Source organism: Arthrobacter sp. B2a2-09 (assembly GCF_027587375.1).
Lineage (GTDB): Bacteria > Actinomycetota > Actinomycetes > Actinomycetales > Micrococcaceae > Arthrobacter.
In genome coordinates this window covers 259686-316393 of sequence record NZ_JAMXIC010000003.1, presented here as the reverse complement: position 1 = coordinate 316393, position 56708 = coordinate 259686, and the positions used below count along the sequence as shown (strand labels likewise).

54 protein-coding genes, 1 tRNA gene and 3 pseudogenes (1 of these 58 only partly in view) are annotated in these 56708 nt (G+C 62.6%); 43 read left to right on the top strand and 15 right to left on the bottom strand.

What is annotated here, in order from left to right:
• From galU to NFJ07_RS05485, 5 genes are all read left to right on the top strand, one after another.
• A protein-coding gene (galU, locus tag NFJ07_RS05505) for a UTP--glucose-1-phosphate uridylyltransferase GalU (RefSeq protein WP_269993049.1) crosses the window boundary here: on the top strand, positions 1-367 show its 3' end. The gene continues 539 nt to the left of window position 1, outside the view; only the last 367 of its 906 coding nucleotides appear in the window; its start codon lies beyond the left edge, outside the window; it ends in the stop codon at positions 365-367.
• A gap of 6 nt (positions 368-373) precedes the next feature.
• Positions 374-994, top strand: coding sequence for a GNAT family N-acetyltransferase (locus tag NFJ07_RS05500; RefSeq protein ID WP_269993048.1), 621 nt, complete (start codon positions 374-376; stop codon positions 992-994).
• A gap of 308 nt (positions 995-1302) precedes the next feature.
• Complete coding sequence (locus NFJ07_RS05495) at positions 1303-2028, top strand: hypothetical protein (protein WP_333482037.1); 726 nt, start codon at positions 1303-1305, stop codon at positions 2026-2028.
• Between the two features lie 21 nt (positions 2029-2049).
• Positions 2050-2835, top strand: coding sequence for an SDR family oxidoreductase (locus NFJ07_RS05490; protein WP_269993047.1), 786 nt, complete (start codon positions 2050-2052; stop codon positions 2833-2835).
• 31 nt (positions 2836-2866) lie between these two features.
• Positions 2867-2939: transfer RNA gene (locus tag NFJ07_RS05485), tRNA-Ala, on the top strand.
• Positions 2940-3044: 105 nt separating this feature from the next.
• Here the strand turns inward: NFJ07_RS05485 and NFJ07_RS25910 are convergent.
• Positions 3045-3181: pseudogene (locus NFJ07_RS25910) on the bottom strand (dihydrofolate reductase family protein); the annotation flags it as partial.
• A gap of 196 nt (positions 3182-3377) precedes the next feature.
• On the opposite strand from NFJ07_RS25910, the pseudogene NFJ07_RS05480 reads away from it, so the two are divergent.
• A pseudogene (locus NFJ07_RS05480) lies at positions 3378-3479 on the top strand (PDDEXK nuclease domain-containing protein); the annotation flags it as partial.
• A gap of 4 nt (positions 3480-3483) precedes the next feature.
• Here NFJ07_RS05480 and NFJ07_RS05475 read toward each other — a convergent pair.
• Together NFJ07_RS05475 and NFJ07_RS05470 are read right to left on the bottom strand one after the other, a co-directional pair.
• Positions 3484-4086 carry a PIN domain-containing protein gene (locus NFJ07_RS05475; protein ID WP_269993046.1) on the bottom strand — a complete coding sequence of 201 codons (603 nt, stop codon included), beginning with the start codon at positions 4084-4086 and terminating at the stop codon, positions 3484-3486.
• A gap of 16 nt (positions 4087-4102) precedes the next feature.
• The gene (locus NFJ07_RS05470) at positions 4103-4621 is read right to left on the bottom strand and encodes a helix-turn-helix domain-containing protein (RefSeq protein ID WP_269993044.1); all 519 of its coding nucleotides are present in this window, start codon (positions 4619-4621) and stop codon (positions 4103-4105) included.
• 46 nt (positions 4622-4667) lie between these two features.
• Here NFJ07_RS05470 and NFJ07_RS05465 point away from each other — a divergent pair, with 46 nt between their 5' ends.
• Both NFJ07_RS05465 and NFJ07_RS05460 read left to right on the top strand, forming a co-directional pair.
• A complete protein-coding gene (locus NFJ07_RS05465; protein ID WP_269993042.1) occupies positions 4668-5135 on the top strand; it encodes a hypothetical protein in 468 nt (155 codons plus the stop codon).
• Positions 5128-6285: a hypothetical protein gene (locus NFJ07_RS05460; protein ID WP_269993040.1), complete on the top strand. Its 1158-nt coding sequence runs from the start codon at positions 5128-5130 to the stop codon at positions 6283-6285. The genes NFJ07_RS05465 and NFJ07_RS05460 overlap by 8 nt, the downstream gene beginning before the upstream one ends.
• A 380-nt stretch (positions 6286-6665) precedes the next feature.
• Here the strand turns inward: NFJ07_RS05460 and NFJ07_RS05455 are convergent, their stop codons facing one another.
• Positions 6666-7733, bottom strand: a complete 1068-nt coding sequence (locus tag NFJ07_RS05455; protein WP_269993038.1) for a LacI family DNA-binding transcriptional regulator — start codon at positions 7731-7733, stop codon at positions 6666-6668.
• 121 nt (positions 7734-7854) lie between these two features.
• Here NFJ07_RS05455 and NFJ07_RS05450 point away from each other — a divergent pair, with 121 nt between their 5' ends.
• From NFJ07_RS05450 to NFJ07_RS05430, 5 genes are all read left to right on the top strand, one after another.
• A complete protein-coding gene (locus NFJ07_RS05450; RefSeq protein ID WP_269993036.1) occupies positions 7855-9165 on the top strand; it encodes an ABC transporter substrate-binding protein in 1311 nt (436 codons plus the stop codon).
• A 138-nt stretch (positions 9166-9303) separates the two neighbouring features.
• A complete protein-coding gene (locus tag NFJ07_RS05445) occupies positions 9304-10143 on the top strand; it encodes a carbohydrate ABC transporter permease (protein ID WP_442865298.1) in 840 nt (279 codons plus the stop codon).
• A complete protein-coding gene (locus NFJ07_RS05440; RefSeq protein WP_269993033.1) occupies positions 10140-11036 on the top strand; it encodes a carbohydrate ABC transporter permease in 897 nt (298 codons plus the stop codon). Before NFJ07_RS05445 ends, NFJ07_RS05440 begins: the two co-directional genes overlap by 4 nt.
• 57 nt (positions 11037-11093) lie before the next feature.
• Entirely contained in the window at positions 11094-11798 is a 705-nt protein-coding gene (locus NFJ07_RS05435; protein WP_269993032.1) for a ThuA domain-containing protein, read from the top strand.
• Entirely contained in the window at positions 11783-12880 is a 1098-nt protein-coding gene (locus NFJ07_RS05430; protein ID WP_269993030.1) for a Gfo/Idh/MocA family protein, read from the top strand. Before NFJ07_RS05435 ends, NFJ07_RS05430 begins: the two co-directional genes overlap by 16 nt.
• Positions 12881-13006: 126 nt before the next feature.
• Here NFJ07_RS05430 and NFJ07_RS05425 read toward each other — a convergent pair whose 3' ends face one another.
• Positions 13007-13990 (bottom strand): AraC family transcriptional regulator, encoded by a 984-nt coding sequence (locus NFJ07_RS05425; protein ID WP_269993028.1) that lies wholly within the window; start codon positions 13988-13990, stop codon positions 13007-13009.
• A gap of 296 nt (positions 13991-14286) precedes the next feature.
• Here NFJ07_RS05425 and NFJ07_RS05420 point away from each other — a divergent pair, with 296 nt between their 5' ends.
• The 6 genes from NFJ07_RS05420 to NFJ07_RS05395 all read left to right on the top strand — a co-directional run bounded on the left by NFJ07_RS05420 (position 14287) and on the right by NFJ07_RS05395 (position 22331).
• Positions 14287-15081 (top strand): SDR family oxidoreductase, encoded by a 795-nt coding sequence (locus NFJ07_RS05420; RefSeq protein WP_269993027.1) that lies wholly within the window; start codon positions 14287-14289, stop codon positions 15079-15081.
• A 111-nt stretch (positions 15082-15192) separates the two neighbouring features.
• Complete coding sequence (locus NFJ07_RS05415) at positions 15193-16434, top strand: styrene monooxygenase/indole monooxygenase family protein (RefSeq protein ID WP_269993026.1); 1242 nt, start codon at positions 15193-15195, stop codon at positions 16432-16434.
• Positions 16435-16483: 49 nt separating this feature from the next.
• Entirely contained in the window at positions 16484-18268 is a 1785-nt protein-coding gene (locus NFJ07_RS05410; protein WP_269993025.1) for a flavin reductase, read from the top strand.
• Positions 18269-18283: 15 nt separating this feature from the next.
• Positions 18284-19861, top strand: a complete 1578-nt coding sequence (locus NFJ07_RS05405) for a phytoene desaturase family protein (protein WP_269993024.1) — start codon at positions 18284-18286, stop codon at positions 19859-19861.
• 20 nt (positions 19862-19881) lie between these two features.
• Positions 19882-20658: a cyclase family protein gene (locus tag NFJ07_RS05400; RefSeq protein WP_269993023.1), complete on the top strand. Its 777-nt coding sequence runs from the start codon at positions 19882-19884 to the stop codon at positions 20656-20658.
• Positions 20655-22331: a thiamine pyrophosphate-binding protein gene (locus NFJ07_RS05395; protein ID WP_269993022.1), complete on the top strand. Its 1677-nt coding sequence runs from the start codon at positions 20655-20657 to the stop codon at positions 22329-22331. Before NFJ07_RS05400 ends, NFJ07_RS05395 begins: the two co-directional genes overlap by 4 nt.
• A 46-nt stretch (positions 22332-22377) precedes the next feature.
• On the opposite strand, the gene NFJ07_RS05390 is transcribed toward NFJ07_RS05395, so the two are convergent.
• Complete coding sequence (locus tag NFJ07_RS05390) at positions 22378-23379, bottom strand: aldo/keto reductase (RefSeq protein ID WP_269993021.1); 1002 nt, start codon at positions 23377-23379, stop codon at positions 22378-22380.
• A gap of 163 nt (positions 23380-23542) precedes the next feature.
• On the opposite strand from NFJ07_RS05390, the gene NFJ07_RS05385 reads away from it, so the two are divergent.
• From NFJ07_RS05385 to NFJ07_RS05340, 10 genes are all read left to right on the top strand, one after another.
• The gene (locus NFJ07_RS05385) at positions 23543-24562 is read left to right on the top strand and encodes a zinc-dependent alcohol dehydrogenase (protein WP_269993019.1); all 1020 of its coding nucleotides are present in this window, start codon (positions 23543-23545) and stop codon (positions 24560-24562) included.
• A complete protein-coding gene (locus NFJ07_RS05380) occupies positions 24559-25320 on the top strand; it encodes an SDR family oxidoreductase (RefSeq protein ID WP_269993017.1) in 762 nt (253 codons plus the stop codon). The genes NFJ07_RS05385 and NFJ07_RS05380 overlap by 4 nt, the downstream gene beginning before the upstream one ends.
• Before the next feature lie 120 nt (positions 25321-25440).
• Complete coding sequence (locus NFJ07_RS05375) at positions 25441-26814, top strand: ABC transporter substrate-binding protein (protein ID WP_269993016.1); 1374 nt, start codon at positions 25441-25443, stop codon at positions 26812-26814.
• Between the two features lies 1 nt (position 26815).
• Entirely contained in the window at positions 26816-27757 is a 942-nt protein-coding gene (locus NFJ07_RS05370; RefSeq protein WP_269993015.1) for a carbohydrate ABC transporter permease, read from the top strand.
• 3 nt (positions 27758-27760) lie between these two features.
• Positions 27761-28666, top strand: a complete 906-nt coding sequence (locus tag NFJ07_RS05365) for a carbohydrate ABC transporter permease (RefSeq protein ID WP_269993014.1) — start codon at positions 27761-27763, stop codon at positions 28664-28666.
• A gap of 28 nt (positions 28667-28694) precedes the next feature.
• On the top strand, positions 28695-29876 hold the full coding sequence (locus NFJ07_RS05360; RefSeq protein ID WP_269993012.1) for a mandelate racemase/muconate lactonizing enzyme family protein: 1182 nt from the start codon (positions 28695-28697) through the stop codon (positions 29874-29876).
• Positions 29873-30211, top strand: a complete 339-nt coding sequence (locus NFJ07_RS05355) for an L-rhamnose mutarotase (RefSeq protein WP_269993011.1) — start codon at positions 29873-29875, stop codon at positions 30209-30211. The genes NFJ07_RS05360 and NFJ07_RS05355 overlap by 4 nt, the downstream gene beginning before the upstream one ends.
• Positions 30208-31071, top strand: a complete 864-nt coding sequence (locus tag NFJ07_RS05350; protein WP_269993010.1) for an amidohydrolase family protein — start codon at positions 30208-30210, stop codon at positions 31069-31071. The genes NFJ07_RS05355 and NFJ07_RS05350 overlap by 4 nt, the downstream gene beginning before the upstream one ends.
• 61 nt (positions 31072-31132) lie before the next feature.
• A complete protein-coding gene (locus NFJ07_RS05345; protein WP_269993009.1) occupies positions 31133-31993 on the top strand; it encodes a fumarylacetoacetate hydrolase family protein in 861 nt (286 codons plus the stop codon).
• A gap of 8 nt (positions 31994-32001) precedes the next feature.
• Positions 32002-32745 (top strand): SDR family NAD(P)-dependent oxidoreductase, encoded by a 744-nt coding sequence (locus NFJ07_RS05340; protein ID WP_269993008.1) that lies wholly within the window; start codon positions 32002-32004, stop codon positions 32743-32745.
• Positions 32746-32776: 31 nt separating this feature from the next.
• On the opposite strand, the gene NFJ07_RS05335 is transcribed toward NFJ07_RS05340, so the two are convergent.
• From NFJ07_RS05335 to NFJ07_RS05315, 5 genes and pseudogenes are all read right to left on the bottom strand, one after another.
• On the bottom strand, positions 32777-33559 hold the full coding sequence (locus NFJ07_RS05335; protein ID WP_269993006.1) for a FadR/GntR family transcriptional regulator: 783 nt from the start codon (positions 33557-33559) through the stop codon (positions 32777-32779).
• A gap of 58 nt (positions 33560-33617) precedes the next feature.
• On the bottom strand, positions 33618-34031 hold the full coding sequence (locus tag NFJ07_RS05330; RefSeq protein WP_269993100.1) for an alpha/beta hydrolase fold domain-containing protein: 414 nt from the start codon (positions 34029-34031) through the stop codon (positions 33618-33620).
• A 48-nt stretch (positions 34032-34079) separates the two neighbouring features.
• Positions 34080-34231: pseudogene (locus NFJ07_RS05325) on the bottom strand (alpha/beta hydrolase fold domain-containing protein); the annotation flags it as partial.
• 93 nt (positions 34232-34324) lie between these two features.
• Entirely contained in the window at positions 34325-34783 is a 459-nt protein-coding gene (locus NFJ07_RS05320) for a nuclear transport factor 2 family protein (protein WP_269993005.1), read from the bottom strand.
• 108 nt (positions 34784-34891) lie between these two features.
• Entirely contained in the window at positions 34892-35926 is a 1035-nt protein-coding gene (locus NFJ07_RS05315; protein ID WP_269993004.1) for a LacI family DNA-binding transcriptional regulator, read from the bottom strand.
• A 228-nt stretch (positions 35927-36154) separates the two neighbouring features.
• Here NFJ07_RS05315 and NFJ07_RS05310 point away from each other — a divergent pair, with 228 nt between their 5' ends.
• The 4 genes from NFJ07_RS05310 (at position 36155) to NFJ07_RS05295 (ending at position 41171) form a co-directional block, all read left to right on the top strand.
• Entirely contained in the window at positions 36155-37423 is a 1269-nt protein-coding gene (locus tag NFJ07_RS05310; protein WP_269993003.1) for an ABC transporter substrate-binding protein, read from the top strand.
• A gap of 81 nt (positions 37424-37504) precedes the next feature.
• Positions 37505-38488 (top strand): carbohydrate ABC transporter permease, encoded by a 984-nt coding sequence (locus NFJ07_RS05305; protein WP_269993001.1) that lies wholly within the window; start codon positions 37505-37507, stop codon positions 38486-38488.
• Entirely contained in the window at positions 38488-39375 is an 888-nt protein-coding gene (locus tag NFJ07_RS05300) for a carbohydrate ABC transporter permease (RefSeq protein ID WP_269993000.1), read from the top strand. Before NFJ07_RS05305 ends, NFJ07_RS05300 begins: the two co-directional genes overlap by 1 nt.
• Positions 39376-39416: 41 nt before the next feature.
• On the top strand, positions 39417-41171 hold the full coding sequence (locus tag NFJ07_RS05295) for a DUF5605 domain-containing protein (protein WP_269992999.1): 1755 nt from the start codon (positions 39417-39419) through the stop codon (positions 41169-41171).
• A gap of 39 nt (positions 41172-41210) precedes the next feature.
• On the opposite strand, the gene NFJ07_RS05290 is transcribed toward NFJ07_RS05295, so the two are convergent.
• Positions 41211-41651 (bottom strand): VOC family protein, encoded by a 441-nt coding sequence (locus NFJ07_RS05290; RefSeq protein ID WP_269992998.1) that lies wholly within the window; start codon positions 41649-41651, stop codon positions 41211-41213.
• Positions 41652-41876: 225 nt separating this feature from the next.
• Between NFJ07_RS05290 and NFJ07_RS05285 the strand changes: the two genes are divergently transcribed.
• From NFJ07_RS05285 to NFJ07_RS05275, 3 genes are all read left to right on the top strand, one after another.
• Positions 41877-42776, top strand: coding sequence for a phosphotransferase (locus NFJ07_RS05285; protein ID WP_269993098.1), 900 nt, complete (start codon positions 41877-41879; stop codon positions 42774-42776).
• Between the two features lie 331 nt (positions 42777-43107).
• Entirely contained in the window at positions 43108-43752 is a 645-nt protein-coding gene (locus NFJ07_RS05280; RefSeq protein ID WP_269992997.1) for an NADPH-dependent F420 reductase, read from the top strand.
• 197 nt (positions 43753-43949) lie between these two features.
• Entirely contained in the window at positions 43950-44231 is a 282-nt protein-coding gene (locus tag NFJ07_RS05275; RefSeq protein ID WP_269992995.1) for a hypothetical protein, read from the top strand.
• Between the two features lie 515 nt (positions 44232-44746).
• Here the strand turns inward: NFJ07_RS05275 and NFJ07_RS05270 are convergent.
• From NFJ07_RS05270 to NFJ07_RS05260, 3 genes are all read right to left on the bottom strand, one after another.
• Entirely contained in the window at positions 44747-46258 is a 1512-nt protein-coding gene (locus NFJ07_RS05270; protein ID WP_442865292.1) for a GntT/GntP/DsdX family permease, read from the bottom strand.
• Positions 46255-46803: a gluconokinase gene (locus NFJ07_RS05265; RefSeq protein WP_269992994.1), complete on the bottom strand. Its 549-nt coding sequence runs from the start codon at positions 46801-46803 to the stop codon at positions 46255-46257. Before NFJ07_RS05265 ends, NFJ07_RS05270 begins: the two co-directional genes overlap by 4 nt.
• 110 nt (positions 46804-46913) lie before the next feature.
• The gene (locus NFJ07_RS05260; RefSeq protein ID WP_269992993.1) at positions 46914-48188 is read right to left on the bottom strand and encodes an MFS transporter; all 1275 of its coding nucleotides are present in this window, start codon (positions 48186-48188) and stop codon (positions 46914-46916) included.
• A gap of 228 nt (positions 48189-48416) precedes the next feature.
• Between NFJ07_RS05260 and NFJ07_RS05255 the strand changes: the two genes are divergently transcribed.
• From NFJ07_RS05255 to NFJ07_RS05225, 7 genes are all read left to right on the top strand, one after another.
• Positions 48417-49262, top strand: coding sequence for a sugar phosphate isomerase/epimerase family protein (locus NFJ07_RS05255; protein ID WP_269992992.1), 846 nt, complete (start codon positions 48417-48419; stop codon positions 49260-49262).
• A gap of 42 nt (positions 49263-49304) precedes the next feature.
• On the top strand, positions 49305-50312 hold the full coding sequence (locus tag NFJ07_RS05250) for a Gfo/Idh/MocA family protein (RefSeq protein WP_269992991.1): 1008 nt from the start codon (positions 49305-49307) through the stop codon (positions 50310-50312).
• A 40-nt stretch (positions 50313-50352) separates the two neighbouring features.
• Complete coding sequence (locus NFJ07_RS05245) at positions 50353-51213, top strand: sugar phosphate isomerase/epimerase family protein (protein WP_269992990.1); 861 nt, start codon at positions 50353-50355, stop codon at positions 51211-51213.
• 24 nt (positions 51214-51237) lie between these two features.
• Positions 51238-52404 carry a Gfo/Idh/MocA family protein gene (locus tag NFJ07_RS05240; protein ID WP_269992989.1) on the top strand — a complete coding sequence of 389 codons (1167 nt, stop codon included), beginning with the start codon at positions 51238-51240 and terminating at the stop codon, positions 52402-52404.
• Between the two features lie 112 nt (positions 52405-52516).
• A complete protein-coding gene (locus tag NFJ07_RS05235; RefSeq protein ID WP_269992987.1) occupies positions 52517-53563 on the top strand; it encodes a LacI family DNA-binding transcriptional regulator in 1047 nt (348 codons plus the stop codon).
• An 89-nt stretch (positions 53564-53652) separates the two neighbouring features.
• Positions 53653-55059, top strand: a complete 1407-nt coding sequence (uxaC, locus tag NFJ07_RS05230; RefSeq protein WP_269992985.1) for a glucuronate isomerase — start codon at positions 53653-53655, stop codon at positions 55057-55059.
• A gap of 86 nt (positions 55060-55145) precedes the next feature.
• On the top strand, positions 55146-56465 hold the full coding sequence (locus tag NFJ07_RS05225; RefSeq protein WP_269993095.1) for a mannitol dehydrogenase family protein: 1320 nt from the start codon (positions 55146-55148) through the stop codon (positions 56463-56465).
• The last annotated feature ends 243 nt before the right edge of the window (positions 56466-56708 follow it).

Genomic DNA, 56708 nt, shown 5'->3' with positions numbered 1-56708 from the left:
GGACATCGGCGAAGACGGCTACGTCCGCATCAAGCAACTTGTGGAAAAGCCCGCTGTCGATGAAGCTCCGTCCAACTTGGCCGTGATTGGCCGCTACGTCCTTCACCCCTCGGTTTTCGACGTTCTCGAGAAAACCGAACCGGGCCGTGGGGGAGAGATCCAACTGACGGATGCGCTTCAGGTACTAGCTGCCGGGGAGGGTGAAGGCAGCGGCGTCTACGGAGTCGTCTTCCGCGGCCGTCGGTACGACACCGGGGACAAGCTCAGCTACCTCAAAGCCTGCGTCCAGCTTGCGTGCGACAGTGAAGACCTCGGGCCCGGCCTGCGTGCATGGCTGCCGGGCTTTGCCGCTGGCCTCAGCAAGTAGCTCCTTGTGTGGAGGGCGGCCATCTGGCCGGTGACGCTCGAATGTGGCGACCTCATCTTGCGTCCCATTCAATACCGGGACAAGAAGGAATGGACCGAGGTCCGCTCACGCAACAGTGATTGGCTGGCGCCTTGGGAAGCCTCCAACCCGGCCCCTGGGGGCCGCCTGCCGAACTACCGGCAGATGGTGGCTTCCCTGAACACCCAGGCTCGGCAAGCGAGTGCCCTTCCGTTCGTGATCACGGAGCGTATTCCTGGGTTCAGCGAGCCTAGGATCGTAGGGCAGCTGACGGTCTCCTCGATTATGTGGGGATCGGCGATGACGGCCACGCTTGGCTACTGGGTTGACCAGGCCCGAGCCGGTCGCGGAATAGCTCCCACTGCGGTTGCCATGGCGACCGACCATTGCTTCGAAGCCCTTGGCTTGCACCGGATGGAGATCAACATCAGGCCCGAGAACGGGCCGAGCCTACGTGTTGTGGAGAAGCTGGGATTCCGCGACGAAGGGCGCCGTGAGCGTTTCCTTCACATCAACGGAGAATGGGCTGACCATCGAAGTTTTGCGTTGACCTCGGAGGAGGTCCCGGGGGGCTTGCTGGCTGCGTGGCTTAGACGCGAAGCCAACTAGTCCGTTTGGGTGAATGGGGGTCGTAAATCCATTGATTTGCCGACTCTCCGACGACACACCGCGGGCAATGCGGTGGCCTCTGCGTATTTGCTTCTACGGTTTTGATTGTGGACTTCCCTCTCAGCAGCTCGGTGATATTGGTCATTGCTGTCGCGCTGTGGATTTTTTGGGTTGCGCCATACATACTGCGGAACCGCCGCCAGCACGTCCAGTTGGCCGGTGACATCCCAGTAGATGTTATTGACGAAGACGCTCATGAACTGCAAGCCGGGGTGGTTCTGTCAATCACCCCTCGGCAGGAGAAAGCAATGGAAACCATGCAGAGCACCGCAACCGCATTGCCCAAGGTATCGGCCGGCGCCGGCGAACGGCGTGATGCTGCATCGGATGCAGTGGTCTTCAAAGTCAGATACGGGCGCTGCGCCCTTGCTCTCGCCGGTCTTCTCCTGCTGCTTACGGCAGCCGTTTCCGGTGTGCTGCGCATTCTTGGCCTCGTTTCGGCCTGGTTGCCGCTGGTATCCATAGTCGGCGTGGTTGGGACTGTTTTCCTGCTTCGCCGACTGGCTATCAGGGACCGCAGGGCGAAGATGAACAGGGCCTTCCGCAACGCAATGGGTCCCACGGTTGAGAGTCCCCGCGAAAGTTCTCCAGCATCGGACCGCCCGGCCACCAAGATTTTCGACGCGGAAGCCCAAGCCCGTGAAGCAACGCGCCTGACCGCCGTCGAACTTCGCCAGGCTGCCCTCAACGTTGCTGTCGCCGCCGGCGACAACACGGTCCGGTTTACAGCGGAATCCAAGGATTCTGAATGGCAGCCGGTGGACGTTCCCAAACCAACATACGTTGATGCCGCCAAGGCGCCTCGACCGGCACCCGAACCCCTCGACTTGCCTGAGGCTCCCAAGCCCCTCGGCAAGCCGACGCTGAAGCCGGCCAGTGCGCCGTCAGCGGGCGTGGCAGTCCAGGCGCAGCACGGCAAGCCTCAGAGCGCCCTCAGCAACCTCGACGACGTTTTGCAGCGCCGCCGGGCATAACCTCCCTTGACTACCGTGTGCGTGGCAGGTGGCACGGGACAGGTGGGCCGTGAAGTCGTCCGTTTGGCGCTCGACGCCGGACTCGACGTAATAGTGCTGAGTCGCCGCCCGCCGTCGGGCACCTCACCAGTCCATCACGACGGCGCCCGCTACTTTCGGGCTGACGTCACCACAAGCGCTGGGCTGGCGGAAGCCCTGCAGGGGGCCGACGTCGTCATTGATTGCTTGGAAGGGCAGTTCGGGAAGGCCCGCAAGAATTTCGCCGACGGCGGCGCGCGCCTGCTCGCCGCGGCCGCCGGTGCCGGCGTCCGCAAGGCGGTTCTCCTCTCGATCATCAACTGCGACCGGAGCAACGCGGCCTTTTATGTGTCCAAGGCGGACAAGGAACGGGTTTACGCACTTTCAGCGCTTGAGACGGTTGTTGTACGGGCCACCCAGTTCCACAGCCTCGTGACGGCGGTTTTCCAGGCCGGGGCGAAAGTTCGCCTCATCCCGGTCTTCAAGGGCGCGCGGTTTCAAACGATATCGCCGTCAGACGTGGCGTCTGAGCTGCTTGCCGAAGCACTGGGGGAGCCTTCCGCAGAGCGACACCGGACACGAACCATTGGCGGACCGGACATCCGGACCATGCGTGAACTCGCTGGGATCTGGCGAAAAGCTACGGGACATGCCGGGCGGATCGTGGAGGTGCCGTTGCCGGGAGAGATGGGCAAATATCTTCGAAACGGACTGAATTTGGTCCCAAGCCAGCGGACCGGGACCGACACGTTCGAGTCGTGGTTGGCAAAGCGGGAAGATAGTTTGTAGCCTAGGGGCACTGGCAACGCACGTTTGACTAGGGGCTATAGCTCAGTTGGTAGAGCGCTTCGTTCGCATCGAAGAGGTCAGGAGTTCGAATCTCCTTAGCTCCACAGTGAAGGCCCTCTGACCTGCGGAAACGTTGGGTTGGAGGGCGTTTCTTCTGGCCAGTTCTGAACCCACTCCACGGAAACCACACGTTTTGGGAACGCGCGCCACGACAGGCCGCTCGCCCGCTCCTGGTCGAGCCACCACTGGAACAGTTCATCGCTCGGCCCGCTCCAGCCGATGTCGTCGCCGGCCGCGGCGATGTAGCCGTCCAGGACAGGTTCATGCCGTAGATCAGTTTCCGCACGGCGCCACCCTTCCGTCAGTCGGTACCCACCTTATAGACCGGCACGGCACGGGAACACTGGCGCCCCGCACCTCATCAGCAGCATCCCGTCCCTCATGGCGCCACCGTAACTGCAATGATCGGGATGCCACAGGAATCCGAAGGCTCCGATTGGTGTTGCTGGACAAAGGTGTCAGCTCTGCACGAACAGGCCCGGTACGCGTCGACGGCCGTCGAATATGGCTGGTCCAGGAACGTGCTCCTGAACATGATGATGAGCAGGTCCATGGAACGCACCGGGGCAGCGCCGTCGAACTTTTGAGCTATCTCTGGTTTCCAGTCCCAGGTTCCAGCAGGGTCCGGATAAGGCCAGTGGCGGAGTCCATGCCGTAGATACTGTCCAAGCTGTTCAGTATGTTCTCGGGAGATTGGCGGGGATGGTTCCGGCCCATCCTTTGGGAGATTGCCACCACCGCAGCCAGCCCTAAATCCGGACGCATGGCTACCGTTTCGTACGCGAAGTCCTTTGCGCTGATGATCTGGATCCCGTTGGGGATCTTATCCAAAGGAAAGTCCTTGACATTGTCGGTCACGATGCTGCCGGCGCCCCCGAGGACTGCGGCAGCGAGGACGTGTTCGTCGTCGGGGTCCGGGAGACCGTACGTGCCTTCCAGTCCCTCCCATCCGAATACCAGGGCGTCACCGAAACTTGCACGCATTTGATCAGCGAGGTGGCGCGCCTTCTCTCGGGCGGTTTCCTCGCTGTCTCCGCGCTCTACAAGTTTGAGCTCTTCGTTGATTTCGACTTCTTCTAGAATCGCTTCGCTGAAGATGAAGCGGTACGCGCCTTCGAAGGCCAGGGACAGGAGGAAATCCCGCTGGAGGCTAGGCCAAAGCACGCAGCTATCGAGAAGAGCGGTAAACATGTGCCCTATCGTGCCATTACCGCGCGCGGCGTCGGCGTGCCGCTTCCTTGCGGGCGCGCTTCATCCGGTCGTTGGCCGTCTCGGGGCTTTCGTCCTCCGGTGCTGTCATGGACTCGAGGGCTTCATACTGCTCGGCTTTCCGCACTTCCTTGTACTCCAATACATCTTCGAGGTGGACCTTGCGGTGAGAGCCCGGCTTTTCAAAGGGAATCTTGCCTGCGTCCAACAGCTTAACGATCGTTGGGCGAGTCACGCCCAAGATCTCAGCCGCCTGCTGGGTAGTGAGGGTAAGCGAACTTGGGGTGATGGTTACGGCGAGCCCCTTGCGCATGGCCTCCACGGCCTTAACCAGGACTTCGTAGATCTCATGAGGGATCTCTACTTGATCGCCGGATTCGATGCCGGACAGAAAGAACTGGGGGATGGGCTTGGAACCGTTCCTTGCAGAGTGTGCTTCGATGAAGTCGTAAAGCTCACCGGTTTGAGGAGGTTCTGGAGCGAAGAACGTTTCCTTCGTAGCTGCGCTCGTACGCATGGTTCTCACTTCTTAGTCGTTTAGGTTTTTCGTTTTTTTCGTTTTAATGATCGTAGTCCTTTGTAGATGCAGTGGCCAGTCTTCGGCCGGCACCGACATCAGCCGGAATTCCTACGGCACGTATAGTCTGGCGGCGTTCTTCGTCCCGGATCCGCAGACCTTCTCTCTCCCGCTTGACGGCAGTGCAATCAGTGACGGCGTCCCGGGAACCGGTGCGGGGAACCTGGAAACCAAGGGGTCCACGGACTTCTACACCTTCACCGTACCCACCGGGGGCAAAACCCTTAGTATCAGTTGGGTGACGTGTCTGAGGAACCCCGCCAATCCATACGCGAACGGGCTCTCCTGGCAAGTCACGTCCGTGGCGAGCGGGGCGAAAGTCGCCGGGGACTTCTGCGCCTCAGGAAACAAGACCCTGACCCTGGCGGCCGGGGACTGCCGGCTCGAGATGGCCACCGACATAACCCGCAACTCCTACGGCACATACAGCTTCCGAGGGGCACTCAATGGGTAATCATGCTGGCATCACCGTAGACGAGGTCAAGATCCGCAGGGTCAACACGGACGCGCTATCCACCCAAGGGTTCCTCTGCGTACCTGATGGCGGAGCGAACCAGCCCTCGGCCGAAGACATCGACCGCGCCATTGCCGGCATCAGAATGCCCGGGCACCCCGACCAGCGGTTCCACGCGGTCGAGGTGAGCAAGGGAACAGTAATGTACTTCCACCCCGTCCTGGTGCCCCGGCATGCCGTGGAGATTGCGCACATGATCGCCGATGCGATCGCGCCCCTTGGCTTCACCGGCGCCATCACCGCATGTGCCGACCGCCCCGGCCCCCGACCCCGCACGAACCGGTACGCCTACTGTGCCGCCATCTGCTCCGTCGACGCAGCCCTGGACAACAACGAGACCCCCCTCGCTTTCCGTTCCGTGAAAAAGAACCTGGACCGGTGGGCAGTGGACAGCCCAGCGTTCAAGGAAGTCGTGGAACGGATCACCGGCTGGGCAGCAGCCAACGCGACCGGCCCGATCCTCGCCGGGCTCCACTTCACAATGACCCAATGTGAACCACACCAGGTTGCAGGGCTCCTGACCCGCTGCTGCGAGGACATCGGATGGGCCGACCTGCTGTTCCCCACAGCCAACGGAGACTGGTACGTGAAGTTCACCGGCGAGGGGTGGGTCCTCGCCGGCACCGAGATCAAGAAGGGCAAGGACGATGCAGGCGAGGCCCTCATGCGGCTCCTCGCGGACCTCGCACCGCTCTACGACTACGCACAAATGTCCCGGATTACCTTCGGGCTCGTCACCCCCGGGAGCGTGATGATCCAACGGACGGGACCAGGACACAAGATCCCGGATAACTATGTTCGCCAGCCAGGAGTGGTCCTCGTCCCCACCCCCAACGACCCTGATTTGAGCGCCGACCACGGATTCGTGAGGACATCCATTCCCGGGATCTTCGCCGTGCAGGTCCTCGGGCCCGGTCACCCGGACCTGCAGCCGGCCGACCGCTGGCGCGTCACCCCACTCGACGCAGGCCGAAAGATGGTCGCCGTGGACAACCTCAGCGATTGGTGGGCAGCCCCGCGTCAAACTCCTCCGGAAGATCTGCATTTTCGACGCGAAGCCAATAAGGCTCTCCTGTCCAAATGGGCATGACCCGAAATGCCGTCCCCGAATGGCCCAGTGGGGCTACTGCCAGCCTGAACTCCTCGTACCGCGGATGAGGCAGCGCGCGTCGGCATGAATGCCTCCGTTGGCGTCCTCGAACATCCCGCCACAGTCTGTGCACTCGAAACGGAGTCCATTCGGGCTGGCCCGGCAGCGGGAGTTGACCTGAGCGGGCCGTTCGATGCCAGCCGATCTCCACCCGTCCGTGCACGGCGATCGGTGGAATCTTGAGCCGGAAACACTCGCGTGCTTTCAGACGAAGCCCTGCGGCAGTGGCGATTGTTGAGGGCTTTGAGGTGGGGCGGTGAGGGAAGTTCGCCCACCTTTATTTCCACAGTCCAGGGATTGGCGGCGGCTAGGCCCGTCAGTTACGTGTCCGCCTGAGCCCGGGGGGCGCTGGTTGAGTCCCGTGTGATGAGCCGCGTTGCGAGCTCAATCCTGGGCCCCACTGTGTTTGCGTCGATGCCCTCTCTCTGATTCGTTAGGCGCAGGAGCATGCGAAAGGCGGTCGCTCCCATTTCCTGAATGGGCTGCCTGACAGTGGTCAGTTGTGGTCTCGCCCATGTTGCTTCGGGAACGTCGTCGAATCCGACGACGCTGACGTCCCCGGGGATGTTGAGCCCGAGGTAGCGCACGGCGTCGTAGACGCCGAGAGCCATCATGTCCGATGCTGCGAAGATGGCCGTAGGCCTGTCCTCGCGGTCCAGGATTTCGACGGCGAAATCGCGTGCCTCGTCGCGGTTCCAATCGGCGGCACCGATTAACCGAGGCTCGACTTGCAGGTCCGCGGCCGACAGGGCAGAGCGAAAACCGTCGAGGCGCGCTCGACTGTAGAGGTGATTCTTTACTCCGCCGATGAGGGCGAAGTGCTTGTGCCCGAGGCTTAGTAGGTGCTCGGCCGCAATCCGTCCACCTTCCCAGTTCGCCACGCCCACGCTTGCGGCATTACGCGGAGCGGGGCTCATCGGATCGATGAGGACGACGGGTATGCCAGCCGTATCGAGTGCACTCAGCTGTGTCGAGGTGGGATCGACCAGGACGACGATGGCTCCGGTTGACGGGCGGCGCAGGAGCCGGCTCACCCAGTCGCGGCCCGCGCGGGCGATCGTGAGGACCACGTCGCAGTCCGCGACCGCCGCGGCTTCTTCGACGCCGGTGAGGATGCTGTTGGCCCATGAGCCTTCGATGTTGCTCACGACAAGGTCGACGAGGCGAGGCGTGTTCCCGGGCGAGCGACCCACCGGGCGTGATCCCTTGGCCTTCGCGTAACCCATCTCCTGTGCGATCCGGACCACGCGCTCACGCGTTGCGAAGGACACGTCTGTCGCTCCGCGGAGAACCTTTGACACTGTCGGTGTGCTGAGGCCGGCCGCGGCTGCTACGTCGGCCAAGGTCGGGTTCTTGCCATCCGGTGCGGGACTGATATTTTTGCGCAAAAAAGTTTTCCTTTGATCTCCAAATGGCGATATGTATACTCTCTCTGCGCAAAAGGATATTTGAAAATTGCGCAACTTTTCAAATTTCGATGGCCCGGTGGCGGGTCGAGGAGGAAAGTCGATGGAGACTTCACGTTTTACTACATCGAGGCGGGGCTTCTTGGGCCTTGTCGGTACCAGCGCGGCCGTCGCCGCTCTTGCGGCTTGCTCGACTGGGGGTGGTGGCGGTGGGGCAAGCAGCAGCTTGAAGTTCTGGAACATGCCTTGGGGTACTCCCGCGTTCAACACGCTCGACAGCAAGATCACCCTTGGCTACAAGGCGGACTCGGGGCTTCCTGCGGCGACTTATCAGGCAATCCAGTGGGCGAACTTCAACCAGACTTTCTCGTCGGCCCTCGCATCGAAGACCGGGCCCGCCATCTCCTCGGGCGGCGGAACCCAGGCGTTCCAGTTCGCTAAGCAAGGCTTCATCGCCCCAGCGGACGGCCTCATCGAGAGCTGGAAATCCAACGGGATCTACGATGACTTCCTCCCCGGAGTCCTCGACACGATGAAGACCGACGCCGGATACGTCGCCGTTCCGTACAACCTTGACATGCGGGTGAACTGGTACAACAAGGAGCTACTCGAAAAGGCGGGCGCGAAGCCTCCCACCGACTGGCAGTCCTACCTCGACGCCGCGGCCGCTCTGAAGAAGATCGACGTGTACGGGTTCGCGGCCAACGGCAACGCTAGTGGCGGCAACGCCTTCCAGATGATCGTGGGCCTGATGATCAACAACGGTGGCGGCATCTTTGACGAGGAGCACAAGCCGAATTTGGTGACCGCCGCGAACATCGAAGCGCTCGAGTTCGTGCGCGAGAACATCAGCAAGGGCTACATGGACCCTGCCGCCATCAGCTACACGGCGACGAACGCGAACTCGCAGTGGAAGGCAGAGAAGTTCGGCATGGGCTTCGACGTCCCCAACCTCGCGGCCAACGTCGGCGGAGCCGCCGCGTCCCAGTTGGTCGTCAGCGATCCGCTCACTAGCGCCAGCGGCAAAAAGGGCGCCCTGTACTTCCCGAACAACATCATGATGTACAAGAACACCCCCAGCCAGAAGGGCTCAGAGGCGTTCATGACCTATTACTACCAGAACATGAAGGCCCTTTGGACCCAGAATACCGGCATCGGCCTCCCGGTACTGAAATCAATCGCGGCGACCCCGGAATTCCAGTCGGACCCAAACGCAGTCAAGATCGTCAAGATGTGGCAGCCCATCGCCAAGACCTGGGCAGCGCCCGGCGGAACCGCCCTTTTCTCGAACATTTCTTACGTCGACAGCACGCCTGCCATCTCCGACTTCGGCCAGAACGTTCTCTCAGGTAAGTCTTCGAAGGATGCCCTGACGACATTCCAGACGACGTTGACGTCGCTCATCAAGGACTGATCCATGACATCCACGAGCATCGCCGAGAGCGTCAAACGTGCACGCCGTGGGGTCGGGCCGGCCGGGGCGGGACGCCGGCCCGGTCCGGCGCCCGCTGGTCGGGCCAGGAAGCGGTTTACACCGCGGACCTGGACCCTCATGGCATTCGCAGCACCGTCCCTCATCCTCCTCCTGCTCCTCAACGTCTACCCGCTCGTGTATGCCTTGATTCAAGCGCTCCATGACGGCACCCTTCTCGAAACCGGGCCCTTCGTCGGATTGAAGAACTTCGGCGACGTACTCGCCCAGCCCTCGTTCTGGTCAGCGACGTCCTTCACCGTTGTCTTCACCGTCGTTGGTGTGTTCGGCTCGTGGCTCGTCGGACTCGCGATGAGCCTGCTGCTGCGCACCCATATCCCGGCCGGCGGACTGTTCAAGGTACTGCTTCTCCTGCCGTGGATAGTTCCCACGGTGGTCTCCGCGACGTCGTGGAACTGGCTGGTGGCAACACCCCAGAGCCCGCTTCCAGTGATCGCGGAGCATCTAGGCTTCGGAAACGTGCTCTTCCTGGCCGACCCGATGCTCGCGAAGGTCATCGTCTGCCTTTTCAAAGTGTGGATTTCGTTCCCGTTCATGATGATGATGATGTCGTCGGCTCTCGCCTCGGTTGACACGAACGTCTACGAGGCCGCGAAGGTCGACGGTGCCACAGGGTGGCAGTCGTTCCGGCTCATAACGCTCCCGCTGATTGCGCGCACGACGTTCGTGTCCTGGATTCTAATGACGATCTTCTGCGTGAACGACTTCCCAACGATCTTCCTGCTCACCGGCGGGGGCCCGGCACACGCGACGACGTCGCTGGTCCTCCTCGCCTACCTCACCGTCTTCCAGAACTTCCAGACCGGCCCCGGTGTCGCCATCGCGTTCCTGATGACGTTCGTCCTCGTGGTGATCTCGGTCGTTCTTTACCGCCAGATCCGAAAGGTCAACGTCGAATGATCACGACCAGTGCTCCCCGAGAAGAAGTCCGAACGGGACCCAGGGACAGGGCCGGGACTCCGTCCGACCGCCAGACCTCACAGGACATCCGTAAGAGAGGCAAGTGGCCACGCTTCGTCTTGATCCTGCTCATGACCGCGGTCGTCCTGGTCCCGATCGTCGCCGTCTTCGGACTGTCGCTGACACCGTCCCTCGGCTCGAACGCGGAAGGTCTCACCTTCGAGAACTTCGGGAACATCTTCACGCAGACGGCCGTCCTGACCTGGCTCGGCAACAGCCTTGTCATTACCGCCTTCACCGTCGTCGTCGCCGTCGCGGTCGCGGCTCCCGCCGGTTACGTTCTGTCCAGGGCCCGCAACCGGCTCGTGTCGGGATATTCGCTCATCCTGTTCGTCGTGCAGTCCCTGCCTGTCGTCACCTCGGCGATCCCGCTCTTCATCTTGTTCGCGAACCTCGGGTTGGTCGACAGCCTCTTTGGCGTCGTGATCATCTACGTCGGTGCCACGATGTCCGTCGCCATCTGGATGATGGCCGCATACTACGACTCCATCCCCATCGCTCTCGAAGAAGCCGCCTGGATAGACGGTGCCTCGATCTTCGGTTCGTTCACCCGCATCGTCCTCCGGAACTCACTGCCCGGAATCCTCTCAACCGCGATCTTCTCGTTTCTCCTGGCCTGGAACGACTACCTCATCGCCGTCGTGTTCCTCCGGTCCGACCCGAATTACACCCTTCCGGTCGGCCTGGAATCCTTCTTCCAGCAGAATGCCACCAACTGGGGGCTCGTCATGGCGGTCGCCGTCGTGATGATGCTCCCGCCGATCATCCTGTTCGCGTTCCTTAACAAGCACTTCTCAGTCGGCGGAATCGGCGGGTCGCTCTCTAGCCGCTAAGTGACCCCCGCAAGAACGCATTCACGAACCACGTCGCATGGCGGCAGCAAGGAAAACATGAGTACCCCCACGACCAAGACCGCACTTGTCGTCCGCGGCGGCTGGGACGGGCACCAACCCGTCGAGGCCACCAACCTCTTCATCCCGTTCCTCGAGACGCGCGGCTACACGGTGCGTGTGGAGGAATCACCCGCCGTCTATGCTGACAGCTCCTACATGCCCTCCGTCGACCTCATCGTCCAGTCGAACACGATGACCTCGATCGAGAAGGAAGAGTTTGAAGGCCTCCGATCCGCCGTCGACGCGGGAACGGGTCTCGCAGGCTGGCACGGCGGCATCGCCGACTCCTATCGCAACAACTCCGACTATCTGCAGTTGATCGGAGGCCAGTTCGCGGCGCATCCCGGCAAAGCTCCCGAAGAGCTCACCGGCGATCAGTCCGACAACTACCGCCCCCACACCATCAACATGACCGAAGCGGCAGCCTCGCACCCCATCACCGAAGGCATCGTCAACTTCGAGCTGACTACTGAGCAGTACTGGGTACTCCACGACAGCTACAACGACGTGCTCGCGACCACCACCCAAGCCGTCCGGCCCTGGGATCCGTGGAACCGCGAAATCACCTCACCCGCCATCTGGACCAGGCAGTGGGGCAAGGGCCGCATCTTCGTTTCTACGCCCGGTCACCATGTCGACATCCTTGAGAACCCGAACGTCAAAACCATCATCGAAAGGGGATTGCTGTGGGCGTCCCGCTAACCGTCGGAATCATCGGCGTCGGAAAGATCAGCGAACAGTACTTCGAAAGCCTCCCGAAGCTGCCCGGCCTCAAGCTCGTCGCTGTCGCAGACATCAACGAAGAACGTGCGCACGAGGTCGCGGCCGAGCAGGGCGTCGAAGCCCTGACGGTCGATGAGCTCCTCGCCGACGACCGAATCGACTCGATCATCAACCTGACCATCCCTGCCGCGCACGTCGAAGTCGGGACGCGGGCGCTCCGCGCCGGCAAGCACGTCTTTGCCGAGAAGCCCCTGGCGCTGTCCCCGGAAGAGGCCCTCCCCATGCTGGAGCTTGCTGACTCTTTGGGACTTCGAGTCGGGAGCGCGCCCGATACCGTCCTCGGCACCGGCGTCCAAACTGCCTTACAGCTACTCAACGAAGGTGCAATCGGCGCACCGATAGCGGCGCAAGTTCATTGGTCCGCACCCGGACACGAACGCTGGCACCCGTCACCACTCTTCTACTACCAACCCGGCGGCGGCCCGCTATTCGATATGGGTCCCTACTACCTGACCAGCCTCGTCATGTTCTTCGGCCCCGTCGTTCGAGTATCGGGAGTGTCCACTAGGTCCGACCGTGCGCGAACCGTCGAGACCGGGCCCCTGGCCGGCACACCGATCCCCGTGGACATCGACACCCACGTCAGCGCCCTCCTCGAGCACGCGAACGGGGTGACCACCACGATCACGGTCAGCTTCGAAGTCTGGGCCACCCGGACACCACTCTTCGAGATCTATGGCACCGATGGCACCATTGGCGTCCCCGACCCGAACAGATTCTCCGACCCTGTCGAACTGGCGACCCGCGAAGAACCGGAACGGCGTGAGGCGCCAACCTCTGCTGGCTACGAGGATGCCGGGCGAGGTTACGGCCTCGCAGATATGGCCAGAGCCATCGAGACAAACCGCCCACATCGGGCGTCCGGGCGGGTAGCCTTCCACATCCTCGAGGTCATGGATGCCATCGCACGTGCGAGTGGGGAGCGTCGGGTCATTGAAGTCGACAGCACGGTCGACAGGCCAGCCGTTGTGCCCTTTGGTGCGGCACCCGACACTTGGTAGGCGCAGGTCGCACACGGCGTCGCTCGTGTGGTCAGCCTCCTCGCAAATGATCAGGCGCAGAAGTCCGGAAGCCCGGCCTTCTGCGCCTGGGACCTTTAAGATGCACAACGACCCGCGCCCCTGGGGTTACCGCCGCAGACTTTCCGAGGGCAGTTCCCCGAATGTGTCCAGGTACAAGGCTGAGAAGCGTCCCTGGTGTGAGAATCCGCAGCGCTCGGCTATTGAAATGATGGTTTGCTGGCCCGGCTCCGACTCGAGAAGCATTTCGCGGGCGCGGTCCAGACGGACCCTTCGCAGCAGCTCCGTCGGTGTTGCCCCGGTCTCGGAGCGTAGGGCGAGTTGAAGGGTTCGGACTGAAACCCCAAGGTTTTCCGCTATGTCAGGGACGGCGAGGTCCTCTGATGCGTGATGTTCCAGGAGTTCCCTGAATCGCTGAATCAACCGGCTTTCAGCGTCCGGGTTGCGGTCCCCGCCTTCCGCTGGCGCGTCGTCCATTGCCAAGAGCAGCCGGGACAGCATGGTGTCCACCAGAAGCTTTTGGACAAAAACCGGAGCGGCGCCTGGGGTCTCGCTGATCATGTCATCGTGGAGTTCGACGACGGATCTTAGGAAGGCTCGCCCAGCAGCCGTGGCGAGGTTCATCGAATAGCCCAGGTCCATTGCTTTCGCAGCGGCCTCGCCATAGACCTGTTCGGCTACGGTAGCGAGCGCCAGGCGGCGCACGTAGACGATCAAATGCGGGGTTCCTTGATCCCATGCCATTGAAAAGGGGCGATCGACGGGCGGAACGGTCGCAACCCTCGGGCTGGAATCCACGGTGCTTGAGCCGACGTCCATGCGGGCGTGCCCAGCCAGTGGAATCTGGATCAGATGGAAGCTTTCCAATCCTTGGGGGTCGATCCGGACGTCGGCCCCGTAGTCCAAGTACTCGATTCCGACGTCGCCTCGGTGCAGGGAGCGCAGTTTCATGTCCACGGATGTTCCACGCGTGCGAGGAACGAGGTCATGGCCGCAGAACAGCTCGGCTATCTTTTGGTGGGCGTCATCGACGTCGGTCGTGGCGACCGTGGGGAGGCCCCTCAAGACGTCGCGCGGAAGAATCCTGACCATTGGCACCTGACTTCCCAGGGTTTCGCTTTTTGGATGGGCCCTGCGCCAAGTGGATATACCGGTTTTCAGGGTGTGAATAGAGTCATTTCTAGGACAAGTATGACGTACGTCATACAAAAGCAACAACGAATCCACCCTAGTGAGGTGAGCGGAAGTGAAGAACGTCAAGCTCGTGCATGAGCGGCGCGTGGAGTGGGAACGGACTCACCCCCGGCCAATCCCGAGGCCCTCCGCGAAGTAGCGACCGTCCGACCCAAGCAATCACCATCCACTGATTACCGATGAAAGGTTTGGCTATGTCCGGACTCTCAGGCAGGACCGCGATCGTTACCGGAGGCGTGACAAAGATCGGCCAAGGCGTTGTTACGGCCCTACGCGACGCGGGCGCCGCCGTCGTCGTCGCCGATATTGATGCCGCAGGAGGCGCCCAGCTTGATGCCCTGGGCCGCGGCATCCACTTTTCGCAGACCGACATCACCGATGATGGGGCGCTGTCCCGTCTCATGGACGAAACCGTCAAGCTGCATGGCAGCATCGACATCCTCGTCAACCTTGCCTGCACCTACAACGACGACGGTGCAGCATCCGGCCGGAGCGACTGGCTTGAGGCGCTTAACGTCAACCTGGTCAGTGCGGTGATGGCTGCCAGGGCCGCGCGTCCCCACCTGAAGGCCTCCCGGCGCGGAGCCATCGTTAACTTCACTTCCATCTCCAGTTCCATTGCCCAGACGGGGAGGTGGCTCTATCCCGCCAGCAAGGCGGCCCTTGTTCAGTTGACCAGGAGCATGGCGGTTGATTTCGCGGAGGACGGTATCCGGGTCAACTCGGTGAGTCCGGGGTGGGTCTGGAGCAACATCATGGATACCCTCAGCAACGGAAACATCGGCAAGACAGATTCTGTTGCCGCCCCGTTCCATGTTCTGAAGCGGGTTGGCCGGCCCGAGGAGATCGGAGACGTTGTCGCCTTCCTCGCGAGCGATCGGGCAAGTTTCGTCACCGGTGCTGACTGGGCGGTCGACGGCGGGTATTCCGCTCTGGGCCCGGAACGCGCCGAGGAAACCATACCCCTGCTCGCAGCTCAAGAGAGGTGAGTACAAGTGAAGAACGTCAAGATTGTTCACGAACCGCGCCAGGGCTGGCCGGCGACCGGACCCAAGTCATCCAGGCATGCCGAGAAAATCTAAGCACAAAGGGGCAACAACATGACACAACGCCACATCACCATTGTTGGAGCAGGGCAGTCAGGGCTGCAGCTGGGAATCGGATTGCTGGACGCCGGGTTGGCAGTAACCATGGTTTCCAACCGAACTCCCGAGGAAATCCGAGAGGGCAAGGTCTCCTCCAGCCAGTGCATTTTCCACGATGCCCTGGAACACGAACGAAGCCTCGCACTGGATTTCTGGCCGGACGCCCCCACTGTCGACGGGATCTCTTTCACCGTCCCTCATCCTGAAACGCCGGGAGAAAAGGCAATCAACTGGGCCTCCCGGCTGGACAACCCCGCCAAGTCGATTGACCAGCGAGTGAAATTCCCTCGATTCATGGAAGCCTTTGTTCAGCGCGGGGGAGACCTCCTATTTGAGGACGCAGGAGTCGAGGATCTCGAACGGTACGCCCAGGAATCTGATCTCGTCATTGTCGCTGCGGGCAAGGGCGAAATTGCGCAACTCTTCACGCGCGACGACCAGCGAAGCACCTATGACGCACCCCAGAGAGCACTTGCCTTGACGTACGTGAACGGCATGAAGCCCCGGGAGGAATATTCTGCCGTATCCTTCAACCTCATTCCCGGCGTCGGCGAATACTTTGCCTTCCCCGCGCTGACAACCACCGGACCTTGCGAAATCATGGTCTTCGAAGGCATTCCCGGTGGCCCGATGGACTGCTGGAAAGGCCTCACGCCCGAGGAACACTTGGAAACCTCCAAGAACATCCTCAAAACCTTCCTCCCATGGGAAGCAGACCGTGCCTCCGGCGTCGAACTCACTGATTCGAACGGTTTCCTGCAGGGACGGTTCCCGCCGACGGTCCGCCACCCCATCGCCACGCTGCCTAGCGGCAGGCAGGTGCTGGGCTTGGCAGATGTCGTGGTCCTCAACGATCCAATTACCGGCCAGGGATCCAACAACGCCAGCAAGTGCGCAGCTTCCTACCTGAAGAGCATCAAGGAACACGGCGACAGCGGCTTCGACGCTGCCTTTATGCAGGCCACCTTCGAAAGCTACTGGAATTACGCGAAGCACGTAGCCCAATGGACAAATGCCCTCCTGGCGCCACCCCCGCCGCATGTTCTGGAGCTTCTTGGCGCAGCGAACCAGTCAACGGAAATCGCCAACCGGTTCGTGAACGGATTCAACAATCCGCCGGACTTCCAGGAGTGGTTCATGTCCCCCGATAAGGCCGCCGCCTACTTGGCAAGCGTCGACGCCGCCAGAGTCTCCTAGCCGCCCCCTGGCAATTTACTGAACCACGTCGTTTGAAGGAAGCCTGGAAATGCGAAAGATTGCAATTATCGGTGCCGGTGAATCCGGCGCCCAGTTGGCCTTGGGCCTGCAACGGGAGGGGTACGCGATTACGCTCTTCTCGGATCGCTCAGCCACCCAAATCCGGACGGGCAAAGTTATGTCCAGTCAGTGCATGTTTGCCACCGCCCTCGCCGCGGAGGCCCAGCTAGGCCCGGCGCTAAGCGGCCTCTACGACAGCGGGGCGGTGCCTGCGATCAATGCCATACGCCTGCGGGTCGATGACAAGGGCTCCACGGATCCGATTGACTGGGAGGCCCCCCTGGATGCGCCGGCACGCTCGATCGACCAGCGGATCAAGAGTGCCGCCTGGATCGAGGCGTTCGTAGCCGCCGGCGGGGACTTTCGAATCGAGAAAGTCACGCCGCGCATGCTCGAGGAACTCGCACGCGACTACGATCTGGTCATCGTCAGCACCGGAAAGGGCGAGATCGGCCAGATTTTTCCAAAGGACAAGGCCAAGTCGCCCTTCGATCGTCCGCAGCGGGTCCTCGCACTCAACTACGTCACAGTCGGCAACCCGGGTGGGGAGCAGCCTGCGGCAGAAGAAGAGCCCGGCGCCGAAGAGCTGCCCGGGCAGCGTGGTGACAGCATCCGCATGTCCATGGTCCCCGGCGTCGGTGAATTCTTCACCTTTCCCGGGCTGACCGTCTCCGGCCCCTGCCAAATGATGGTCTTCGAAGGCGTGGTGGGCGGTCCCATGGACCGCTGGACAGACGTTCACACCCCAGAGGAGCAACTGCAGCGTTCGCTGGAAATCCTGGAGGAACACTTCCCGCACGAAGCGAAGAACTTCGCGGATGCAGTCCTTACGGACGAAGGTGCGACTCTCTTGGGACGCATCACCCCGACGGTGCGTTCGGCAGTGGGAGACTTGGGCAGCGGGGGACTGGTGTTCGGCCTCGGAGATGCGGTGCTGCTCAACGACCCACTCACGGGACAGGGCTCAAACAACGCCACTTTGGCTTCCCGATACTACCTGGAATCCATTATTCGCAGGGGGCAGGAGCCCTTCGACCGGAAATGGATGGAACGAACCTTCGACGAATTCTGGCGTGGCTGGGGACAATGGGCGGTCACCTGGACGAATGACATGCTCAAGCCACGCAGGGAACACCAGAGGGCGGCATTTGGCGATGCCTCGGCGCATCCTGCCTTGGCTTCAAGCATCGCGGCCGGATTTGATGATCCCCGAACCTTCTATCCATGGTGGTTCGACCCCGCGGCAGCGGCGGACTTCGTGGAGGCCCGGAAATCGGAAGATTCCGCCGCCTTTGACCTCAGGGACTTCAGGGGCGCGCTTGGACAGTTTGCCACCGGCGTCACGGTGGTCACCACCCTTGCGGCTGACGGACGAAAGGTGGGCATGACCGCCAACTCCTTCACCTCCGTCTCGATGGAACCCCCTCTGGTGCTGTGGTGCCCCAGCAAGCGGGCTCCAAGCCTCACCGACTTTGAGGAATCCACGCATTTCGCGATCAACATTCTTGCGAGCGACCAGCACGTGCTGTCCCGGCAATTCGCCACTCCCTCGATCGACAAATTCGAGGGAGCCGAGACATCGGAAGGAATTGCAGGAGTTCCCTTGCTGAATGGGGCGGTGGCCACGTTCCAGTGCAGGACCGTATCCCGGCACGACGCCGGCGACCATGTGATCTACGTGGGTGAGGTGGAGAAATACGAAAACCCGGGCGGGGCGCCCTTGGTCTTCCATGGCGGGAAGTACCACGCAACCGCCAGCCATCCGGACTTCTGAGAGGAGAGGCACGGCATGACCTCCAGCGAAATAGCGATCATCGGTTCAGGGATCAATTCCCTGGTGGCGGCAGCGGAGCTCGCGCTTGCGGGGAAGCAGGTGTGCCTGATCGAACGGCAGGACAGGCTGGGCGGCTTCATCCACTCTTCGGAGCGGACACTGCCAGGTTTTGTCCACGACACCTTCTCCTCTTGGCATCCCTTGTTCGTCTCGGGAGCCGCCTATCAGTCCTTGGGCCAGGAACTGCACGCCAGGGGGCTGGAATACTGCAACACCGACGACGCCGTAACAGCCAGCGTGGCTGCCGACCCCCGGACCGGCGCGCAGCGGGTTGTCATCGCCCACCGTGACCCGAGTGTCACTGCGGCGGGCCTCCATACCCCGGAGGATGAGGGCGCTTACCTCACGATGTTGGAAGACCTCGGCCGTAATGCCGGCACCGTTTTCGGTGCGTTCGGCGCTGAACTTCGATCCTTCAAGCAGGTCCTGAAAATCGCCTTCGGCGCCTTGAAGAGAGAGCGGTTCAAGGGCACCGAAGCTTTCGTCCGGGACTCCGTGATGAGCGGTCGCAACTACCTCAGGAGCCGGTTTGATGGGTGGGAGGCGGACCAGCTCTGGTCCCCCTGGCTGCTCCATGCCGGCCTTGGCCCGGACCAGGCAACCGGCGGCGTCATGTTGCCTGTTATGGCCATGAGCATGCACGGTCACGGCCTTCCCGTGGTCAAGGGGGGTGCCTCGAACTTTGTTGCCGCCTTTGAGTCCCTGCTGCGTGAAAAAGGCGTACGGATTCTGTTGGAGACAGATGTGGACGAAGTCCTCGTGGAAGCCGGCAAGGTTGTGGGCCTGAAGACTTCCAACGGCCCCATCGAGACGAGCACGGTCCTTGCCAACGTCTCTCCGCAAGCCCTGTACTCCCGACTACTGAGCCAAACACCGGATAGCACAGCCAAAGCTGCCGCGCGGTACCAGAACGGTCGTGGCGCGATGCAGATCCACCTCGCCCTGGACAAGCCCGTGCAATGGCTGGACGCCAGGCTGAACGTGGTGCCCCTCGTGCACGTGAGCAACGGCTCCGACAGTACAGGCATAGCGTGCGCCCAGGCCGAGGCAGGGTTGCTGCCGGCGGAGCCAACTGTAGTGGTTGGCCAGCAGTGCGTGCTTGACCCGTCGCGGGCTCCCCATGGCAAGGCGACGCTCTGGTTACAGCTGCAAGAAGTGCCCTTCGCGCCAACCGGGGATGCGGCAGGGGTGCTTTGCGTGGACGACGGTTGGTCCGCAGAGCTGAAGGAACAGTACATGGAACGGGTCCTGTCCAGGCTTGAACAGTTCGCGCCTGGAACGCGGGACTCTGTCCTGGCATGGGACATCCTGGCACCAACTGATCTGGCCTCCGAGAACCCCAACGCCGTCAAAGGGGACCCCTATGGGGGATCTGCGGAGCTGTTCCAGAATCTGCTGTGGCGTCCCTTCCCGGAGGCGGCGGGACACAGGAGCCCAATCAAGGGGCTATGGCACATAGGAGCTTCCACCCACCCCGGTCCGGGGCTTTCCGGCGGCTCGGGACACCTCGTAGCCCAAAGGCTGAACAAGTAATCAAACCCATAGGAGAACAAATGTCTGTCCTCAGCGGGCTCACGGCAGCCCTGTCCGATGGCTCCATCGAAGTCATCGACCTTACGACGCCGCTCAGCGGTGACACCCCGGTACTTAGCCTGCCGCAGCCGCTCGCCAACACGGTAGGTCTTACACTCTTGCCGGTCAGCAATTTCGACGACGCCGGACCCGCCTGGGCGTGGAACGACGTCACCGTAGGCGAGCACGCCGGCACCCACCTGGATGCACCCATCCACTGGATTACGGGCCGCGAAGGAAAGTCGGTGGACCGGATCGAGCCCCGGCGCCTGGTGGGCCCCGCCGTCGTCATAGACAAGAGCGCCGAGGCGGCGCAAGACCCTGATTTCCTGCTCGAACCGGAGCACTTCGAACAGTGGCAAGAAGAAAACGGGCAATTGCCCGAGAACTGCTGGGTGATCTTCCGGACCGGCTGGTCCGCGCGCGGAGGAATTGCGGCGGACTTCGTCAATGCTGACGAAAGTGGTCCGCATACTCCCGGCGTCTCTGTTGCAGGCGCCAAGTGGATTGCCGGAAACGACAGAATCAGCGGGTTCGGGGTTGAAACCGTTGGCATCGACGCCGGCCAGGCCGCAAATATGGACCCCATGTTCCCGGTCCATTCCTTCCTGCTCGGGGCGGACAAATACGGGCTGACATCGCTCCGGCAGCTTGACCGTCTCCCGGTAGTAGGCGCGACTCTGGTGGTTGCGCCGTTGCCGATCGTCGGCGGAACCGGCAGCCCGAGCCGTGTCTACGCATTGGTGGAGGCTTCATGAGCGGGAAGGTTCAAGTATCCGCGCTGGTTGGCAGGACCCTGGCCAGCTTGGGAGTCGGCCATGTCTTCGGTGTAGTTGGCAGCGGCAACTTTGAGGTCACCAACGCCCTCATCAAGGAAGGCGTTCCCTACACCGCGGCCAGGCACGAGGGCGGGGCGGCCACCATGGCTGACGCGTACTCCAGGATGTCGGGGAAGGTGGGCGTGGTGACAACCCACCAAGGCTGTGGTCTGAGCAATGCCATCACGGGAATCGGCGAAGCGGCGAAGAGCCGCACGCCCCTCATCGTGCTCACCGCTGACACCCAGGCGGCTGCGATCCGATCGAACTTCAAAATAGACCAGGACGCACTTGCCCGCAGCGTCGGGGCAGTGGCCGAACGGATCCATTCAGCCGACACCGCGATCGCAGACACCGTGAGGGCCTTCCGGACCGCCGTCAATGAACGTCGCACCGTTGTCCTCAACCTGCCCCTTGACGTGCAAAACGCGACGGCGGCGGACCTGGTTGACCCAGTCGGGATTCAGGAACCGTCCCGGATCAGGCCTGATGCCGCGGCCGTGGAAAGACTCGTGGCCCTTATTGCCGAGGCCCGCCGTCCCGTTTTCGTCGCGGGACGCGGCGGGAGGGGCGCCAGGGACTCCATCCTGGCATTGGCCCGGCATGCGGGAGCGCTTGTGGCAACTTCCGCCGTCGCCAGCGGCCTGTTCAACGGCGATTCCCACAACCTCGGCATTTCGGGCGGTTTTTCATCGCCGGTTACTGCGGAGCTGATCAGCGGCGCGGACCTGATTGTCGGATGGGGCTGCGCCTTGAACATGTGGACCATGCGGCATGGCCGGCTGATCTCCGCCGGCACCAAAGTGGTCCAGATCGACGTCGAAGACGCCTCGCTCGGCGCCAACCGGCCGATCACCCTCGGCGTGATGGGCGACTCTGCCCTCGTGGCAGACGACGCTGTGGCGGCCTTGCGCAGGATCCAGCCAGCCGCCGCGGAAAAGTACCGCACCGAGCAGAACGCGTTGATCATCAAGGAAGGCTCACGGTGGCGGGATGTTGAAACCCCTGATCTGTCCACGGCGTCGTCCATCGATCCGCGCGTGATCAGCCGGGAACTCGATTCGATTCTGCCGGCTGACAGGATCGTGGCCGTCGACTCGGGCAACTTCATGGGATACCCGAGTCAATATCTGGCAGTGCCGGACGAGTTTGGCTTCTGCTTCACCCAAGCCTTCCAGGCGATCGGCCTGGGGCTGTACACGGCCATAGGGGCCGCCGTCGCCCGCCCGGACCGCCTGCCGGTCCTCGGCGCGGGCGATGGCGGATTCCTCATGGGCATCGGGGAACTGGAAACAGCCGTGCGTCTCAAGCTGCCTCTCGTCTGCATCATCTACAACGACGCCGCCTACGGTGCCGAGGTCCATCACTTCGCCGAACACCACGAGGAAGCAGAGCTGGACTCCGTGTGCTTCCCGGAAACCGACATCGCGGCCATCGCCAGGGGATACGGCGCCGATGGCGTCACGGTCCGCACGGTGGACGACCTCCAGCCGGTGCGTGACTGGGTTGCTTTGTACCGTGACGGCAAGCAGGGACGCCCTCTCGTGATCGACGCGAAGATCGCCTCGGATGGCGGATCCTGGTGGCTCGCGGAGGCGTTCCAAGGCCACTGACTGACCATCGAATTGACCCGGCCTGGAACGCGTGAGGTCTGCCCTGTCAGTCGATGCGTCCAGGATCGGGAGCGAGTCCGCTCTGGTGAAGTTCGTCCCAGAGCGAGCCGGGGATATGCGCTCGGTAGCGGTCCACGGTGCTTCGTACGTGCGCCTCCGTGCGCATCCCGGTCACGACGGATACGACAGCGGGGTGGCGCAGGGGGTATTGGATGGCGGCTTCGGGCAAGCTCACGCCGTGCCGGGCACAGACCTCGGCGATTCTCCGTGTTCGCTCCAGGACCGCGCTGGATGCCTCGCTGTAATTGTAGTGTGCGGAGCTGTTGACGGTCGGGCTGCTGAGCAGACCGGAGTTGTAGACGGCCGCAGCGACGACTCCCACTCCGCGTTCCCGCGCGAGCGGCAGCAGGTCCGCGAGGGCTGTCTGGTCCAGGAGGGTGAACCTGCCGGCGATCATGACGACGTCGACGTCGGTGTTCCTGACGAAGTCGGCGAGCATCGGGGATTGGTTCATTCCGGCGCCGATGGCGCGGACGATGCCCTGTTCCCGCAGTTCGACCAGGGCTGCCATGCCGGTGGTCGAGGCGGACTTCCAGTGGTCGTCGGGATCGTGCAGGTAGGCGATGTCCAGGTAATCCGTTCCGAGGCGAGAGAGACTCTCCTCCACGGAGCGGAGGATGCCGTCCCGGCTGAAGTCCCAGACCCGCCGGCGCCTGGCGGGGACGATGAATCCGTCGTCGTCAAGCCGATCGGCGGTCTCGGGGCTGTCGAGAAGAAGCCGGCCGACCTTTGACGAGAGGACGACGCTGTCGCGGCCGGTGTCTTTGAGCGCCCGGCCCAGCCGTTGTTCGGAGAGCCCCAGGCCGTAATGGGGGGCAGTGTCGAAGTAGCGGATTCCTTCGTCAAGAGCGGCTGTTACCGCGTGCGCTGACTCGTCGTCGGTCGTTTCCTTGAAGAGGTTTCCGAACTGGGCGGCGCCGAGGCCTAGTTCGTTGATCGGCTGGCCGGTCCGAAGCGACCGGGTGGGAAGGGCCGGTTGTCGTGCCATCGCTGGGTGATCCTTCGTTCGGGAGTATGCGGGGAAAGAGGCTCCGTGCACAGTCTATCTGCTTTCAGCATACGTATTATGTTTCGCGCGGATTTCGTTTAAGCTATTCGGGACCGGATGCGGATTTGCCTCCGGCACCGAGGCGAGGAAGGACGGGTCGGCGATGTTGGCTGCGAATTATTTGGGTGAGCGAACGATAAGTGTGGAGGAGCGCGACCCGCAAGAACTGCGCTCTGGGGAGGTCCGGGTGGCCGTCGCGTACGTCGGGATCTGCGGTACGGACCTCCATGTGTTCCACGGAGACATGGATTCCCGTGTCACGAAACCGGCGACCATAGGCCATGAGATGTCGGGCACTGTCGTAGAACTTGGCGCGGGTGTTGAAGGCTGGTCGGTTGGTGACGCGGTGACCGTGATGCCGCTGGCCTGGGACGGGACCTGTCCGGCGTGCCTGGCCGGGAACGAGCACATTTGTCAGAACCTTGACTTTATAGGCATCGACAGCCCCGGGGCGCTCCAGCAGTTCTGGAACGTTCCGGCGAGGACGCTGGTACGTCTGCCTTCCGGGATCTCCCTGCGCGATGCCGCCCTGGTGGAGCCGGTCGCGGTCGCGGTTCACGACGTACGCCGCTCGGGACTCGGTCGAGGCGACAAAGCGGTCGTGATCGGCGCCGGCCCAATTGGGGTCCTGATCGCGACGGTGGCATCGGCATTCGGCGCGGAAGTCGCCGTCTCTGAAATCGACCCGGGCCGGCGGGCTGCCGCCGAAGAGATGGGGCTGGCGACACTGGATCCCTCCTCCGTGGATCAGCTCGCCTGGGTGGATCATTGGACCGGCGGCGCAGGGGCCGACGTGGTTTTCGAGGTCTCCGGCTCAGCTACCGCCGTCCTGGCCGCTACGAGCCTGGCGAAGGTGCGTGGAACGCTGGTGGTAGTGGCGATCCATTCACAGCCGCGGCCCATGGACCTGCACCGCGTGTTCTGGCGGGAACTCACGATCCTCGGCGCCAGGGTGTACGAACGACGCGATTTCGAGCGTGCCATCGAGCTCGTGGCCGACGGGACGATACCCGCGCAGAAGCTGATCACCGGGGTCGTGCCGCTGCAGGAGGTGGCATCCGCCTTCCATGCCCTTGAGGCAGGACAGGCGATGAAGCTCCTCGTCCAGGTGGGTGCCCGATGAACCCTTTCGACCTGACTGGCCGCCTGGCCGTGGTGACGGGCGCCAAACGCGGTATCGGCTTCGCGATGGCCCAGGCCCTGGCCGCCGCGGGCGCCGACATCATCGGGGTGTCCGCCAGCCTCGACCCGGAATCCTCGGCCATCGCAGACCGGGTGCGCGAATTTGGACGCGACTTCTCAGGGCACCGGGTCGACTTCGCCGACAGGGCGCAGGTAACGGCGTTCGCCGACCGGCTCGCGGCGAACGACCGGCCCGTGGACATTCTCGTCAACAACGCCGGGACCATCCGGAGGTCTCCGGCCTCCGAACATCCGCTCGGCTGGTTCGACGAGGTTTTGGAGGTCAATCTGACAAGCGGTTTCCTCCTCAGCCAGATCCTCGGCCGCCGCATGCTCGAGGCCGGGCACGGCCGGATCCTCTTCACCGCATCGTTGCTCTCGTTCCAAGGCGGGATCAACGTTCCCGGCTACGCGGCTGCGAAATCCGGGGTGGCAGGCCTAGTGCGCGCCCTGTCGAATGAGTGGGACGGCCGGGGGGTGACCGTCAACGGCATCGCCCCTGGATATATCGCCACCGACAACACCTGGGCCCTCCAGAATGATCCGGATCGCTCGCGGGCCATTCTGGAGCGCATCCCGGCCGGCCGGTGGGGCCACGCCGACGACATTGGCGGCGCCGCTGTCTTCCTCGCCTCGGATGCCGCCTCCTACATATCAGGGGCGATCCTGCCCGTCGATGGCGGGTGGCTCGGGCGATGAAAATAACGATCCGGTGACACGATAGTGTGAGCCACTAGGCAAACATAATACGTATGTTCTATATTGGAGTTACGCCTCCTCGGAGTCGTCAACGAAGTCGACAAGGCAAGGAAATCTCACATGGATGGAATCCACACTGCGGCGCGTTCACGCCGCAGATCGGCATTGACTGCCGCCGCTCTCGGCGCCGCGACGGCGCTCCTGGCCCTCAGTGCCTGCAGCACCGGCGCAAGCTCAACGAACAGCTCGAACGGCTTTCCCGAAGCCAAACAGGACACGACTTCCACGATCACCGTCTGGGTGGACGCGGACCGCCAGGCCGCGGTGAAGGCATTCCAGAAGGCGAATCCGGACGCGAAACTCAATGTTGTGACCTACGACGGATCGGCCAACGGTTCGAACTCGTTCCAGACGAAGATACAGCTCTTCGACCGGGCCGGAAGCGGCTGGCCGGACGTGGTCTTCTCTTCCCAGAACAACGACGCGGCATGGGCGAGCCAGGAGAACGGGGGAAAGCAGGCCTTCGCCGCGGTGCTCGACAAAGGTCTCGTTCCGAAGGACACGCTCGACAACTTCACCCAGGGTGCGCTCAACCCGTGCACGGTGAACGGACAGGTCTACTGCCTGCGCAACGACCTCGCCCAGACTGTGCTCTGGTATAACAAGCCGCTCATGGACCAATTCGGCTACTCGGTCCCGGCCACCTGGGAGGAGTACCAGGCACTGGGCGAGAAGGTCGCGAAGGAACACCCCGGCTACATCATCGGCACAGCCGGAGACGCATACACGCCGGAAATTTTCATGTGGGCGAGCAAGTGCCAGGCCAACGGCGTGACCGGCCCGAAGGCCGTGACAGTGAATACAGACACAACCGAATGCAAGCGGACGGCGTCGATGCTCGACACGCTCCGTAACAACGGCACCGTCCCGGGCGTCAGTGTGTTCACGCCTGAGTTCGTCAAGAACTACACAGGCAAAGTCCTGATGATGCCCGGCCCGAACTGGTACGCCGGAGCAATCTTCAACAACACGCAATCCCTCAATGTCCCCGCGGGCCAGCTCGGCGTGACGACTCCCCTCAAGTGGAAGGGTGACGACAAAGCCGTCACCGGCAACGTCGGTGGCGGGACCTGGTTCATCTCCAGCCACTCCCAGAACCTTCAAGCGGCAGAGAAATTCGTCCAGTTCGCCACCACGGCAGACGACTACCAGGTCGAGTCGGCTCCCGGATACCCGGCTTACGCGCCGGCAGCCGCGAAGTGGATAGCAAAGCAGGAATCCAGCAAGTACTTCGCGACGCCGCTGCAGCCGGTCGCGACCGCCGCGACCCAGGTGTGGGACGGATGGGGATACGGGAACTTCAGCCAGGAAGCGGTCTGGGCGAAGACCATGACCCCCGCGATCACCGGGGGGAAGTCGATCGAGGAGCTACTACCGACCTGGCAGCAAGCTATCGAAGACCAAGCCAAGGTCAACGGATACAAGGTGAACTGATATGACCCTCGCTCCTCCGAGCGACCAGCTGGCCGCCACCGCCTCCCGGCGCGGGCGGCCAGCCCGGGGCAGTGGACGTGCATCGGGACGCCTGCCCATCGGCTATGTCTTCGTATCGCTCTACGCCCTGCTCGCTCTTGCTTTCGGAATCGTTCCGTCCCTTTATGCCGTGCTTCTCGCATTCACCAACCCTGCCGGCGGTTTCGCCGGCGTCGACAACTTCGTCAAGGTCATAGGTGACTTCCGATTCTGGCCGGCCGTCCTTCATGTGACGCTCTACCTCGTCATCTGGCTGACCGGCCTTGTCATCTTCGTTGTGGCCCTCGCACTGATCGTCCACGCCGTGCGGGTCCGCTGGGCGAGCACAACACTGCGCTTCCTCTACTACCTGCCGGGCGCCCTGGCCGGCGCGTCGAGCGTGCTGCTGTGGTTGTTCGTCCTCGACCCGACAGCCAGCCCGGTGAGCGGCCTGCTCCGGCTGATGGGGTTCAATAGCTTCGTCCAGGTTATCCAACCTGGCAACCTGCCGGCGGTCTTCGCGATCATCGCGTTCTGGACCGGGGCGGGGGGATGGATAGTGATCATGTACGGCGCGCTGAACAACATCAGCACGGACGTGATCGAGGCAGCCCGTATCGACGGGGCGAACACCGTTCAAATCGCGCTGCGCATCCAGCTCCCGATGCTTCGCAAGTGGGTCGCGTATATGGGAGTCATGTCGCTGGCGGCAGGCACCCAACTGTTTGTAGAACCGCAGCTCCTCAGCCAAGCGAGCAACGCCGTCGTCCCTAACGACTACTCGCTCAACCAGCTCGCCTACCAGTACGCCTTCCAGCAAAACGACTTCAACGGCGCGGCCGCGATTTCGCTCATCCTGCTGGTGGTCGCGCTGCTGCTGTCCTGGGTGTTCGTGACCCGCGGCGGCCTGTTCGAAAGGGAATGACCCATGACATCACTCACAAGCGAACGCCGCAACCAAGCGGGCCTGCGCGGATGGGGCGGGCGTTCCCTCGCCGGAATCGTCCTCATCGTCTTTGTCCTGTTCTTCCTCATCCCGATCGTCTGGCTTCTGTTCGCCGTCACCAAGTCCTCGCACGGCCTCATCGTGAGCAACCCGTTCTCGCCCGGTTCGTGGGCGGACTTCGCGGCCAACTGGAATCAGCTGTTCGGTTTCCAGGGCGGGGCGGTCACGGGGTGGATCGGAAACTCGGCGCTGTACTCGGTCGGCGCGCTGGTGATCACGCTTTTCGTGAGCATCCCGGCCGGGTACGCCCTCGCCCTGACCGAGTTCAAGCTGCGGAACCCGCTGCTCATCCTGACCCTGGTCGTAATGCTCATCCCGGGCACCGCCCTCGTGCTGCCGATATTCCTGGAGCTGAACACCGTCGGTCTGATCGGCACCCCGCTCTCGGTGATCCTCCCGATGTCCTTCTTCCCGTTCGGGGTGTATCTGACCTACATCTACTTCTCAACGAGCATCCCCCGCGACCTGCTGGCCGCCGCCCGGATCGACGGCTGCACCGAACTCCAGGTCTTCACCCGCATTGCCCTGCCGCTGGCCGTGCCGGTCGTCGCCCTCGTCGCGTTCTTCAGCTTCGTGCAGAACTGGAACAACTTCTTCCTGCCCTTCATCATGCTGCCCTCCAGCGACGGGTACCCCATCCAGGTCGGCCTCACCTCATTGCTGGCGGCCACCCCGGCCTTCAACCCCAGCTCGGCCGGATCCGACTCCATCCAGCTACCAACCCTGGCCCTCGGGACGATCGTGTCGATCCTCCCAGTGCTCATCGTCTTCCTTTTCTCCCAGCGATTCCTGGTCTCGGGAATGACCGCCGGAGGAACCAAGGAATGAGCGCCCCCGCACTCAAGGAGAACAACGAATGAAAATCACCGGATACCGCAGTTTGCACACAGTGCACGACTGGGGACGCATCACCGGCGACGTCAACGGTGTACAGACGGGCAACACGACCCCCGTCCCCGTGCTCATCATCGAGACAGACAGCGGCATCGAGGGTGTGGGCCTGGGCGCGCACACCGACGTCGCGCGGGTATTCCCCGCCATCGAGGGCGAGGATCCCAGATCGGTCGTCGCCCTCTACGACCGGATGCTCGACTGGGTCTTCAAGGCCGGCCACTCAGGGGCCACCTTCGGCACCATCGGGGCCGTCGATATGGCCCTCTGGGACATCAAAGCAAAAGCGGCCGGCGAACCGCTATGGCGCACGCTCGGTGGACGCGAGCGGTTCGTACCCGGATACGCCTCCGGCCTTGAATACGGCCTCAGCGGCCCCGAACTCGCCGATCTCTTCGAACAGTTCGCTGATCGTGGGTTCAAAGCGGCGAAGCTCAAAGGCGGCCGCGACCTCGACCGTGACATACCGCGATTGGAAATCGCCCGCGACATCTTCAGCCGCAACGCCCGCAGGCCCGCAATCATGCTGGACGTGAACGAATCGTGGAACCTGGCGCAGGCGGCACGAAACATTGCCGCCATCGAGGAACGCATGGACCTGACCTGGATCGAGGAACCGCTGCGTCGCTGGGACGCGGCCGGCATGGCCTCCCTGCGCGGCAAGGTGCGCACCGCGATCGCCACCGGCGAGAACCTGACCGGGCTGGAACAATACCGGCCGCTCCTCGACGCCAACGCGGTAGACATTGTGCAGGTCGGAAACGTGTGGGGGATCACCCACTTCCTCCGCGTAGCAACACTGGCCCACAGCCGGGACCTGCCGGTTAGTCCTGTCGCATTCAACGCCAACCCGGTAGCGCATGCTGCCGCCGCCGTCCCGAACCTCCTGACCTTCGAAGTGCAGGATCTCCACTTCCCCGTCGGCCTGGACGTCGACCAGTACTTCGACGACGGAGGCATCATCCTCGGCGACCGCCCCGGACTCGGCATCATCGTGGACGAGTCACAAATGTCACCCGCCGGCTCCGCCCCGGCACTCCTCGCGCGAACCGGGCCGCACATCCGACCCGAACGTGCTGCGCTCAGGCTCGTTGCTGAGCCGGACATCATCGATGTCCCCGCTGTTTCCGTGAGGCCGGCCCTGTGACCCGGACACCCGAACGTCACGCCTTCGTGGTCGGTGTCCGGCCAGACAAGCGGGAGGAGTACCTGGTGCTGCACGGCTCGGTGTGGCCCGGGGTCGAGCAGAAACTGCTCGAATGCAACGTGCGCAACTACAGCATCTTCGTCTTCGGCGACGTCCTGTTCGCGTACTACGAATACATCGGCGAGGACCACGAGGCCGACATGCAACGGATCGCCGCTGACCCCGTCTCCCAGGAATGGTGGACGCACACCGACCCGTGCCAGGTAAGAATCGCGGAGGAACGGAACCCCGGGTCACTCTGGCAGCCCATCGACGAAGTATGGCACCTCGAATGACCTCCCGTCTCGACGCGCACGTGCACCTGTGGAACCGGGCCCTCGACCCGCAGGACTGGATCGACCCGGAGACGATGGCGCCGATCGACCAGGATTTCGGCACCGGGGAGCTGGCGACGATGCTCGCCGAGACCGGAATGGATAAGGCGATCGTTGTCCAGGCGAGCAACAGCGTCGACGAAAGCATCCGGCTTGCACAGTCGGATCCGACCGTGGTTGCCGGGCTGGTCGCCTGGGTGGACCTCACCCAGGACGTCGGCCCGCAGCTCGAGAGGATCCTCGCCACCGCGTCCGTTCCTATCGTCGGTGTTCGTCACCTCGCCCACATCGACCCCGACCCCGCATGGCTGCTTCGGGAGGACGTTGCACGAGGCCTGAACGCGCTGGAACAAGCCGGCCTGTGCTTCGACCTCGTCCTTCGCCACTGGCAGCTTTCGCAAGCAGCCCATGTGGCGTCCCGTCATCAAGGGCTGCGGCTCGTCCTCGACCACCTCGGCGGCCCACCCCCGCCGGATACGGACGCGACTGCCTGGGAATCGGGCTTCCGTGATCTCGCCGGTCTTCCCAACGTCGTGGCGAAAGTCTCGGGGCTCACCTCCGGTCTCGTACCGGGGAGTTGGACGTCAAGCGACCTTCGCCCCGTCGTCGAGACCGCGCTGGAGGTGTTCGGTCCCGAACGGCTGATGTACGGTACCGACTGGCCGTTGGCCGAACTCGGCGGAGGCGCCGGCATCTGGAAGACGGCTCTTGAGACCCTGCTAAAAGGAGCAAGCGAGGACGCCTACGACCGGCTGTTCGGGACGACCGCCGTCGAGGTCTATTTGCAGCAAAACCCTGATGGGCAACCCGCGGCACGGTAGATGCCCGCTGGAAAACCCATCTCCTACTTACCGAACCACCCATTTCATCAGGAGACCGTCCATGTATCTCATGCGCATCGGAGCGCCCGGCTGTGAAAAGCCCGTCGCTCGAGTCGATGACGACACCTACGTTGACCTCTCGGACGTAGTGTCCGATTTCAACGAAGACTTCTTTGCCAGCGGCAGACTGGAGGAAGTCAAGGACATCGCCGCGGCACGGATCGCGGCCGGAGAGGTGAGCGAATTCAGGGGAGAAAGGATCGGGGCACCGATAGCACGCCCGCATCAAATCCTGTGCATCGGGCTCAATTACAGCGACCACGCAGCCGAGACCGGTCAACCCGTACCCGACGAACCCATCCTGTTCATGAAGTCGCCAAACACCCTGATTGGCCCCAATGACGACGTTCGAATCCCCCGCGGATCAACGAAGACGGATTGGGAGGTTGAGCTGGGTATTGTCATCGGAAAGCGGACAAGCTACCTCGACACGGTCGAGGAGGCCAGCGATTCGATCGCCGGCTTCGCTGTCGTCAACGATGTCAGCGAACGCGCCTTCCAGATCGAGCGTGGAGGACAGTGGTCCAAGGGAAAATCTGCAGAGACCTTCAACCCGACGGGCCCATGGCTCGTGACCCCGGATGAAATACACAACGTCCTCAACCTGGACATGTGGCTGGACGTCAACGGAATCCGCCGCCAAAAAGGATCCACGTCCACAATGATCTTCGACCCGTACTTCATCGTTCACTACCTCAGCCAATTCCTCGTCCTTGAGCCAGGAGACCTGATCAACACCGGGACACCTCCCGGAGTCGGGCTCGGCTTCAACCCTCCCATCTGGCTACAAGCCGGGGACGTCATGGAACTTGGCATTACCGGTCTCGGCAGCCAACGCCAGACCGTCATCGGACAAAAATAGGAAGCAACATGAACGACTTCAAGAACTTAGTCGCCATCATCACAGGAGGAGCAAGCGGCATCGGGGCCGCCACAGCAGACCTTCTGGTCGAGCGCGGAGCCACCGTCGCGATTCTGGATCGCGACGTCGAGTCCGTCCCGGACGGCCAGCTCGGCGTCAGGTGCGACATCACCGATGACGAACAGGTCAGAGCTGCTGTTGCCACTATTGCCGAGCAATTTGGTGGCATCGATATTCTCATCAACAATGCCGGCATCGGTGCGGTTGGTGACGTCAGCGCCAATGCCGACGAAGAGTGGCACCGGGTTTTGGATGTCAACGTGGTGGGAATTGCCCGTGTCACCCGGGCGGCACTTCCCCATCTCCGGGCATCCTCGCACGCGTCCATCGTCAACACGTGCTCCGTGGTCGCATCAGTGGGAGTCCCCAACCGCGTGCTCTACGCAGCCAGCAAGGGTGCCGTGGCGGCCATGACTCTTTCCATGGCCGCGGACCACGTGTCAGAGGCAATCCGGGTTAATGCGGTAACCCCCGGAACGGCAGACACGCCCTGGGTCGGCCGCCTACTGGACAGTGCCGATAACCCCGACGCCGCTGCCGCGGCACTGCGGGAACGGCAACCCATGGGAAGGCTTGTCAGCGCGGCCGAAGTCGCGCACTCAATCGCCTACCTGGCATCCCCACTTTCGGCTTCGACCACGGGAACCCTTCTGGCCGTCGACGGAGGCATGGCGGGACTTCGCCTGCGGTAAGCCTTAGCGACAGCCGGACGCCGCAGAAGTCCTATTTGGCCTTCTGAGACGCAGCGACGCCTCGGGCCCGGGGAGCATGATCGGGAAGCCGGCGGCGCTCCCACGCGATGTGGATGTGGTCGTTCATCGCCTTCTCGGCCGCGACGACGTCCTTGCGCTCGATGGCGTCTAGGATTGCCGCGTGCTCCTCCAGCGTCCGCGCAACAGCGTCCGGCGTGTTGATCCCCTGATACCGACTCGACTCGACGGCTCTCTTATAAAGATGCTTTGCGATGTTTTCAGCCAGCCTGTTGCCGGAGATCTCCATGACCGCGAAGTGAAAAACCACGTCGGCCTGGCGGAAGGAATCCGTCTCGGACTCGCTCTCCCGCATGGCCGTCAGCGCATTCTCCAGCCGACGCAGTTCCTCGGCTGTCCTCTCTCCGGCCACCGCGCGGGCCATTGCCGACTCGAGGCTCGCTCGCACCACCGTAAGTTCATCCAGCACGCCAAGGGTCTCATCGTTGTCTATCAACGCCGAGAGTACAACCGGGTCGAGCATGTTCCAATACCCGGGCGCCCGGACCTGCGTGCCCCGGCCCTGCGCGACGATGACCAGCCCTTTCTCCTCAAGTCGTTTCACCGACTCGCGCAACACCGTACGGCTCACGCCGAAGTGCTCGCTGAGAGGCCCCTCAGGCGGGAGCAGATCATCCTCCTTGAGCTGACCAGTCACGATCAAATCCACCAGCTCGGCCACGACCGCGACCCCAAGGCGTCCGGCCGGAAGCCGCTGGGGGATGAGGCGGGTCACTGCCATCGGATCAATCGTCATAGGTATGACCTTACCCCCAACTGAGGATCTGCGGGGTGACACGGCGATAGGTGGCCTTTCAGTCGACCTGCGCCCAAACAATGGCTTGTCTGCCCGTCGCCTGGGTGCGGACAACGAGAGACTTGATCATCGGAAGGCAATATTGAGTGCGGGGAGCATTACAAGCCAATTTGAATGATTGGAACACGTGTGGGACGCCTGCTGTGACATCGAGGATGACGTCTACTTCGGCGTGGCGGGCTCGTTCGGCCAACCGGACCGAGTCATCCAAGAGTAGTTCGTTGGTGCCGACCTGGAGTAGTAGTGGCGGGAAACCTGTCATGTCAGCGAGGGCCGCGGGCGCGAGAAGTTTCTGGTGCGGGTCTTGTCCATCCAGGTAGAAGTCCCCGGTATGCGCCATTCCTTCCTTGGTGAAAAACGGGTCGATCCCGGTCTTGGTTTCCATGCTGCGGCCTGAGCGGGTGTGGTCCAGGCCGGGAGAAAACGCGACAACTGCGCCGGGAACGGATGCTCGGGCGCGAGACGGTAGTCCAAGGAGATGGCGCGCATGCCTGTCCGCGTGACCAGGCTCGCCGTCAGGCCCAACGCGGGCTGAGGGGATCCTAGCGAGAACGAGCCACCGTGGAAGTAGAGGATGCTTGTTGCTCTCGACTCACCGTGCTCCTCGTCCAATGCCCCTCACGAAAATTAGAGCAGATCCGGCGCTAAGGCACCCCTGTGCGATGCGGTGCGGGTCATCGCTTCGCCTCCGTCGCGTTGAGATTGCTAGATTTTTTCAACCCACTGCGCGCGCCACGCGGGCGCTTCGAAGGCCTCACTCCAGTAGGCGGTTTCCTTGGCGATCTTGCCTGCCCGGAATTCAAAGATGAAAACTGTTTCATACTGTGGGCCACCATAATCCAACGACGCCTCGGCGATTACCAGGTCCCCGGCGCTGAGCATTCGGCGCGGCGTGATGGTCGGCAATTGCGGGAAGGCTTTGTAGATTCCCCTCCGGTTCCCGGCGCCGCGTACGATCTCTCCGGACTGCGGCCAGTGCATGACCGCATCGTCGTGGAACAGCTCGTCCATGATCTCAATTTGACGGTCGTTGATACAACCGATCAGCCGGTTGACTACATTCTCGTTTGCGGTCGTTTCATCCACTGTCTTGACCTGATTCCTGGCGGTGTTGTTGGCGGATTTCCCTGATGCGGTGCCCGAGCCGGGGTGTGCGCCTTCCACTCATGGTATTCCGGGTGTCGGCCGTGTTGAAGGGGCTCGGCTGACATGCTTGGCGACGAGAGCTTGACGCCTTCGAACTTGGCGAAGCCGCGGCGGCCGTCCAGGATTTCAATGTCGCGTGATGCGTGACGTCGACTCGCGGATCACCAGTTCTGGCTCGACCACGAAGTGCTGGGCGGGTTCGCCCGTGAGGATTTGATGGTGGAGCATTTTGAAGGTCGCGATGCCCAACGCCCGGAAGTCAAGGCGCATGGTGGTGAGGGGCGGTGAGAAGTAGGCGGCTGCAGGCATGTCGTCAACCCCCACGATTGAGAAGTCCTGGGGTGCCCGTCTGCCGCGCTTTTCCATGGCGCTCATGAAGCCGAGCGCGATCTCGTCGTTGCTCGCGAAGACAGCCGTAAACGTGGCCGGAACCGCGAGTTCGCCCGCTCGAAATCCGGAAATCGAGGACCAGTCGTCCGCAACATCGAGCACTTGGGGGCTAAGGCGCGCGCTCTGCATGGCATCGCGATAGCCGCGCTCACGCTCGCGTGCTTCATTGCGGGTCGAAGGGCCGGCGACATGCAGGATGTCGCGATGCCCCAATGCGATGAGGTGATGGGTGGCTTCCCAACCCGCCGCGTGCGAGTGGGCACCTGCCGAGCCTTCCTCCGTCAGCGGAAGCTCGGAAACCGTGATCAAAGGCGTTGATTGGTCCCAATCCGTGAGCAGCCTGTCGATACCGGGCACCGGTGTCGACAACACAATTCCGTCAACTTGCACCGACTTGAAGTGGGCGAGCGCTTGCCGCGCCTCGGCTTCCCAGTTCTTTGCTTCGAAGTCGAGATCAAGCTGGGCGATTGTGAGCGTGACATCGGCCTCGCGGGCCGCAAGTCCCAAGCCGGTGAGCACGCTTGCGCTCCCATAGTTGAGGGCGCCCATGGCCAAGACGCCTACAGAGTTCGTCCTGCTCGTGCGAAGAGTGCGGGCGGATTGATTGGGCACGTACCCCAGTTCTTCGATGGCCGCGGCAATGCGCTCGCGGGTCTCGGCCCGCACGTAACCGACACCGGTGAAGTAGCGCGACACCGTCTGGGTCGAGACGTTGGCCAGCCTTCCGACGTCCGCCATGCTGGGCCGTGCCGCCGTCTTTGCTTTCGCCAAATGCCTACTTCTTTCACGCAGTCCGTCACCGACACCTTGTTTGTAAGTTTACGTTCGCCTACGCCGGGTCAACTTCAAAATAATTGGTCAACCGGTTGACGTGGGTTATCGATAACCCACATACTCGTTATGGGCTAGGTCACACCCGGCAGCGTTCCTCAACAAGGCGCTTTGGCCGAGGTACCCGTGACAGAGCACCCTCAACTCAAACTACGAAAGGACGCGAAGATGCGTTTGCTAGCCAAAGGCGTAGCAGCATTGGCCGCCGTCGCGCTGCTTGCCGGCTGTGGTGCCAGTGCGTCAACCACTTCGAACGATTCCGGAAAGACCACCGTCACGTGGTGGACCATCAACCAAAGTTCCCCCAGTGCCGACGCACAGATCGACAAGATCATCACCGACTTCGAGGCAACCAACCCCGACATCAAGATCGAGCGGACGTCACGGGCGGTCGACGCCCACAAGGACGCCCTGCGTACAGCCATAGGCACCTCCGCCGCCCCTGACATCTACAACTATTGGGCGGGCCCGGGCCTCGGTGGGGAGCTGGTGAAGGCCAACGCCAGCGCGGACCTCACGGAATACTACAAGCAGTACAACTGGCAAGACCGCTTCACCGGGGCCGCCTTGAACCCGGTCACCCAGTACGGTGGCTACCAGGGCGTGCCATGGAAGCTCAACGGCGAAGCCCTCTATTACAACAAGGCCTTGTTCGCCAAGGCGGGCATCACCAAGCTTCCGACCACCATCGATGAGCTCAACGACGCGGCCGCCAAGCTCAAGGCTGCCGGGATCACCCCGATCGAGTTCGGCGGAACCGTCAACTGGCACGTCATGCGGTTGCTGGACACCTTCCTTGAGGGCTACTGCGGCTCCGCCAAGTTCGACCAGCTGGTCACTAAGAAGGCGAACTGGGGCCAGGAAGACTGCGTGACGAAGTCGTTCACCAACCTCGCAACCTGGTCCAAGGACTACCTCAACCCGGGCTTCATCGGAATCAACAACGACGAATCCTCGGCCCTGTTCTACAACGGCAAAGCCGCCATGGCCCTCGAAGGCGACTGGTTCAACAAGAACATCAGCGACCAGAAGGTCAACATGGATGACTTCGGCGTCTTCCCGCTCCCCACGGGCACCGGACGCCTCTACGGATTCGAAGAAGCCGAATACATTACGAAGGACAGCCCGCACAAGGACGCCGCGGCCAAGTTCCTCGACTACCTGACCTCCACAAAGGTCCAACAGGAAGTTCTGGGCACCTTTGCCACCCAGTCCGTCAACAAGGCAGTCACACCCAAGTCCGGCGGGAACGCCTTGAGCACGTCCTGGGACAGCATCTTCAAGAATGCCAAGGGCCTGTACATGAACAATGACCAGAACCTGTCCCAGTCGAGCACCACTGAGTACTGGCGGATCCAGAACCTCGTGGCAACCGGGGGCATGGACCCGAACCAGGCTGGCGCCGAATTCCAGAAATTCCTGGACTCGAACAACTAGCCCGACGACGGCGGGGTGCGGCCGCCCGCCGCGGCCGCACCCCCTCGCTCCACACCGTTTTCACGAACCAAAGGCAAACCCTTGACCAAGCTCACAGCCACGCGGCTCTCCGAAACACCGGGGCTGAATCCGCGGCCTTCACGCAAGAAACCATTGCTCAAGAAACCATTGCTGAAGCGCATCGCCAAAGGCGGCTTTGTCGCCGCACTTCCTTTCCTGGCCCCGGCCCTGGCAGCCTACGTTGTCTTCGTCATTGGCCCCATGTTCAGCGCCGTCCGCCTGAGCCTGTATAAATGGTCCGGTTTCACCACCGACCAGCAGGTTTTCGTCGGTTTCCAGAACTACGTCCGCTTGTTCACCAAAGACCCGGTGTTCTGGACGGCAGTGCAAAACAGCATCATCTGGGTTCTGTTGTCACTCGTCATCCCCACCAGCCTTGGGCTGATGATGGCGCTGGCACTCAACCGCCCGGTCTTTGGCCGCAACGTGTTCCGTTCGGTCTTTTACATCCCCGGTGTGCTCGCACCGATCGCCATCGCCAACATGTGGCGCTGGATGTACAACCCCAACTACGGCATCTTCTCGGACATCTCCAAGACGCTGCACCTCGGCGACGGCTCCGGAGTGACGTTCCTCAGCGACCCCAAGGTGGCCATCTACGCCGTTTTCGCGGCCTTCGTCTGGCAGGTCGCCGGGCTCAACATGGTGCTGTTCCTCGCCGGCCTCCAAAGCGTTTCGAAGGAACTCGTCGAATCGGCGAAGCTGGACGGCGCGAACGCGTGGCAAGTGTTCCGGAACGTGACCCTTCCGGCACTCCGGCCGACCGTCGTCGTCGTCCTGGTCCTGACGATCGTGAACTCCATCAAGGTCTTCGACTTGGTGGTCGGCATGACCGGCGGCGGGCCAGCCCAGAAGTCCCAGGTCCTGGCCCTCTGGTCCTACACCCAGTCCTTCCTCAACCACGACTTCGGACTCGGCAACGCCACCGCAACCGTGCTGCTCCTCATCACCCTGGTACTGGTGATCCCCTACATGATCTGGTCGACCAAAGGAAACGAAGACTAATGTCCACCCTGACCATCAGACGCCGCACCCAAAGGGTCGACCACACACCACGCCCCCGCCGGAACGTCGACTACATCCGCGTCGGCCTCTGGATCGCCTTGGCCATCTGCATGCTCGTGTGGGCGATGCCCCTGATCTTCGTGGTGCTCACCTCGCTGAAGACCGAGAACCAGATCTTCTCCACGTCCTCGTTCTCCCTGCCCAGCAGCGCCGAATGGGCAAACTACGCCAAAGCACTCGCCACCGGCAACCTGCTCACGGCCGGCGGAAACAGCCTCCTGATCGCGGTGATCAAAGTCCCCATCGGCTTGTTCATCTCGGCCGCGGCGGCCTTCGCCCTCTCGCGCATCAAGTTCAAGTTCAGCCGCGGTCTCTTGGCGGCCTTCGCGCTCGGCTCCATGGTCCCGATCCAGGTGGCACTCGGCCCGCTGTTCCGCACCATCCTTGACCTCGGGCTGCTGAACAACCCGCTCGGGGTGATCCTTCCCTACATCGGCTTCGGCCTGCCGTACCAGATCTTCATCCTCTACGGCTTCTTCACCTCCGTACCGAAGGAAATCGACGAAAGCGTCAGGGTCGACGGCGGCGGAAACCTCCGATTGTTCCTGCAGATCATCCTGCCGCTGTCCAAGCCCGCCCTCGCGGCACTGTTCATCCTGGACTTCGTCTCCACGTGGAACGAATACGCCATCGCGCTGGTGATCCTGCAGAACAAGGCCTCACAGACCGTCCCGTTGGCCATTCAGAGCTTCCAGTCGCAGTTCACCAGCTCGTACGGGCCGCTCAATGCCTTCACGCTCATGTCCATCCTTCCTGTGGTCATCATCTACCTGCTCTTCCAGCGCTACTTCGTCCAAGGCATGTTCACCGGCGCAGTCAAGGGCTAAGCGCCCCCTTGCAGCGACCCACCACAACCCAGAGAGAAACGATGCAAACCTTCACCACCACGACGCCGCTGTTCGAAGTCATGCGCGACCCCTCCGCCCACGGGATCATTTCCGCGGAAATCCCCGAGCTCGCAAACAACCCGATCCTGCACACGCTGTACCACTACCCACTCGGCCTCATCCTGGGAACCGAGGAACGGCTGCAGGGCGATGTCGCCCGCCGCGAGGAAATCCTCGCACGCATCACCGCCCTGACACCGGCCCCCGGCGCCCACGCGAACAGCAAGCCGACACGTTCCCGCGCACGTTCCGACTACGAGCCCGAGGACACCACGGAGGCCAGCGCCAAGGTGACCTTCCCGTCGTCGGGCGCCAAATGGGCCGCCTTCGAGATCGAGCTCATCGGCCCCCGCCACGGCAACCCGTTCACCGACGTCGAACTCAGCGCCGAATTCTGCAGCAGCGGCACCTCGCTCACCGTCCCTGGTTTTTACGATGGCGACGCCACCTACCGCATCCGGTTCCTGGTTCCCGAATCGGGAACCTGGTCATTCACCACAGCTAGCAACGCCCGTTCCCTGAACGGCATCAGCGGCGCCTTCGACGCCGGTGCGGCTGCGTCCCGCGGCGTTGTCCGGGTCGCCGAACAGTTCCATTTCGCGTACGACGACGGCGCCCCTTACGTTCCGATCGGAACGACCTCTTACGTGTGGACCCACCAAGGCAACGCTTTGGAGGAACAGACCCTGAAGTCCCTCGCGGCCGGGCCATTCAACAAAATGCGCATGTGCGTCTTCCCCAAGTCCTACCTGTTCAACGAGAACGAACCCGAGATCTACCCCTACGAGGGCTCCGTTGAAGCCGGCTTCGACTACCTGCGACCCAACCCGGCGTTTTGGCGGCATTTGGAGCGTCGCATCGATCAGCTCGAGGAGCTGGGGATCGAAGCGGACCTGATCCTCTTCCATGCCTACGACCGGTGGGGTTTCTCCGCCATGGGCCCGGACGCAGACGATCTGTTCGTCCAGTACGCGGTCGCCCGCCTCGCGTCCCGCCGCAACATCTGGTGGTCCCTGGCGAACGAGTACGACCTCATGTTCGACAAAACAACCGATGATTGGGAGCGCTTCGCGGGCATCGTCACCAAGAACGATCCCAACCAGCATCTCCTCTCCATCCACAACTGCCGGGACTTCTACGACCACTCCCGTCCTTGGGTCACCCACTGCAGCATCCAACGGCGCGATATTTACAAGACTGCCGAAATGACCACCGAATGGCGGGAGCAGTACGGCAAACCGATCGTCATCGACGAATGCGCCTACGAAGGAAACATCGATCAAGGTTGGGGAAACATCACCGGCGAGGAAATGACGCGCAGGTTCTGGGAGGGGGCGGTCCGGGGCGGGTACGTCGGCCACGGCGAAACCTACATGGATCCCGATGACATCCTTTGGTGGGCCAAGGGCGGGGAGCTCAAGGGAACCAGTCCCGAGCGCATCGGCTTCCTTCGCCGGATCCTCGATGAGGCCCCGGGCGGACGACTCGAGCCCCTCGAAGGAAGCTGGGACGTGCCCAGCGCCGGCATCGAGAACGAGTACGAACTCATCTACTTCGGTTTCAACCAACCCACCTACCGGCGCTTCGTCAAACCGCAGGACCTGACATATGAGATTGACATCATCGATACCTGGAACATGACCGTGGACACCCTTCCCGGCACGTTCTCCGGCCGGTTCAGGATCGAGTTGCCGGGCAGGCAGTACGTAGCCGTGCGACTGCGCGCTGTGGCCTGACGTCCGAGCGAACGGTGATGCCGCTACGAGGTGGCTGCGTCAGCTGATCCGCTCGGCGAGGGCCACGGTGATTCCCTCTGGACCACGCACGTAGGCCATCCGCCACGCTCCCTCATACTGGCCGATGCCACCGACCAGCCCATACCCCTCGGCGGACAGCCGGTCGACGTGCGCCTGGAGATCATCGACTTCGAAGGACAAACTGCGCAGCCCGAGTTCGTTGGCCATGGCGGCAGGCGATCCCGGCGACGGGTCTGGCCGGACGAAGCTGGAAAGCTCCACCCCTGTTCCTCCGTCAGGTGTCCGCAACATGACGATCTCTGTACGGGAATCCGGGATCGCTATGACCGTGTCGATGAACTCGCCCTCCACGAACGTCCGGCCCTCGATCTCGAGCCCGAGTCCAACGAAGAACGCCGTCACGTGGTCGAGGTCTTCAACGGTGACACCGACGTGGTCGAACCGCATGATGCGCGACATGGGAAGCCCTCCAAGTGTTCGTTTACGCGGCTGTTCGTTTACCGGCCCGGGAGGGAGCCTACCGCGGACTTTACGTCGGTTTCACGCCGGGAGAAAGACTCCTTGCTGAACTGGGCGGGAGTCCGTGTGCGGGTAGGGACGCTTTGCAGGATGGAGGGCCCGGGGGAGTCCCGGCACGCTTGCCGGTTGGCGGGCACAGCCTGTGCGTAGGCTTGGGGAGTGGCGATGCATGAGGATCAGCGCAGTCTGGGTCGGTCTGAAGCTGTGCTTCTGGTGCGGGGGCTGTTTCCTTCGGTCGCCGAATCGGAAGTCACCGCCGTTGAGAGTGCCGGGACGGTTAATTACCTGTACCGGGTGGGAACAAGGTGCGCCGCCAAGTTCCCGATGCAAGGCGGGGACGCTGGCGAAGCCCGCGCAGTCCTTCTTGCAGAACACGCTGCGATGCGCGAGTTCGCCGCAGTGAGCACCGTGCCGTCCCCTTTGCCAGTTGCGATTGGTGAGCCTGGCGGAGAATACCCGTTGCCCTGGTCTGTCCAAACCTGGATCGAGGGCGAGATTGCGACCCCAGCCTCGGCCGCGTCGTCGGCATCCTTCGCCCTGGACCTCGCAGCGCTCATCGCGAGTCTTCGTCAGGCGGACACAAAGGGTCGCTCGTTCTCTGGCGAGGGTCGCGGAGGGGAGCTGGTTGCGCATGATGGGTGGATCTCGCAATGCCTGCAACAAAGCGAAGGACTCTTGCCGGTGGATCGGCTCCGACGGGCCTGGGCATCGCTCAGATCGCTGCCTCGCCACGGTGACGATGTCATGTCCCACAAAGACCTCATTCCCGGAAACGTAATCCTTAGGTCCGGTCGCCTCGCGGGCGTCCTCGACACCGGTGGCTTCGGCCCTGCCGACCCTGCGCTCGACCTCGTTGCCGCATGGCACATGCTCGACTTCAGCCAACGGGACACCCTCCGCACCAATCTCGCGCTCGGGGACCTCGAATGGAGGCGGGGCGCCGCCTGGGCCTACGAACAAGCGATCGGGCTCGTCTGGTACTACGCCGACTCGAATCCCACAATGAGCGCACTCGGGCGGAGCACACTCGATCGCCTGCTCACGGATCCCATCTTGGGCTTGTAAGACGATGGTGTCCCGGTGGGCCACGTTCCTCAGGTGAATTTGGGTGAATTTGGTGAATTTTCGACGAAAGTACTCGCGTTCCAACCGGCGTCGGGCTGGTTTGGAGTTCGGGGGCTTACTTGCTGATGGGTTTATTCAAGGCAAGGCTTCAACGGCGAGGACCGCGTGTATGCACACCCTATGTTGGCCATTAGTAGAAGGCCTTACCATCAGGACAGGGCACTTTGCCGAAAGTGCGCTGGGTGATGTCCCGTCTCACCTAAAGTGACCCAGTCTCTCCACAAATGAACCATTGGGCCAAACTTTCTATCACCATAATCTGGAGGTTGACGTGACAACTGCAATCATTGGAATCGGTAACATCGGGTCCCGGGTCGCCCGCAATCTTGTTCAGGGCGGCGAGCCGGTCGTCTTGGCCGCCCGCGATCAATCCGGTGCTGCATCGTTGGCCGCTGAGCTGGGTCCGCTCGCGAGCTCGGCAAGCGTTGCCGATGCCGTATCACAGGCTGACGCTGTCCTGATGGCCGTGTGGCTGGACACTGAGAAGGAACTCATCTCCGACTTGTCACAGAAACTGGTCGGCAAGGTGGTAATCGACCCGACCAACCCGATCGGGCCTGATGGCCGCGGCGGATATACCAATACGCTTGCGGAGGGCGAATCAGCAGCCTCGATCGTCGCAAATCTGCTCCCTGCAGGTGTGCACTTCGTGAAGGCTTTCGGCTCGTTGGGTGCCGATGCGCTGGGCTCGGCAGCCAACCGGCCCTCCGGGCGGGCAGTCCTGTTTTACGCAACCGACGACGACGCAGCGGCCGAAACGGTGGAGAGGCTCATTACTGCTGCTGGCTTTGATCCGGTCAAAGCCGGCGGAATCGAGGCGGCCGGCAGGCTCGAGCTGATGCGAGGCGACCTTCACCAGAATGGCGGGCTTGGTGGAAAGCTTTTGAACGCCGACGAGGCGCGTGCCGCCCTCTAGTGGTGGTCGGGGCCGACCGGGATGGAAAGAGCCACACCGCGATTCGAGCTCTGCTATTCACGGTGACTGGCCTGATCCTCCCGGGCACCGAATCCCCTTATGAGTTCCAGTGGTAGTGGCCATTCCTGTCTGGGCCTTTGCCGCCGCAGACGTAGATGTTGCCGGCGGCCGAGACCCCTTGCATTCCTACGTCCGCATTGGGGCAGAAGGCGCCAGGGATTACGCCTTGCACGACGTTTGTTGCCGGAGCCGGAGCCGGGGCCGGAGCCGGCGGTGCTGCGGGCACGGCGGGTATGGGCGCCGGCGGTGCCACGGGGGCCGCTGGTGCTACCACCGGGGGTGCGGGTGCGGCAGGTACCGCAGGCGCTGCGGGTATGACCGCGGCTGTAGTTGGCTCGACCGAGACGAGCTGCGTCGGAGTGGGCGTCGGCGTCGGGGCGGGCGAAGCGCTGGGTGCAACACTCGGAGTCGACGTGTAAGTAGCTGAAGGCGAAGGGCCGGAACTTGCCAACGCGGTGGAGGGTTGGCTTGGGAGGGAAGGCTGCACATGCGAAGCCGGCGCAATAGGGGTGGCAGCGACGGCTCCGCCCATAGCGACGAAACCAATAACCAGGCTTCCCGCAAATGCCGCGAGGCCTATCTTGCGGCTCGGGAGGTGGGCCCAGGACCGCCGTCCAGTGACCATTGTGTACAGGGTCGTGACGAGGAGGAAAAGGAAGAGGAACAGGACCCATACGGCGGGGGCGCCTGTTGTAAAGGTCAAAATCAGCAGAAGCAGCGTAGCGGCCAAGCCCACCTGAGTCGAACGGCCAAGAGATCGAATGGTTTTCAAACTATTCCCCAAAATATGTGAGAGCCGGGATGGGACGCTCGCGATTGATAAGTCCACTTAGTACTACAGGATAAAAGTGGCATTTTCCATGCAAGAAACGAAATTCGCCCCGTCGTGTCGCTCACGGCGGTGGATCCCGGCTTCGTCTTAAAGGTGCCTTGACTACACGAAAACGGATAGCAGCAGTGTGAATCCGAATCCCACGACGGAAATTATGGTTTCCATGACCGACCAGGTCTTGATCGTTTGCCCGACCGTCAGTCCGAAGTATTCCTTGACCAGCCAGAAGCCGGCATCGTTCACATGGGAGAAGAATAGCGATCCGGCCCCGATGGCGAGTACAACTAGGGCTAATTGAGCCGGCGCCAGGCCGGTTGCCAGAGGGGCGATGATCCCGGCCGCTGTCACCGTAGCAACGGTCGCCGAGCCGGTGGCGAGACGAATCAGCACCGCGATGATCCACCCCAGCACGAGGGCCGACAGGCTGGCGGCTACCGCGATCTTGGCGATCGCGGTTCCGGTGCCGCCGTCGACGAGCACCTGCTTGAAGCCGCCGCCCGCGCCGACGATGAGCATGACCCCGACAATCGGCAACAGGCTCTCGCCGATCTTCTTCGTCAGGGTGGAGGCGGAGAAGCCCACCCTTGTACCGAAAGTCACCATAGCCAGAAGCACCGCTACGAGCAGCGCAAAGACCGGATCACCGATGAAGTCCAGCAAGGGGCGCAGCGCGGCGCTTTTGTCCATCCAGATGTCTGCCCCGGCTTTTATCAGCATGAGCACCAACGGCGACAGCAGGGTCACCAGGGTCCAGGCAAAAGACGGGCTGCGCGTGGCTTGCGGATCCTGTGCCTTACCTACGGGCGCGTCGCCGCGCGAACTGGCGGCTTTTGCACCAGGGCCTTTGGAGCCGGCTGGCTGGGAGTTCGCGCCAGCTCCGACGGTGACTGCCAAGCCAGCGCCAGCGGCGCCGATCGGCACCATTCGAGCGGCGAGGCGGCCAAACAACGGACCGGCAATGATGACAGTGGGAATGGCTATAAGCAGGCCAAAGGCAAGAGTCACGCCGACATTGGCGTGTAGGATGCCGATTGCCGCCAGCGGACCGGGGTGCGGAGGGATGAACCCGTGGAGCACGGACAGGCCCGCCAGGGCCGGAATACCAAGCCGCATCGCCGGACCCTTGGAACGGTGCACGGCCAGCATCACGACGGGTATGAGTAGCACGAGCCCGATCTCGAAAAACATGGGGATGCCGATGATGCCTGCGATCAGCGCCATCTTCCAAGGCAGCGTTGCAGGCCGGCCATGGAGAAGTGTGTCCACGATCTTGTCCGCACCGCCGGAATCAGCCAACAGCTTGCCAAGCATGGCTCCCAATGCGATGAGGACACCGACGTAGCCCAGTACGCCGCCGACGCCATTTTCGTAGGAGGTGGTCACCTTGTCCAAGGCGATGCCGGACGCAATGCCGACGAAGAGGGCGCCGATGCTGAGTGACAGGAAAGCATGCATCTTTGCCCAGACGATCAGCAAGACGACGATCGCGATACCGATGGCCGCCACGACAAGCACTTGGGTGTCATGGCCGTTCCATGGCTGATTCATCGCGTCTGTGGTGGCGTCGGTGGCGACCCCGGCGAAGGGCCTGCTGAGGATGGAGATTCCGTTCATGGTTCTCGTCCTGTTCCGCTCGGCCGCAGGCCGAACTTGTCCATGATTTGCTGGGCAATCAACCCTGGACCCGGACCAACGTCGATCCGGATTCCGGGTTCACCCGGGGACAGCTCCTCAAGGTCTGCGAACTGGCTCCCCAACATACTGGCGGGCATGAAATGGCCGTGGCGTTCGGCCAGCCGTGCGCTGATAGCCTCGGGCGTCCCGTGCAGAAAAACGAAGACGACACCTGAACCCCGGCGATTAATGATGTTTCGGTAAGACCGTTTGAGTGCCGAACAAGTAATGACGCCGTTTTCCCCATGATCCAGCCTCCGGTCGACCCACTCGGCAACCCTCTCCAGCCAGGGATATCTGTCCTCATCCGTGAGCGGATGTCCCGCTGCCATCTTGTCGATGTTTGTTTGGGGATGCAAGGCATCACCTTCTTCGAAGGACCAGCCAAGCCGCCCCGCAAGGAGGGCGGCAACTGTGGACTTGCCGGAGCCGGAAACGCCCATGACAACCAGCACAACCGGTTCGGTCAGAGGGGGCGTCGCCATGTCCAGAGGGTCCATGGAGCCCATCTTGGCAGTACGTGCGCCTCTGTGCCATAGCGAATCGCAGCCGGACTTCCCCGCCCAGACGGAGGGCGCGCTGGCCTGCCGACGGCTCATTCGGGGCGCTGTTCGATCTCGGACAGCAGCGGCAAGGCTCGAACGGCTATGGAGGCGACAATCCAGCATGCTGAAGTCACGACGCCGAAGGTAGCGACGGCGAGTACGGCGCCGGTCGGAAGGAACAGGGCCAGAACTCCGGCCAGAGCTGCGCCTACCGGGTCGATGCCCCACGTGAGGACCCTGCTGGCGGAAGAGAATCTCCCGAGGGCTTCCTGCGGAATAAGAAGCTGTTTGAGTGTTTCGGTTCCGGTGATGTTGACCATCACGCAAGACGCCCAGAAACCGAGCGAAAGCCCGAGGAGAAGTACGTTCGCGACGGCTTGTCCAGGAGTGAGTAAGAGCATGCCGAGCCCGGCAAGAGCAGGGAACATGAAGGTTGCCACCAGAGCCCGGACAGGCCGAAACCTGTCCCAGACCCAGGGGGCGAGCAGCATGGAGAGCAGGCCGATGATTCCGCCGACAGCTCCGGCGATTCCGATCTCGGCCGGCGTCATGGATCCAGTCCGCAGTGCATGAGTGACATAAACCGACTGGATCGCCGTGGTGAATAGGTTGAAATGGGCAATCGACAAGGTGACTGGCCACATCACGCGATCCCGGACGAGAATCGCGAATCCTGAACCCAGCGACAGGAAATAATCCCTGAAAGTGAATGTCTCCGGCGGCGCCTGCCGATCTTCCCGCATCCGGCCAATCGCCAGGGCTGACAACAGGTACGTGATCGCATCTGAAACAAAGAGGGCCACAGGTGAGAGCAGCTGCAGGAGTATTCCGGCAGTCGCTCCGGCTCCAATGTCGCCAGCGGATCGGACTCCGGCGACCCAGGTGTTGGCCGTCGTCAGCTTGGAACGGTGGGCGACGTTCGGGAGTAGGGCTGCAAACGCGCTGTCGTAGAGCCCGGTCAGCCCCGACACCACGAAAGCCGCAATCACGAGGGCTAACAGTGACAGGTTTCCCGTGAGGAACAGGACCGCCATCGCACCGAGAACCAATGCTCGAAGCCCCGACATCAGGGACATGAACCGCGTCCTGCGCACCTTGTCAGTCCATGGCCCCAGAAGCCCGAGAAAGACCACGGTTCCCAGTCCTGCTGCCGCGTTGATCCACGCGACGTCCGAGGCGGAAGAGCCGAGGATCTGGAGCGCCACGATGGGAATCGCGAACAGGGTGAGTTGGCTTCCGAAGAACGACACCGCTTCGCTCCACCACAGCGTGCTGAAGTCGCGAGTCCAAAGCTTTGTGGAGCTGTGCGTTATTTGATCAGTCATGAGAGGCCCCCTGTCCGTGTTTGAGAGGATACGGACACCGCTCCCGCGAAACATACCATTCGACCCGATTCTTAGTTTGCTTGGCGGCCACTGCAAGTTGCCAATATTTGGCAATCGGTTGTCAATCAATGCCGAGGTGGCTAGACTCGAGGGCGAACGCATGCCCGTGAATTACGTACTTGGCGCTATTTGCCGCCATGCGGGCGAACGGATCCAAAGGAGATTTCCGTGACTGAAACCAATGCCGTGTGGAGCCTGTCCGGTTTCGGCGACGAAGTAGATCCCGATCCCGCGGTTCAGGCCGCCGTCCTGCTGGCCCTCGGTGCCAGCCATATCGAGGTGCGCAGCGCGTGGGGCACCAATGTCTCCGAACTCGAGCCGGAAGCTGTCGAGCGGCTCAAAGCCATCCTGGACGAGAAGGGCCTGAAGGTTTCGGCGGTCGCGAGCCCCATCGGCAAGATTGACGTCAGCGTGCCCGTGGAACATGAGCTCGACCGGCTGCGGCAGATCATTTCGGTGGCCAAGGGCCTCGACACCAAGTACATCCGCATCTTCTCCTTTTACCGGGCTGAAGGGCAGAGCCAGGAAGACATCCGCGACTCAGTCATGGAGCGCATGACCGCCCTCACGAACGAGGCGGCCGCGTCCGGCGTCGTCCTCCTGCATGAAAACGAAAAGGGCATCTACGGCGACACACCCGAGCGCGTCTTGGACATCATGGAGACCGTCGATTCGCCCGCCCTGCGCGTTGCCTGGGACAGCGCCAACTTTGTCCAGGTTGGCGTCAAGCCCTACGCGGAGGCTTACGCAGTGCTGCGTCCCTACCTGGAGTACTTCCAGATCAAGGATGCAGTCTCAGGCACAGGTGAAGTAGTGCCTGCCGGTGAAGGCGACGGCGAACTGGACGCCACCATCGCCGCGCTCAAGGCTGACGGCTTTGCCGGCTTCGCTTCGCTGGAACCGCACCTTGCAAGCACCCACGAGCTGGGCGGATTCTCCGGACCTGTCGCCTTCGGCTCGGCGGCGCGCGCCTTTGCGGCGCTCGCAGCCAAGAACGGTGTTGCCCTCGCCTGAGGGCCTGTAGGTTCAAAGGAAAACATCTTTCGAGGGAGAAGAATGCCTACAGCAGCAGTCATCGGTTGCGGCGATGTATCGAGTGTGCACTTCGGCGCGATCGCCAAAATGGACGATGTTGAACTCGTGGCAGTCTGCGACACCGACGCCGGACGCCTCCAGACGGCAACGGCCGCATACGGCGTTGCAGGGTACGCAGACTACCTGGAGATGCTCGAGGCGGTGAGGCCCGACGTCGTGCATATTTGCACTCCGCACCACCTGCATGCTTCGCTGGCTGCGGACTGCCTTGAGCGCGGCGTCAACGTGATTGTCGAGAAGCCGCTCGCCCACACCCTTGAAGAGGGTCGCCGGCTGGTCGAGGCGGCCGAACGGAGCACGGCGAAGATCGCCGTATGTTTCCAGAACCGCTACAACGCGACGTCGCAGGCCATGCGGAGACTGCTCGACGACGGCGGGCTGGGTCAGGTTCTGGGCGCCTCGGCAACCGTGATGTGGCACCGGACGGCCGAGTACTACCGCGACAGGCCGTGGCGCGGCACCTGGGCTGAAGGGGGCGGAGGCCTCATGATGAACCAGGCCATCCACACGGTGGACCTGCTCCAGTGGTTGGTGGGCGACGTGACCAAGGTGGAGGGCCACGCCTCCACGCGCTCCCTGGGCGGCGTGATCGAGGTGGAGGATACGGCGGAATTCATCGCCGGGCACGCCAATGGTGCGACGAGCGTCTTCTATGCCACCCTGGCGAACGCCACCAACGCGCCGGTGACGCTGGACATCGTGACCGAAAAGGCCACCCTCAGCCTCCGGGGCGACCTTATTGTCAGCTACGCCGACGGCACCGTGGAAACCATCCCGGAACGCGCCTTGGAATCGGGTGGGCGCGCGTATTGGGGCGTATCCCACGAACTCCTGATCAAGGACTTCTACGCCAAGCTCGGGGATCCGGCTCCGTTCTGGATCAGCCCCGCGGAAGCCGAAAAGTCACTCAGGATCGTCAAAGACATCTATGCCCAGAGCTACCCGGAGATTTCCGGGCAGGTGGGCTAACCACGCGGCCCATGAGGGCCCGGAACTAACGGAGGACAAAGTGGCCAAAATTGGCGTACAGGCAATGATGCTGAAGGGCAGTTTTGCCGAAGTCGGGGCGTTTGAGACGCTCCGCAAGGTCAGCGCAATCGGGTACAACGCCGTCGAGATTTCCCAGATCCCGATGACACCCGAAAACGTCGCGGAATTGGACCGCTCCCGCAGCGAACTGGGCATGGACATCGCGGCGCTTTCGGTCGCAATGGAGACGCCCAAGGGCATGCCGGGCGACTCGCTCAAGGACCACTTCGACAAGATCGTTGACGACGCAAAGCGACTGGACACCCACCTCCTGCGGATCGGCATGATGCCGTTTCCGGCAATGAAGTCGATCGACGCCGTAGTGGACTTCGCGAAGCAAGCCAACGAATACGCCGAAAGTCTCCGGGAACATGGCATCGGCTTGTATTACCACAACCACCACATCGAGTTCGCGAAGTTCGACGGCAAGTACATGCTGGACATCATTGCCGAAAACTCTCCGGCCATGGGCATGGAGATCGACGTGCACTGGGTGCAGCGCGGCGGCCTGGACCCTGTCCGGACCCTGGCCAAGTACGCCGGACGCACTGCCATGGTGCACCTGAAGGACTACCGGATCGGCGAGTTGCCGGAGCAGGCCTTCGGGCTCCTGGAAACGGGGGACTTCATGGGCTTCATGGCCGAGTTCAAGAACGTGGTCCAGTTCGCCGAAGTGGGTGAAGGCAACCTTGACTTCCCGTCCATCATTCCCGCTGCCCAGGCTGCCGGCGCGGAGTACTTGCTCGTGGAGCAAGACGAGCTCTACGGCCGCACCGTGTGGGAAGCGCTGCAGACCTCCTACGACAACCTGGTGGCCATGGGCCACGCCGACCTCTTCTAACCCCACTACAACGGAGATCCACTCATGAGCAAGAAAGTACGCCTTGGCATCATCGGCCTGGGCCAGCAGGGCGGCACGTACGCCAAGTTCATCACGGACGGAATGGTCCCGAACATGGTAATTGGCGCCATATGCGACACCGACCCCGCAAAAAAGGAACTGGCAGCCTCCCTGTACCCTGATGCGCCTTTCTACGACGACTACATCGCCATGCTTGAAGGCGGCGACGTCGACGCGATCGTCACGTGCGTGCCCCACTACCTGCACCCGGAAATGGGTATCGAATCGCTCAAGCGCAACATCCACGCCCTCGTGGAGAAGCCTGCCGGTGTCTACACCAAGCAGGTCAAGGAGCTGAATGAGTTCGCAGCCTCCAAGCCTGAACTTTCCTTCGGCATCATGTTCAACCAGCGCAACAACCCGCTCTACAAGAGGCTCAAGGAGATCGTCGACAACGGCGAGATCGGCAGCATCCGCCGCACCAACTGGATCATCACCAACTGGTGGCGTCCTCAGGGCTACTACAACTCCAGCGAATGGCGTGCCACGTGGGGCGGCGAAGGCGGCGGCGTCCTGGTCAACCAGGCACCCCACCAGCTCGACCTGTGGCAGTGGATCTGCGGCGTGCCGAAGTCGGTCTACTCCAAGGTGGCGTACGGATTCCGGCGGGACATCGCCGTGGAGGACGAGGTCACCGCCGTCGTGGATTACGGCAACGGCGCCACGGGCGTCTTCGTCACGGCCACGCACGACCTCGTGGGCACGGACCGCTTCGAGATCCTGGGCGATCAGGGCAAGATCGTGGTGGAAAACAGCAAGACCGCCACAGTCACCCGCCTGGTCAAGCCCGAGCGTGAACTCAGCGACGGCATGGACATGGATGATGTCCGCAAGCTCTTCATGGGCGAGTTGAAGTCTGAGGACTACTACACCACCGAGGTCATCGAGTTCGAGTCGGCCTGGGGCGGACAGCACGCCGGCGTCCTGGAGAACTTCGCGGCCAACATCCTGGACGGCACTCCGTTGTTGGCACCCGGCTCGGACGGCATCAAAGGCGTCCGCTTGGCCAACGCCATCCACCTGTCCAGTTGGACCGGCAGGGAAGTCTCCCTGGACTTTGACGAGGAGGAGTACATGCGCGAGCTCAATAAGCGCATCAGCGAAGAAGGCAAGTTCGCCGAACGCTCTTAGTCAGCAGGCACTCAAGCGGGGCATCTAGCAGGGCATTAAGCAGGGCGGTCGCCGGCCGAATGGCACGGCAACCGTCCTGCTTTTTGTTGCCATGCCAGATTACGATGGAGCCGTGACTGAAGCGACGAATTCCGGAGCAGTAACTCTCCCCGCCAAACGCGGACGCGGGGAGAGATCCTCGCCGACCATCTACGACATCGCAAAGCTCGCGGGAGTCAATCCGTCTACGGTCTCGCGCGCGCTGAGCAAGCCGGGGCGGGTCAGTGCCAAGACCCAGAAGATCATCGAGGATGCCGCCGAGCAGCTGAACTACCGGGTGAATCCCTTCGCCCGGGCACTTCCCACCGGCCGCACCCAGACGATCGGACTCATCGTCGCGGATATCACCAACCCGACGTTCTTCGACATCATCCGCGGTGCGGAAACCACGGGATCCGCCCGGGACTACACCCTGGTGCTCGCCGAGTCTGCGGAGTCGCCTGAAACCGAACTCATTGCGGCCCGCAGGATGTTGAGTACCGTGGACGGCCTCATTCTGGCGAGCCCGCGCATGGACGACGAAGAGATCCGGGCCTTGGCTGCGGACAAACCGGTGGTCGTGATCAATCGCGAAATAGAGGGAGTGCCATGCGTGGTCCCCGACGTCAACAAGGGGATCAGCCAGGCCGTCCGGAGCCTTGCCGCCAACGGCCACCAGGAGCTCGCTTATGTTGCGGGGCCGCCGCAGTCCTGGATGTCGCGCCGCCGCTGGGAAGGCGTCCAAGCTGCCTGCGATTGGTACAAGTTGGGGGCGGTTCGCTTGGAATCGTCCAAGCCAACCGTCGACGGCGGCCGCCAAGTAGCGCGCGACGTCCTGGCGAGCGGTGCGACGGCGGTGATCACCTACAACGATCTCCTCGCCATAGGCCTCATGCAGGAGCTTCAGGCCGCCGGCATGCACGTTCCGGACCAGATCAGCATCGTGGGTTTCGACGATATCTTCGGGGCAGACTTCACGACGCCGGCGCTCACCACCGTGAGGTCGCCGTTGGGGGAGTGCGGTTCCCGCGCCGCAGCCCTGCTGCTGGACATGTTGCTCGGCCACGATGGGCCCGCGGGAGCAGTTCGCGTAGACACGGAGCTCGTGGTGCGCGGCTCCAGCGGACGGCTGATCGCCTAGTTTCGTGTCGATCCGCGAGGACGTTGCAACGAGATGGCAATAGTTGGCAACCGGTTGACAGTTTGACTCTTCCGACTGAAAATTGAGCTATGTCACAGTCGATCGCAGCCAATCCTGACCGGCTCCTGCCCGCGGATCCCGGGACGCGCAGCATTGCGCGCTCCCTGCTGGAGCGCGTCCAGGACCTGCCCATCATCTCCCCGCACGGCCACGTTGACGCCGCCGTCATCGAGCACAACACCCCGTTCCCTGATCCGGCCGCGCTCCTGGTCAGCCCGGACCACTACGTCACCCGACTGATCCACGCCAGCGGAGTCCCTATGGACAAGCTGCTCGCGGGAGGCGCCAACCCCTCCGAATCGCGGGAGATCTGGCGGACTTTCGTCCAGGCCTGGCCCCTCTTCGAAGGCACTGCCTCCGGGTACTGGCTGCGCACGCAATTCGACAGCGTGTTCAAGCTGGGCGCGGACCTTGGCGAGATATCCGCCGACGCCAGCTACGATGCCATTGCCGCCAAGCTCGTCGAGCCCGACTTCCGTCCCCGCCAGCTCTTCAAGGACTTCAACATCGAAGTCCTTGCCACAACGGACGATCCCCTGGACAGCCTCGCCAGCCACAAGGCCATCGCCGAGGACCCCTCCTTCAACGGCCGCGTGCTGCCGACCTTCCGTCCGGATGCGTACCTGAACATCGCGCACCCGGCCTGGGGTGCCAACGTCGAGCGGCTTGTCGATTCCGCCGGCGACGGCGCTACCGGCTACACCGGCTACATCAAGGCCCTGGAAAACCGGCGTCGTTATTTCGTGGACCACGGCGCGGTCTCCGCGGACCACGGCGTCCTCACCCCGGCAACGCTCAAGCTGGACCGGGCCGAAGCCGAGCGGATCTTTAAGCTTGCGCGCGCAGGCAAGGCCACGGCCGTGGACCGCAACACCTTCGAAGCCCACATGATGTACCAGATGGCCAGGATGTCCGTTGAAGACGGCCTGGTCATGACCATCCACCCGGGTTCCTTCCGTAACCACCACCAGCCCACCTTCGACGCCTACGGCGCGGACACCGGCCACGACATCCCGTTCGCCACCAACTACACCGAAGCGATCCGGCCCTTGCTTCAGGATTTCGGCACGGCCAAGGACTTCCACCTGGTGCTGTTCACCTTGGACGAGACGGTGTTCTCCCGCGAACTGGCGCCGCTGGCAGGGTTTTACCCGTCCGTGTACCTCGGCGCGCCGTGGTGGTTCCTCGATGCACCGGATGCCATGCTCCGCTTCCGTTCCGCCGTCACCGAGACCACCGGCTTCTCGCGGTCCTCGGGCTTCATCGACGACACCCGCGCATTCTGCTCCATCCCGGCCCGGCACGATGCCTCCCGCCGGATCGAAGCATCCTTCCTCGCCCGCCTCGTTGCCGAGCATCGTGTCAGCGAAGACCGCGCCCACGAAATCATCGTCGACGTCGTCGACTCCTCACCACGAAGGGTTTTCAAGCTGTGACCAACGAACCCGAGCAACCCGCGGACCTTCCCCGCTTGAGCCGTGCCATCAGGCCCATCGGCAAAGCCCCGGTGCGCATTGTGCACATGGGACTGGGCGCCTTCCACCGATCCCACCAGGCTTGGTACACCCAGCATGCAGGCGACGCGGCGGAGTGGGGAATCGCCTCCTTCACCGGCCGCCGCCCTGATGCAGCAGAGGTCCTGGCCGCCCAGGACGGCCTGTATACCGTGGTGGAGCGTTCGGACGCCGGTGATTCCTTCGAAGTCATCGGCAGCATTGTCGAGGCTGTTGACGGTGCCGACGTCGAGCGTTTTGTCGAGCTTGTCGCCGCGCCGCTGACTTCGCTCATCACGCTCACCATCACCGAGGCCGCCTACCGGCTCGGGGTCGACGGCAAGTTGGACAGCCAGGCGCCGGACGTCGTCGCGGACCTCGCCGTGCTCGCTGACGGTTCTTCCGGAAAGCCGACGACGCCGCTGGGCCGCCTGGTGCTGGGTCTCTCCGCCCGCCGCGACGCCGACGCCGGCCCACTCGCCGTCGTCTGCTGCGACAACCTCTCCAACAACGGGACCGTTGCCAGAAGCGCCGTGATGGGGATGGCCAAGGCCTTCGATGCCGGGCTCGCCGCCTGGATTGACGTCAACGTCAGTTTTGTCAGCACTTCCGTCGACCGCATTACGCCGCGCACTACTGACGCCGATATCGACGCCGTCGCTGCCGCCTGCGGTTACCGCGACGAGTCACCCGTGGTCGCCGAGCCCTTCCACAACTGGGTCCTCAGCGGGGACTTCCCCGCGGGACGCCCGCACTGGGAAGACGCGGGCGCCGTCTTCGTGGACCAAATCGAGCCGTATGAGAACCGCAAGCTGTGGCTCCTCAACGGCGCACACTCGCTCCTCGCCTATGCGGGCCAGCTGCGCGGCCACAAGACCGTGGCCGAAGCCCTCGCCGACGATTTTTGCCGACGGGCCGTGGAGGACTTTTGGGATGAGGCCGCCTCCAGCCTGCACGGTGAGGACTTGCGCATCCCTGAGTACCGGGCTGCCCTACTGGAACGCTTCGGGAACTCCCGGATCGCTCACCATCTGGCCCAGATAGCCATGGACGGCAGTACGAAGCTGCGCATGCGGGCTCTGCCGGTGCTCCGCGCCGAGCGCGCCGCTGGCCGCAGCGGCCAAGCCGCTGCGCGGATGATCGCGGCCTGGGCTGCCTACACTGCCACGGCAACAGGCCTCCAGGACCCGCAGGCGGCAGAGATCGCCGCCGCGAACCTCCTCCCGGGCCGTGCCCGGCTTGAGGCTCTGCTCGGCCTCGTGGATCCGGATTTGATTGCCGACGCGGCGATCGTGGACCTCGTTGAGGGTTTGGCCGAGACCTTCGCGGTCGCTGGCAACCTCAGCTAATCCGGCAGGCACTTTCGACGGCGCCCGTTGCCTTCCATGTGAAGGCGACGGGCGCCGTCATTTAAGCCCGGACCAACGCTCGCTCACTTATAGCGGTCTTTTCCCCAACGCTCGCTCACGTATGGCGGTCTTTTGGCCAACGCTCGCTCACTTATGGCGGTCTTTTCGACAACGCTCGCTCACGTCTGACGGCCATTTCGCCAAGGCTCGCTCACGTCTTGTGAGCGAGGATTTGGCCGGCAG

What these genes read in the sequence shown, in the direction of transcription:
- NFJ07_RS05365 (WP_269993014.1), top strand. Translation starts at nt 27,761, where the DNA reads ATGACATCACTCACAAGCGAACGCCGCAACCAAGCGGGCCTGCGCGGA.
- NFJ07_RS05435 (WP_269993032.1), top strand. Translation starts at nt 11,094, where the DNA reads ATGAGTACCCCCACGACCAAGACCGCACTTGTCGTCCGCGGCGGCTGG.
- NFJ07_RS05400 (WP_269993023.1), top strand. Translation starts at nt 19,882, where the DNA reads ATGTCTGTCCTCAGCGGGCTCACGGCAGCCCTGTCCGATGGCTCCATC.
- NFJ07_RS05415 (WP_269993026.1), top strand. Translation starts at nt 15,193, where the DNA reads ATGACACAACGCCACATCACCATTGTTGGAGCAGGGCAGTCAGGGCTG.
- NFJ07_RS05390 (WP_269993021.1), bottom strand. Translation starts at nt 23,379, where the DNA reads ATGGCACGACAACCGGCCCTTCCCACCCGGTCGCTTCGGACCGGCCAG.
- NFJ07_RS05225 (WP_269993095.1), top strand. Translation starts at nt 55,146, where the DNA reads ATGGGACTGGGCGCCTTCCACCGATCCCACCAGGCTTGGTACACCCAG.
- NFJ07_RS05300 (WP_269993000.1), top strand. Translation starts at nt 38,488, where the DNA reads ATGTCCACCCTGACCATCAGACGCCGCACCCAAAGGGTCGACCACACA.
- NFJ07_RS05405 (WP_269993024.1), top strand. Translation starts at nt 18,284, where the DNA reads ATGACCTCCAGCGAAATAGCGATCATCGGTTCAGGGATCAATTCCCTG.
- NFJ07_RS05450 (WP_269993036.1), top strand. Translation starts at nt 7,855, where the DNA reads ATGGAGACTTCACGTTTTACTACATCGAGGCGGGGCTTCTTGGGCCTT.
- NFJ07_RS05440 (WP_269993033.1), top strand. Translation starts at nt 10,140, where the DNA reads ATGATCACGACCAGTGCTCCCCGAGAAGAAGTCCGAACGGGACCCAGG.
- NFJ07_RS05260 (WP_269992993.1), bottom strand. Translation starts at nt 48,188, where the DNA reads ATGACTGATCAAATAACGCACAGCTCCACAAAGCTTTGGACTCGCGAC.
- NFJ07_RS05395 (WP_269993022.1), top strand. Translation starts at nt 20,655, where the DNA reads ATGAGCGGGAAGGTTCAAGTATCCGCGCTGGTTGGCAGGACCCTGGCC.
- NFJ07_RS05240 (WP_269992989.1), top strand. Translation starts at nt 51,238, where the DNA reads ATGAGCAAGAAAGTACGCCTTGGCATCATCGGCCTGGGCCAGCAGGGC.
- NFJ07_RS05360 (WP_269993012.1), top strand. Translation starts at nt 28,695, where the DNA reads ATGAAAATCACCGGATACCGCAGTTTGCACACAGTGCACGACTGGGGA.
- NFJ07_RS05270 (WP_442865292.1), bottom strand. Translation starts at nt 46,258, where the DNA reads ATGAACGGAATCTCCATCCTCAGCAGGCCCTTCGCCGGGGTCGCCACC.
- NFJ07_RS05265 (WP_269992994.1), bottom strand. Translation starts at nt 46,803, where the DNA reads ATGGCGACGCCCCCTCTGACCGAACCGGTTGTGCTGGTTGTCATGGGC.
- NFJ07_RS05495 (WP_333482037.1), top strand. Translation starts at nt 1,303, where the DNA reads ATGGAAACCATGCAGAGCACCGCAACCGCATTGCCCAAGGTATCGGCC.
- NFJ07_RS05465 (WP_269993042.1), top strand. Translation starts at nt 4,668, where the DNA reads ATGATCGTAGTCCTTTGTAGATGCAGTGGCCAGTCTTCGGCCGGCACC.
- NFJ07_RS05425 (WP_269993028.1), bottom strand. Translation starts at nt 13,990, where the DNA reads ATGGTCAGGATTCTTCCGCGCGACGTCTTGAGGGGCCTCCCCACGGTC.
- NFJ07_RS05410 (WP_269993025.1), top strand. Translation starts at nt 16,484, where the DNA reads ATGCGAAAGATTGCAATTATCGGTGCCGGTGAATCCGGCGCCCAGTTG.
- NFJ07_RS05460 (WP_269993040.1), top strand. Translation starts at nt 5,128, where the DNA reads ATGGGTAATCATGCTGGCATCACCGTAGACGAGGTCAAGATCCGCAGG.
- NFJ07_RS05310 (WP_269993003.1), top strand. Translation starts at nt 36,155, where the DNA reads ATGCGTTTGCTAGCCAAAGGCGTAGCAGCATTGGCCGCCGTCGCGCTG.
- NFJ07_RS05345 (WP_269993009.1), top strand. Translation starts at nt 31,133, where the DNA reads ATGTATCTCATGCGCATCGGAGCGCCCGGCTGTGAAAAGCCCGTCGCT.
- NFJ07_RS05375 (WP_269993016.1), top strand. Translation starts at nt 25,441, where the DNA reads ATGGATGGAATCCACACTGCGGCGCGTTCACGCCGCAGATCGGCATTG.
- NFJ07_RS05420 (WP_269993027.1), top strand. Translation starts at nt 14,287, where the DNA reads ATGTCCGGACTCTCAGGCAGGACCGCGATCGTTACCGGAGGCGTGACA.
- NFJ07_RS05475 (WP_269993046.1), bottom strand. Translation starts at nt 4,086, where the DNA reads ATGTTTACCGCTCTTCTCGATAGCTGCGTGCTTTGGCCTAGCCTCCAG.
- NFJ07_RS05385 (WP_269993019.1), top strand. Translation starts at nt 23,543, where the DNA reads ATGTTGGCTGCGAATTATTTGGGTGAGCGAACGATAAGTGTGGAGGAG.
- NFJ07_RS05285 (WP_269993098.1), top strand. Translation starts at nt 41,877, where the DNA reads ATGCATGAGGATCAGCGCAGTCTGGGTCGGTCTGAAGCTGTGCTTCTG.
- uxaC (WP_269992985.1), top strand. Translation starts at nt 53,653, where the DNA reads ATGTCACAGTCGATCGCAGCCAATCCTGACCGGCTCCTGCCCGCGGAT.
- NFJ07_RS05335 (WP_269993006.1), bottom strand. Translation starts at nt 33,559, where the DNA reads ATGACGATTGATCCGATGGCAGTGACCCGCCTCATCCCCCAGCGGCTT.
- NFJ07_RS05350 (WP_269993010.1), top strand. Translation starts at nt 30,208, where the DNA reads ATGACCTCCCGTCTCGACGCGCACGTGCACCTGTGGAACCGGGCCCTC.
- NFJ07_RS05340 (WP_269993008.1), top strand. Translation starts at nt 32,002, where the DNA reads ATGAACGACTTCAAGAACTTAGTCGCCATCATCACAGGAGGAGCAAGC.
- NFJ07_RS05295 (WP_269992999.1), top strand. Translation starts at nt 39,417, where the DNA reads ATGCAAACCTTCACCACCACGACGCCGCTGTTCGAAGTCATGCGCGAC.
- NFJ07_RS05250 (WP_269992991.1), top strand. Translation starts at nt 49,305, where the DNA reads ATGCCTACAGCAGCAGTCATCGGTTGCGGCGATGTATCGAGTGTGCAC.
- NFJ07_RS05470 (WP_269993044.1), bottom strand. Translation starts at nt 4,621, where the DNA reads ATGCGTACGAGCGCAGCTACGAAGGAAACGTTCTTCGCTCCAGAACCT.
- NFJ07_RS05445 (WP_442865298.1), top strand. Translation starts at nt 9,304, where the DNA reads ATGGCATTCGCAGCACCGTCCCTCATCCTCCTCCTGCTCCTCAACGTC.
- NFJ07_RS05380 (WP_269993017.1), top strand. Translation starts at nt 24,559, where the DNA reads ATGAACCCTTTCGACCTGACTGGCCGCCTGGCCGTGGTGACGGGCGCC.
- NFJ07_RS05290 (WP_269992998.1), bottom strand. Translation starts at nt 41,651, where the DNA reads ATGTCGCGCATCATGCGGTTCGACCACGTCGGTGTCACCGTTGAAGAC.
- NFJ07_RS05370 (WP_269993015.1), top strand. Translation starts at nt 26,816, where the DNA reads ATGACCCTCGCTCCTCCGAGCGACCAGCTGGCCGCCACCGCCTCCCGG.